The 49027-nt window shown below is 65.7% G+C and carries 39 protein-coding genes (1 of these 39 only partly in view); 16 read left to right on the top strand and 23 right to left on the bottom strand.

Annotated elements, in window-relative coordinates:
* The 4 genes from HMPREF1316_RS02385 to HMPREF1316_RS02400 form a co-directional block, all read right to left on the bottom strand.
* Window positions 1-65 carry the 5' portion of an STAS domain-containing protein gene (locus HMPREF1316_RS02385; RefSeq protein WP_021725267.1) on the bottom strand. 247 nt of this gene lie to the left of the window's left edge, so only the first 65 of its 312 coding nucleotides appear in the window; its start codon is at window positions 63-65; its stop codon lies beyond the left edge, outside the window.
* Window positions 66-93: 28 nt separating this feature from the next.
* Entirely contained in the window at window positions 94-1005 is a 912-nt protein-coding gene (locus HMPREF1316_RS13025; protein WP_021725332.1) for a tetratricopeptide repeat protein, read from the bottom strand.
* Between the two features lie 185 nt (window positions 1006-1190).
* On the bottom strand, window positions 1191-2489 hold the full coding sequence (locus HMPREF1316_RS02395; RefSeq protein ID WP_021725334.1) for a PLP-dependent aminotransferase family protein: 1299 nt from the start codon (window positions 2487-2489) through the stop codon (window positions 1191-1193).
* A 141-nt stretch (window positions 2490-2630) separates the two neighbouring features.
* Window positions 2631-3437 (bottom strand): Tim44 domain-containing protein, encoded by an 807-nt coding sequence (locus HMPREF1316_RS02400; protein WP_021725302.1) that lies wholly within the window; start codon window positions 3435-3437, stop codon window positions 2631-2633.
* A gap of 158 nt (window positions 3438-3595) precedes the next feature.
* On the opposite strand from HMPREF1316_RS02400, the gene HMPREF1316_RS02405 reads away from it, so the two are divergent.
* Together HMPREF1316_RS02405 and HMPREF1316_RS02410 are read left to right on the top strand one after the other, a co-directional pair.
* Window positions 3596-3913: a hypothetical protein gene (locus HMPREF1316_RS02405; protein ID WP_232204398.1), complete on the top strand. Its 318-nt coding sequence runs from the start codon at window positions 3596-3598 to the stop codon at window positions 3911-3913.
* Between the two features lie 188 nt (window positions 3914-4101).
* Window positions 4102-4965: a DegV family protein gene (locus HMPREF1316_RS02410; protein WP_040650948.1), complete on the top strand. Its 864-nt coding sequence runs from the start codon at window positions 4102-4104 to the stop codon at window positions 4963-4965.
* Window positions 4966-4972: 7 nt separating this feature from the next.
* Here the strand turns inward: HMPREF1316_RS02410 and HMPREF1316_RS02415 are convergent, their stop codons facing one another.
* The 4 genes from HMPREF1316_RS02415 to HMPREF1316_RS02430 are packed head-to-tail and all read right to left on the bottom strand — an operon-like array spanning window position 4973 to window position 7720.
* Window positions 4973-5674 (bottom strand): 5'-methylthioadenosine/adenosylhomocysteine nucleosidase, encoded by a 702-nt coding sequence (locus tag HMPREF1316_RS02415; protein ID WP_021725303.1) that lies wholly within the window; start codon window positions 5672-5674, stop codon window positions 4973-4975.
* 25 nt (window positions 5675-5699) lie between these two features.
* A complete protein-coding gene (locus HMPREF1316_RS02420) occupies window positions 5700-6182 on the bottom strand; it encodes an S-ribosylhomocysteine lyase (RefSeq protein WP_021725290.1) in 483 nt (160 codons plus the stop codon).
* Between the two features lie 3 nt (window positions 6183-6185).
* Window positions 6186-6983 carry a mechanosensitive ion channel family protein gene (locus HMPREF1316_RS02425; RefSeq protein ID WP_021725326.1) on the bottom strand — a complete coding sequence of 266 codons (798 nt, stop codon included), beginning with the start codon at window positions 6981-6983 and terminating at the stop codon, window positions 6186-6188.
* A 26-nt stretch (window positions 6984-7009) separates the two neighbouring features.
* Window positions 7010-7720: a hypothetical protein gene (locus tag HMPREF1316_RS02430; protein ID WP_021725292.1), complete on the bottom strand. Its 711-nt coding sequence runs from the start codon at window positions 7718-7720 to the stop codon at window positions 7010-7012.
* 267 nt (window positions 7721-7987) lie between these two features.
* Between HMPREF1316_RS02430 and HMPREF1316_RS02435 the strand changes: the two genes are divergently transcribed.
* The gene (locus HMPREF1316_RS02435) at window positions 7988-9022 is read left to right on the top strand and encodes an SPFH domain-containing protein (RefSeq protein ID WP_021725300.1); all 1035 of its coding nucleotides are present in this window, start codon (window positions 7988-7990) and stop codon (window positions 9020-9022) included.
* Window positions 9023-9034: 12 nt separating this feature from the next.
* Window positions 9035-9232: a type II toxin-antitoxin system antitoxin gene (locus tag HMPREF1316_RS02440; RefSeq protein ID WP_021725279.1), complete on the top strand. Its 198-nt coding sequence runs from the start codon at window positions 9035-9037 to the stop codon at window positions 9230-9232.
* A 316-nt stretch (window positions 9233-9548) separates the two neighbouring features.
* Here HMPREF1316_RS02440 and HMPREF1316_RS02445 read toward each other — a convergent pair whose 3' ends face one another.
* Together HMPREF1316_RS02445 and HMPREF1316_RS02450 are read right to left on the bottom strand one after the other, a co-directional pair.
* On the bottom strand, window positions 9549-12071 hold the full coding sequence (locus HMPREF1316_RS02445; protein WP_021725296.1) for an ATP-dependent helicase: 2523 nt from the start codon (window positions 12069-12071) through the stop codon (window positions 9549-9551).
* A 93-nt stretch (window positions 12072-12164) separates the two neighbouring features.
* Window positions 12165-14717 carry an excinuclease ABC subunit UvrA gene (locus HMPREF1316_RS02450; protein WP_021725259.1) on the bottom strand — a complete coding sequence of 851 codons (2553 nt, stop codon included), beginning with the start codon at window positions 14715-14717 and terminating at the stop codon, window positions 12165-12167.
* A gap of 253 nt (window positions 14718-14970) precedes the next feature.
* Between HMPREF1316_RS02450 and HMPREF1316_RS02455 the strand changes: the two genes are divergently transcribed.
* The 3 genes from HMPREF1316_RS02455 to HMPREF1316_RS02465 all read left to right on the top strand — a co-directional run bounded on the left by HMPREF1316_RS02455 (window position 14971) and on the right by HMPREF1316_RS02465 (window position 18498).
* The gene (locus HMPREF1316_RS02455) at window positions 14971-15957 is read left to right on the top strand and encodes an NAD(P)-dependent oxidoreductase (RefSeq protein WP_021725286.1); all 987 of its coding nucleotides are present in this window, start codon (window positions 14971-14973) and stop codon (window positions 15955-15957) included.
* A 42-nt stretch (window positions 15958-15999) separates the two neighbouring features.
* A complete protein-coding gene (locus tag HMPREF1316_RS02460) occupies window positions 16000-17220 on the top strand; it encodes a cation diffusion facilitator family transporter (protein ID WP_021725293.1) in 1221 nt (406 codons plus the stop codon).
* A gap of 147 nt (window positions 17221-17367) precedes the next feature.
* Complete coding sequence (locus tag HMPREF1316_RS02465) at window positions 17368-18498, top strand: coiled-coil domain-containing protein (RefSeq protein ID WP_021725311.1); 1131 nt, start codon at window positions 17368-17370, stop codon at window positions 18496-18498.
* A gap of 751 nt (window positions 18499-19249) precedes the next feature.
* Here HMPREF1316_RS02465 and HMPREF1316_RS02470 read toward each other — a convergent pair.
* The 5 genes from HMPREF1316_RS02470 to HMPREF1316_RS02490 all read right to left on the bottom strand — a co-directional run bounded on the left by HMPREF1316_RS02470 (window position 19250) and on the right by HMPREF1316_RS02490 (window position 23695).
* Entirely contained in the window at window positions 19250-20023 is a 774-nt protein-coding gene (locus HMPREF1316_RS02470; protein WP_021725321.1) for an amino acid ABC transporter ATP-binding protein, read from the bottom strand.
* 13 nt (window positions 20024-20036) lie between these two features.
* Window positions 20037-20882 (bottom strand): amino acid ABC transporter permease, encoded by an 846-nt coding sequence (locus tag HMPREF1316_RS02475; protein ID WP_021725322.1) that lies wholly within the window; start codon window positions 20880-20882, stop codon window positions 20037-20039.
* Window positions 20879-21538: an amino acid ABC transporter permease gene (locus HMPREF1316_RS02480; RefSeq protein ID WP_021725285.1), complete on the bottom strand. Its 660-nt coding sequence runs from the start codon at window positions 21536-21538 to the stop codon at window positions 20879-20881. Before HMPREF1316_RS02480 ends, HMPREF1316_RS02475 begins: the two co-directional genes overlap by 4 nt.
* 74 nt (window positions 21539-21612) lie before the next feature.
* Window positions 21613-22590, bottom strand: coding sequence for a glutamate ABC transporter substrate-binding protein (locus HMPREF1316_RS02485; protein ID WP_021725344.1), 978 nt, complete (start codon window positions 22588-22590; stop codon window positions 21613-21615).
* A 226-nt stretch (window positions 22591-22816) separates the two neighbouring features.
* Complete coding sequence (locus HMPREF1316_RS02490; protein WP_021725328.1) at window positions 22817-23695, bottom strand: undecaprenyl-diphosphate phosphatase; 879 nt, start codon at window positions 23693-23695, stop codon at window positions 22817-22819.
* 208 nt (window positions 23696-23903) lie between these two features.
* On the opposite strand from HMPREF1316_RS02490, the gene HMPREF1316_RS02495 reads away from it, so the two are divergent.
* The 6 genes from HMPREF1316_RS02495 to HMPREF1316_RS02520 all read left to right on the top strand — a co-directional run bounded on the left by HMPREF1316_RS02495 (window position 23904) and on the right by HMPREF1316_RS02520 (window position 35073).
* On the top strand, window positions 23904-24353 hold the full coding sequence (locus HMPREF1316_RS02495) for a universal stress protein (protein ID WP_021725294.1): 450 nt from the start codon (window positions 23904-23906) through the stop codon (window positions 24351-24353).
* Window positions 24354-24554: 201 nt separating this feature from the next.
* On the top strand, window positions 24555-27407 hold the full coding sequence (locus HMPREF1316_RS02500) for an insulinase family protein (protein WP_021725266.1): 2853 nt from the start codon (window positions 24555-24557) through the stop codon (window positions 27405-27407).
* Window positions 27408-27442: 35 nt separating this feature from the next.
* Window positions 27443-28756, top strand: coding sequence for a 2-hydroxyacyl-CoA dehydratase subunit D (locus HMPREF1316_RS02505; RefSeq protein WP_021725343.1), 1314 nt, complete (start codon window positions 27443-27445; stop codon window positions 28754-28756).
* Complete coding sequence (locus HMPREF1316_RS02510; RefSeq protein ID WP_021725278.1) at window positions 28753-30498, top strand: acyl-CoA dehydratase activase; 1746 nt, start codon at window positions 28753-28755, stop codon at window positions 30496-30498. Before HMPREF1316_RS02505 ends, HMPREF1316_RS02510 begins: the two co-directional genes overlap by 4 nt.
* A 133-nt stretch (window positions 30499-30631) precedes the next feature.
* Complete coding sequence (locus HMPREF1316_RS02515; protein WP_021725308.1) at window positions 30632-32758, top strand: DUF6541 family protein; 2127 nt, start codon at window positions 30632-30634, stop codon at window positions 32756-32758.
* 116 nt (window positions 32759-32874) lie between these two features.
* Window positions 32875-35073: a transglycosylase domain-containing protein gene (locus HMPREF1316_RS02520; protein WP_021725327.1), complete on the top strand. Its 2199-nt coding sequence runs from the start codon at window positions 32875-32877 to the stop codon at window positions 35071-35073.
* A gap of 118 nt (window positions 35074-35191) precedes the next feature.
* On the opposite strand, the gene HMPREF1316_RS02525 is transcribed toward HMPREF1316_RS02520, so the two are convergent.
* Window positions 35192-35629, bottom strand: coding sequence for an arginine repressor (locus HMPREF1316_RS02525; protein WP_021725312.1), 438 nt, complete (start codon window positions 35627-35629; stop codon window positions 35192-35194).
* Between the two features lie 248 nt (window positions 35630-35877).
* Here HMPREF1316_RS02525 and HMPREF1316_RS02530 point away from each other — a divergent pair, with 248 nt between their 5' ends.
* Complete coding sequence (locus tag HMPREF1316_RS02530; protein ID WP_021725304.1) at window positions 35878-37029, top strand: cysteine peptidase family C39 domain-containing protein; 1152 nt, start codon at window positions 35878-35880, stop codon at window positions 37027-37029.
* A gap of 139 nt (window positions 37030-37168) precedes the next feature.
* Here HMPREF1316_RS02530 and HMPREF1316_RS14975 read toward each other — a convergent pair whose 3' ends face one another.
* On the bottom strand, window positions 37169-37426 hold the full coding sequence (locus HMPREF1316_RS14975) for a transposase (protein ID WP_084620813.1): 258 nt from the start codon (window positions 37424-37426) through the stop codon (window positions 37169-37171).
* A gap of 132 nt (window positions 37427-37558) precedes the next feature.
* Window positions 37559-39280 (bottom strand): phospho-sugar mutase, encoded by a 1722-nt coding sequence (locus tag HMPREF1316_RS02535; RefSeq protein WP_021725317.1) that lies wholly within the window; start codon window positions 39278-39280, stop codon window positions 37559-37561.
* 417 nt (window positions 39281-39697) lie between these two features.
* Here HMPREF1316_RS02535 and rlmKL point away from each other — a divergent pair, with 417 nt between their 5' ends.
* Entirely contained in the window at window positions 39698-42028 is a 2331-nt protein-coding gene (gene rlmKL / locus HMPREF1316_RS02540) for a bifunctional 23S rRNA (guanine(2069)-N(7))-methyltransferase RlmK/23S rRNA (guanine(2445)-N(2))-methyltransferase RlmL (RefSeq protein WP_021725261.1), read from the top strand.
* Here rlmKL and HMPREF1316_RS13950 read toward each other — a convergent pair.
* From HMPREF1316_RS13950 to HMPREF1316_RS02560, 5 genes are read right to left on the bottom strand one after another with little or no spacing between them, the layout of a single operon-like run.
* Window positions 42025-42162: a hypothetical protein gene (locus HMPREF1316_RS13950; RefSeq protein ID WP_021725306.1), complete on the bottom strand. Its 138-nt coding sequence runs from the start codon at window positions 42160-42162 to the stop codon at window positions 42025-42027. The two genes, rlmKL and HMPREF1316_RS13950, sit on opposite strands and share 4 nt — an antisense overlap.
* The gene (locus tag HMPREF1316_RS02545; protein ID WP_021725346.1) at window positions 42159-42911 is read right to left on the bottom strand and encodes an energy-coupling factor ABC transporter ATP-binding protein; all 753 of its coding nucleotides are present in this window, start codon (window positions 42909-42911) and stop codon (window positions 42159-42161) included. The genes HMPREF1316_RS13950 and HMPREF1316_RS02545 overlap by 4 nt, the downstream gene beginning before the upstream one ends.
* A gap of 1 nt (window position 42912) precedes the next feature.
* Window positions 42913-43731 carry an energy-coupling factor transporter transmembrane component T gene (locus HMPREF1316_RS02550; protein ID WP_021725342.1) on the bottom strand — a complete coding sequence of 273 codons (819 nt, stop codon included), beginning with the start codon at window positions 43729-43731 and terminating at the stop codon, window positions 42913-42915.
* The gene (gene cbiM / locus HMPREF1316_RS02555; protein WP_021725264.1) at window positions 43718-44713 is read right to left on the bottom strand and encodes a cobalt transporter CbiM; all 996 of its coding nucleotides are present in this window, start codon (window positions 44711-44713) and stop codon (window positions 43718-43720) included. Before cbiM ends, HMPREF1316_RS02550 begins: the two co-directional genes overlap by 14 nt.
* A gap of 27 nt (window positions 44714-44740) precedes the next feature.
* Window positions 44741-46291, bottom strand: coding sequence for a S10 family peptidase (locus tag HMPREF1316_RS02560; RefSeq protein WP_051332890.1), 1551 nt, complete (start codon window positions 46289-46291; stop codon window positions 44741-44743).
* Between the two features lie 209 nt (window positions 46292-46500).
* Between HMPREF1316_RS02560 and HMPREF1316_RS02565 the strand changes: the two genes are divergently transcribed.
* The gene (locus HMPREF1316_RS02565; RefSeq protein WP_040650953.1) at window positions 46501-48783 is read left to right on the top strand and encodes a KUP/HAK/KT family potassium transporter; all 2283 of its coding nucleotides are present in this window, start codon (window positions 46501-46503) and stop codon (window positions 48781-48783) included.
* The last annotated feature ends 244 nt before the right edge of the window (window positions 48784-49027 follow it).

Genomic DNA, 49027 nt, shown 5'->3' on the forward strand with positions numbered 1-49027 from the left:
ACCTCACCCGAAACGGCAACGAGGATGCCATCGTCCTTGGGCGTACTGGATATCGATATGCTCATGACTGCTCCATTCAGTCGCATGCTACGTCTAGAACCCCACGTTGGTACCCGAGCCAGACGTCAAGGTGCCCATGAGCCCCTTGCCCGAGCCACCCGTGACGGACGGGGAGCCACCGGTGCCACCGTTGGTGTTCTGCGCGTTGATGGCCTTCAGACGCTGTTCCGCAAAGCTCTTGGCGCCATACTCGTCATCGGGGTCCGCTGCCTTCGCCTTGTTGTAGGCATCGGTGGCCTTGGTGGCATCACCTTCCCGCTCGTACACGAGGCCGAGGTTCGCCCAGGCAAGCCCGAAGTCGGGGTTGCTCTGGGTGAGCGCCTCGAGGTCGGCCTGGGCACCCGAGGCGTCACCACCATAGAGCTTGCAGAGGGCGATGTGCACGCGCACCACATCGGAATCATTGAGGGCGAGGTACTGGTTGTAGTAGTCCTGTGCCGTGGTCAGCAGGTCCTGGCTGTGCTGCTTGTCCTGGTCAGTGGTTGCGACGGTGCTTGCCTCATAGCCCCACTGCATGTAGTCGTTGCCCAGCCCCAGCAGGGTCGCCAGATTAGTGGGGTCATCACGCAGCTTGGACTCGAGGTCGCTCACGAGAGGCTGGTATCTGTCGTCCACGGCGGCGATGCCCGAAGCGGTGCCCGTGTCCGTGCCGGCGGCAGCGGACTGCTGGTCCTGGTCCTGCTGATCCTGCTGTTGGGCGTTGCGATTGCCAAAGATGCCTGCCAGGGACGGCGTCATCATCGAGACGCCCATGAGGACGGCGAAGAGGATGATGACGATCTCACGCATCCGCTTCTTCCCACCCATGCGATCGGTGAGCGTGGGCCTGAAGACCTTCTGGCCCCGTTTGTTGGTACCTTTGGCATGCGTGGCACCCTTCCTCGAAGCACTGCCTCGTGTGCGGGGCGCGGCGTTCCCTGCCTTGGGGCGCTTCCTCTTTCCCATCCTCACCACCCTTTCTCACGCTCTCGGCGCGCCATATCCACCCCTCGCGCCACCAGGAGGAGGTATGCAAAAGCCTAGGCATGCCAAGGCCCTCTGCGCAGTAACCCATCCATTCTACAGAAAGAACGCGGGTGTGCCAGTCGCCATCAGCGTGCGTTCAGAATGAGGAGAATCGACTCATCCAGCTAGAGGCGTGCCTCCCATATGAGTTGGGCCGCCACCAGCTTGACGGCAACGACGAAGACATCGAGCGCGGCCCCAAGATCCTCGAGAGAGGGGTAGGTTGGCGCAATACGGATGTTGGAGTCTGTGGGATCGTTGCCAGAGGGCCAGGTGGCACCGGCCGGCGTGAGCTTGACACCCAGCTCGCCCATGAGGGAGACGATGCGCCTGGCCGATCCCGCCGGTCCTTCGAACGACACGAAGTAGCCGCCATGCGGATGCGTCCAGCTCGCAACGCCCAGCTCCCCCAGACCCTCGGAGAGCCTCTGCTCGACGAGGGCGAAGCGTGGCCCCACGATGGCGGCATGCTTGGCCATGTGCGCCCTCACGCCAGCAAGGTCCTTGAGAAAGCGCACGTGTGCCAACTGGGAGAACTTCTCGGAACTCACGCGCTCGACGGCAAAGGCCGCACGGATGTCCCGGATGTCCTCGTCGTCCGCGGCGACGAAGGCGATGCCCGAGCTGGGGAAGGTCACCTTGGCCGTCGAGCCAAACTCATAGACGAGGCGGTGCGTGCCGGCATCCCTGAGCGCATCGAAGACGTTGAGCAGCCGATCGTCCTGGTCGCCAAAGCAGTGCACCACATAGGCATTGTCCCAGTAGACACGGAAGTCAGGCGCGGCCGGGCGCAGGGCGGCAAAGCGCCGCACGACCTCGTCGGAGTAGGTGATGCCCGTGGGATTGGCGTACTTGGGCACGCACCAGATGCCCTTGACGGTGGGATCGCCCTCGACAAGCTCCTGCACCACGTCCATGTCGGGACCATCCTCACGCATGGGCACGCTCACGTTCGTGATGCCCAGGTCTTCCGTCACCCGGAAGTGCCGGTCGTAACCCGGGGCCGGACACAGCCACGTGACCTCGCCCTGCTGCCAGAAGGGTCGCCCCCCCGCCACGCCGTTGGTGAAGGCGTGTGCCACGAGGTCATGCATGAGGTTGAGGCTCGACGAGCCGGAGACCACCACGTTCTTGGCGTCCACGCCCAGCATCTCTCCCGCCAGGGCACGAGCGGAGGGCAGCCCCTCCGGCGTGCCATAGTTGTCCACGATGGCATCGCCATCGTGGAGTGGAGAGGAGGAGCTCAGGACGTCGAGCATGGGTCGGGAGAGGGCCGTCTGCTCGGGGCTGGGCTTGCCCCGCGCCATGTCGAGCGCCAGACCCTGCGCCTTGATGGCGTCCGCCCGCGCCTGAAGGTCGGCGATGCTTCGCGCAAGCTCGTCATCGGACAGTGCCTCATACGCGTTCCGCTCGGTGATGCCCATGTGCTTCCCCTCGCTTGACCCCTGCCGTCGCATCGTGCGGCGGCCCGCCACCTTCTCGTGTAGGAAGTATACTGCCCGCTCGCAGGCAGTCCATACGGAGACGGCCTTTGTCACGAAAGGGCAAGACAAGACCCCCTGGCCTCAGATCAGCCTCCCGTCCAGCAGCTGGCGACCATCCTTCTCGGAGAGGATCCTGTCAAGGACCCACGCGTCGTCCTTGCGCGTGAAGCGCCACCATTCGACGAGCTTGGCTGGTCTGGTGATGCCCCTCACGAAGTCACCCGTCTCGGTGTCCTCGATGTAGTCGACCATGTGGGACTTCATGTAGAACCAGACGCAGTCCCTGTCCTGGCCCACCTCGTCACGCATCTCGACGGGCACGACGGAGTCAAGGCGAATCTGCTTGAGGACGTCGTGCTCATGGCGCACCCTCATCCACTCCAGACGCGTCTGCCACTCCTCGAGCAGGCGATCGGAGAGATAGCGCTCCAAACCGCTCAGGTCGCCTTTGGTCCAGCCGTTCTGGAGGGCATAGAACGTCTCCTCCACGCGCCCCTTGAGCTCCTTGTAGCTCCACGAGGCATCCGCCTTGCCCGCCTGGCGTATGTCCTGCAGCGTCTCCCGCCTCCTCGCATGGAGCTTGGCCGTGAAGACGATGACCCCTCCCGCAAGCACGAAGGGAAGCGCCAGCGTGGAGAGGAGGTCGGCGACGGGATGGCCCGACGAGCCACCGTAGGACGAGGTGCCTGTGCCACTCGAGCCGCTCGAGCTTCCGCCGCCACCTCCTCCACCACCGGAGGCACCGCCGCCACCGGCAGAGGCAAGCGCCATCGTGGGCGACGGCATCATCGTATGCGTCGACCCTGTACCCACGGGAGCAAGGGCCAGCAGCGTGCCGAGGACGATGACCGACGTGACAAGGGCGCACAGGGCATGGATACGCTTCATGGGAGTCCTATCAACGGAGATGCGGAACCATCCTACCATCAGCCCGTGCGCAGTGACGCATCGGCACATCATGGCTCCCGTGGATGACCCGCCCCTTTCCACCGAAAGGTTCGACGACGAGGAAGGCGAGCCGAAGGGTCTGGGGTACCATCGACCACATGAGACACGAAGACGATCACACGCGCAGGCCATCGATGGGCGCCTCACCCTCCCCCTACGTGCCGGCCCCCGAGCATGGTGACCTCCAGCGCCTTATCGAGGAGGTGTTCGAGGCCGCCGAGGGACCCAGGGGGGCCAGGACCGTGTCCAAGCTCGACCTGCTCATGCGCGCGGACATCGATGACCTCTCGGATGACCTCCGCGAGGTCATCGACCTCATGCCAGGCGGACGCTTCGAGCGCCGTCGCCTCTGCGACCAGATGAACTCCATCATCACCGCACATGGCTGGGCCTACGCGTACGGCACGGTGGAATAGCGCCGGCCCCAGACTCGGCCACCTGTTCGCCCGCCCCCTGCTGCGTGACACGCACCCTCCGTTCCAGCGGTCTCCTGACGCCTGACCTGCGCGGCGCCAGTCGCACGGCACGCGCATACGGCCCGATCACATTTGCGACCAACTGTGCCATGATGGGTCAGACAGGCGTGGACGTCCCTGGAGGAACCATGAACGAGCAGCGCATTGCGATCATCACCGACTCCGGCACGGACACGGGAGCCACGTTCTGCCGCAAGCATGATGTGCGCGTGCTGCCCCTGCGCATCAACTACTCCAATGGTGACACCTACAGAAGTGGCGTCGACATCGATAGCCATGAGGTCATCAGGCGCTTTGGCGAGGAGGTTCCCACCACATCCCTCCCCTCGCCGGACGAGATCCTGGAGACGTTGCGACAGGCCAAGCGTGACGGCTACGAGCGCGCCGTCATCATCACCATCGCCAGCGCCCTCTCCGCAACCAATCAGACGGCGCAGCTGATGGCGGAGCAGATGGATGACTTCCCCTGCCTGGTGTTCGACACCAGGAACATCGGCATGGTGGCCGGCATGGTGGTCATGCGCGCCGTGGAATACGTGGAGGGGGGCGTCCCCTTCGAGGGGCTCGAGGGCCGCCTGCGGGAGGATGCCCGGCGGACCAGCATCTTCTTCGCCGTGAAGTCCCTCGACTATCTGTACAAGGGCGGACGCATCAGCGCCGCCATCTATCGCGTGGGAAGCGTGCTCAACATCAAGCCCGTGCTCACCTGCGACGAGAACGGCGCCTACGTGATCGCCAAGAAGGCGCACGGTTGGGACCGCGCGCTGGGCACGCTCGTGAGGTCCGTCGCGCTCAAGGCCAATCGCTTCACCCACGTACGTCTCGCCATCTGTTGCACCGAGGTCACGCGCCATATGCGCGAGGAGCTCGAGAGGCGCATCCGCAAGGCGGTCAACGCCCACATCGACTGCCTCCTCTATCACGACCTCAAGCCCGACCTCATCGTGCACACGGGACCGGACCTGGTGGGCATGGGCGTTCAGGGCCTCTAGGGGCGTCCTAGGCCTTGAGCAGCGAGACCATGCATCCCACGATCTGGGCGCAGTGGCGGGCCGCCACCCTCTCGAAGGCAGCATAGTCCATGGTGGAGGTGCCGTCCGCCCTGTCGCTGATGGCACGAATCACCACGAAGGGCAGTCCGTTCACGTAGGCGGCATGCGCGATGGCGGCACCCTCCATCTCGGCACAGCGCGCCCGGAAGACTGCGGTGATGCGCTCGCGTTGGTCTCCCCCCGCGATGAACTGGTCCCCCGAGGCCACGCGCCCCTCGAACGCGCGCACGTCGGGCGCCGCCTGCGCGACCGCCCGTATGGCCGTCTCGCGCAGCGTGCCATCCGCAGGAAAGGCCAGCACGTCAAAGCCAGGAACCTGGCCTGGGGCGTATCCCAGGGGCGAGACGTCGTAGTCATGCTCGACGGCGTCGGTGGAGACCACGATGTCTCCGATGCCGATGGCAGAGTCCAGCGAACCAGCCACGCCCGTGTTGATGACGCAGGTGATCCCAAAGAGGTCGGTGAGCACCTGCACGCAGAGGGCTGCGTTCACCTTGCCCACACCGCACTTGACCACCACAGCAGGGACTCCCTCAAGCCTGCCCTCGCAGAACTCCATGCCACCATGCGTGGTGACGGAGGTGTCCGTGAGCTGCCGCTTGAGATAGGAAACCTCGACGTCCATTGCGCCAATGATGCCAATCTTCATGTATGTCCTCCTCGACGGCGCGCCGTCAGCGCGTGGGATAGGTCATGTGCGCCTCGTCAATGCCCTGCAGGGTATGGTACAGATAGCGACGCGCCCACCATTGGGCCTGCATGAGGTCACTGTCGTGCCAGTTGCCACACTCCCGTGGACGGGCGCCCGGCACCTCGCCCTCGAAGGACGCAACGAACTCAAAGAGGCGCGTGACGAGCGACGTCACGTCCTGGGACGCCACATCACCAAAGAGAAGCAGATAGAAGCCCGTGCGACAGCCCATGGGGCCAAAGTAGACCACGCGCTCGGACCATTCGGCATCGTTGCGCAGGAAGGTGGCGCCCAGATGCTCGATGGCATGGACGGCGGCCGTGTCCATGACCGGCTCGCGGTTGGGTGCCGTCAGGCGCAGGTCGAAGGTCGTCACATCCACTCCTTGCCACGAGTCGACGCGGCTCACGTACACACCGGGTTCCAGGCGCAGGTGGTCAATGGTAAAGCTGGCAATCTTCTCCATGTTCTAGCCTCCCTTGCTTTGCAGGTCCGCAGCGGGCTGGAAGGCCTCGAGGACCATCCAGCTGCGGTTGGCGAGCTCGCGCACCATCAGGTCGCGTGCAATGGCAACGATCTGCTCGTTCTTCAGGTGGAAGTGCGCGGTGGCCACCAGACAGTCCGGACGGATCTGATCAAAGATCACGCTTGTGGCAAGGGCGGGGTCGAGCGTGTCGGCAAGCACGCGCTTGCCCGCCTCGATGACATCCGCCTCGACGGCGTCCAGCTGGGCGTCACGGCGGACGTAGAGGGTCAGCGCGCAGTCCCCGGCATCCCAGGCGGTACGGCGCGTCAGGGCCGACGTATTGAGCACGGAGTTGGGAATGACCTGCTCGGTCCCATTGCGCATGCTCACGATGGTATGACGCCAGGTGACGTCCGTCACGGTGCCCGTGAACGTGCCAATGGTGACCTCGTCGCCCGGCTGCACGACCTTGCCCAGCATGAGTCCCAGACCAGACACGATGTTGGAGACCGTCGCCTGCAGGCCGAACGAGATGACCACGGAGCCAACGCCCAGGGCGGCGACAAAGCCGGTGGGACTCACACCAAAGACTGGCTGCATGACCACGAGCAGCGCAATGGCCCAGAGGATCCCACGCATGATGTTGATGAAGATGGTGGCCGATGGCAGATTGGAACGGTCGAACGCCCTGTGCATGCCCCGCACAAGCGCCTTCTGCACAACCAAGGCGATGATGACCACGACACCCAGATAGATGATGCGGCTGAGCAGGTCGGTGGCCGTCATGCCCAAGATGGTCATATGAGTCAGCCCATCCATGCGCGTCCCTAGCCCTTGCGCCGAGCGGAGACGAGCAATGCGGGCGCGAGCCCTGCGATGGAGGCGAGCTGCAGTGCCATGTCCTTCCACAGGGGCAGGCGATCGGGGATGTCCTCCATGTATACGAGTCGGTTGATCAGCATCGTCCGGATCTCCGGGTCAGTCGTGCCCAAGGCGGCGTTGGCGCCCTGCACGAGTACGAAGGCAAGGATGCCCGCAAGGACGCTTACGCCCACGGCGCGTGGCCATGCGAAGCTCCGGGCATCGACCTCGCCATCGCCCAGGGCCTCCGTCACCATCCAGAGCACGAGCATGGTCAGGAAGGGCGTGAGGAACCAGCCCACCGCCTGCAGCGCCAATCCGGGAATGACCATGGAGACGTCCACGCCCATGAGCCGAGGGCCGAGGCGCGAGAGCTCCGTGCCCGGCTCGAGGCCCAGCACCACGCCAAGGACGACCAGCAGGACGATGCCCCTCGCACCCCGCGGCAGAAGCCTCGTGCGCGAGGAGGCGGCAAAGGACAGGACGCAGAGGGCACAGATCCAGAACGCGCCTGCCGCCACCTTGAGCAGGAGGGCGTTCTGGGTGCCCACGACGGCCATGATGGGGTCGCCCTTGCCCAGTGTGCCCATGACCACGGACCACACGATGGAGAGAGCCACCACTACCAGCGGCCTGCTCACACCGCTCCCTTGCCGTGCCTTGGTGGAAGATGCCATGTCGCTCCTCAGGTTGCCTCATAGGTCACGCGCACCAGTGTAGGACTGGCACACCCCCGTTGGGTACCGCCCACACTCTCCCCATGACATCCTCGCGAAGGGACAGCCGACGATATGGGCCAGAAGCGCTGCCAAATCCCCTCATCCCCTTGCATACAAACCAATCTGATATCATAATGGCCTCACATACGAGACGGCGCGGACCCGCCGCACCAAGGGGGCGGCGCGCCTCCAAGGACAGGTGGCCCCACGAGGAAAGGACACGCCATGAGCACCATCGAGAGCACCCCCACCGAGACGGACAACGTCGAGCGCAAGCTCAAGGCTCCCTCCGGGTGGGCCATGCTGCTGGTAGCCCTCGTCACCCTCGCGCTGGCGATCGCCACCCTGGTCGGCTTCATCATGACGGTGGCGAGCCTCCCCTACGAGGACGCCCCCCTGCCGTCCGTGGGCGTGGCACAGCTCCTGGGCTTTCTTGTGCTGACCGCCCTCCTGCTCGTCATGTGCAACGGATTCTTCACCATACAGCCCGGACAGGCGCGGGTCTGCGTGCTCTTTGGCAGGTACGTGGGAACCGTCCGTGACGAGGGCCTGCACTGGGCCAACCCGTTCTTCTCGCGCAGCCTGGGGCGCACGAGCGACAACGACGCACCCTCCCCATTCGTCAAGGGCATCCCCGCCGCGAAGGGCCACATGCACGGCTCCAAGGTGTCGCTGCGCGCCCGCACGCACGAGGGCGAGCGCATCAAGGTCAACGACAGGATGGGCAATCCCATCGAGATAGCGACCGTCGTGGTATGGCACGTGGCCGACACCGCCAAGGCCATCTTCAACGTGGACGACTATGAGAGCTACGTCTCTATGCAGGTGGAGACGGCCCTACGCCATGTGGCGAGCATCTACGCCTACGACCACATGGAGGACGACGATAGGGCCACGACCATCACCCTGCGCTCCAACATCGAGGAGGTGTCGGACTCCCTGAGGCGCGAGCTCTCCCGCAAGCTCGGCATCGCCGGCATCGCCGTGGACGACGCACACCTCACCCACCTGGCCTATGCACCCGAGATCGCCCAGGCGATGCTCCGCCGCCAGCAGGCCGATGCCATCATCGCCGCGCGCAAGAAGATCGTCGAGGGCGCCGTGAGCATGGTGGACATGGCCCTCTCGCAGCTCTCGGACGAGGGCATCGTGGACTTCGACGACGACCGCAAGGCCGTCATGGCATCCAACCTCATGGTGGTCCTCTGTGGCGAGTCCGAGGCCCAGCCCGTTGTCAACACCGGCTCGCTCTACCAGTAGGCGCAGGGTGCCATGCCGGCACGCAAGCAATACCCGCTGCGCATAGACCCTGCGGTCTGGGATGCCATAGAGCTCTGGGCCAAGGATGACATGCGCAGCGCGAACGCCCAGGTGGAGTGGATCCTGCGCGATGCGCTCAGGCGTGCGGGGCGGATAGGGGACAAGGACGCGACAAGAGAGCGCGGAAATGCCTCAGGCGACACGCCCTAGGCGGCTACCCCTCATCCTCGTACCCACCGGCAGCGTCTCATTCCTCGTCCCCATGCGACCACGAACCCTGCAACCGCAACGCGCCTGATACACTCCCTATGCTACCTGCCGTTTAGAAGGCCTCATCCACCGCATCTAGAGTCCCGGCCTCTCCCTCATTGCTCGCAACCACACCCATAAAGGGCAGCTCCCCCCTCGCGAGACTCGATGTCCTTTCATGGTAACTAGCCCAAGACCGTGCGTTTCGCCTGTTTCGGCAGACGCATCCTCAGACACGAGGTCACATCACCGATGGGAGGGTCCAAGACCAGAGCCTCTACCCCTCGATCCTGACGATGGGGGCAAAGCCCCTCATGAGCTTCTTGGTCTTGCCCGTGCGCGAGAAGTAGACCTCGATGGTGTCACCCGAGGCCGCCCTCACCACACCGGGGCCGAAGGTCTTGTGCGAGACCTTGTCACCGGGAGCGAAGCTCTCGGCCGCCTTGGCAGCGTCCTTGCGGATGGGGACGGAACGCTGTACGGTGGGCCCACCATCCGTGGAGCGCGTGCGCGAGCCAAAGACGTTGCCGCCATAGACCTCCGAGCCCCTGCCCGAGCCATAGGTTCCGTGGCGGTCGCCCCGCTTGGCCCAACCCACGCCCGTGAGGCCCGAGGAACCCACGCCGATGGCCGTGACGTCCGCCTCGGGGATCTCGTTGAGAAAGCGGCTGCGCGGGTTGGTCTGCACGGAGCCAAACACGTGGCGCGTGGAGGCATAGGTGAGGTAGAGGCGCTCCTCCGCACGCGTGATGGCCACATAGGCCAACCGGCGCTCCTCCTCGACGCTGGCGGGGTCGTCCTCCTTGCCGCGGTGTGGGAAGATGCCCTCCTCCATGCCCGCGACGAAGACCACCGGAAACTCCAGGCCCTTGGCGGAGTGCACCGTCATCATCGTGATGGCGCTCGACTCACCCGAGAGTGAGTCGAGGTCGGAGCGAAGGGCCAGCCACTCCATGAAGGCGGGAAGCTTCTCGGCGGCCACGGGCGGGACCTCTGGCTCCACCGCCACGGATGCGGCAGGCGCTGTCCCAGCCCCATCGAGGGCGCCCGCCTCGCGCAGCTGCTGCAGCGACTCGAGCGTTGCGGCAGCGTCATCATGAGACTCGTCGAACTCCTGTGCCACCGAGAAGAACTCGCGGATGTTCTCGATGCGGCCGTCGGCCTCCACGCTCTGCTCGGCCTCCAAGGCGCGGACGAGGCCGGCCTTGTCCACGATCAGCTCCACCACACGGGCGAGCTCGCCCGCATAGTGACGTGCCGCCTCGATGGTGCCCGTGAACTCGGCCAGGCCAGTCTGCACCTTGGCACCCACGATGCCCGGCTCCGCGATGCACGCCTCCGCCGCCTCGAAGAGGGAGAGGCCCATCTCGGCAGCATAGGCCTGCACCTTGCGGATGGACGTGGTGCCGATGCCGCGGCGCGGCGTGTTGACCACACGCAGGGCGCTGACGTCGTCGTTGGGATTGACGACCAGCTTGAGGTAGGCCATCACGTCGCGTATCTCCGCGCGGTCGAAGAAGCGCGTGCCGCCCACGATCTTGTAGGGCACCCCTGCGCGCAGGAACATGTCCTCGAGGATGCGCGACTGCGCGTTGGTGCGATAGAACACGGCCACATCATCGTAGCTGGTGCCTGCGTCGTGGAGCCTCTCGATCTCCGCACCGATCCAGCGCCCCTCGTCCCGCTCGTCGGCCGCCTGGAACACCTGGACCCTCTCGCCGTCACCGCGGTCGGTGAACAGGCGCTTCTCCTCGCGGCATGCGTTGTGGCGCACCACGGCGTTGGCGGCATTGAGGATATGACCGAAGGAGCGGTAGTTCTGCTCGAGCTTGACCACCACGGCCTCGGGATAGTCGCGCTTGAAGTTGAGGATGTTGGTGATGTCCGCACCACGCCAGCTGTAGATGGACTGGTCGTCATCGCCCACCACCATGAGGTTCCGGTACTTGCCGGCCAAGAGGTTGGTGATCGCATACTGCACGGCATTGGTGTCCTGATACTCGTCCACACTGACCTGGCGAAAGCGCTCCTGGTAGCGCTCGAGCACCTCGGAATGCCTGGAGAGCAGCTCGAACGCCTTGATGAGCAGGTCGTCGAAGTCCATGGCGTTGGCCTTCTCCAGGCGGCGCTGCAGCACATGGTAGACGCGGGCGGCGGCGCGCGTGGGGGGCGTGTTGGCCTGGGCGTCGAGGTCGTCCGGCAGCACCAGGGCGTTCTTGGCCTGGCTGATCAGGGAGCGGATGGCGGGCAGCGGGAACTGTCGGGGATCTATGTCAAGATCGCTCATGATGGACTTGACCAGGCGCTTCGAGTCATCGTCATCGTAGATGGTGAAGGTTGGCGTGTAGCCGAGCAGCCCTGCGTCCTCGCGCAGCATGCGCACGCACATGGCATGGAAGGTGCACACCCACATGCCACGCGTGCCGGCGGGGAGCAACGCGTTCAGGCGCTCGCGCATCTCGGCGGCCGCCTTGTTGGTAAACGTGATGGCCAGCACCTGCCAGGGTCGCACGCCCTCGTCGGCAATCATGTGCGCGATGCGGTAGGTGAGCACTCGCGTCTTGCCCGAGCCAGCCCCCGCGAGCACCAACAGCGGGCCATGCGTGGTCTCGGCCGCCTGGCGCTGGGCGGGGTTGAGGCCCGCAAGGTCAACGGCAGGGGATGCCGTCGCCTGGTGCGCCGTGGGGCGCGAGGCCACGGGTCGCGGCACGACCGGACTAGGGACAGGCGTCGATGCTGGTGCCGAGGCTGCCCGCCCGGTCGCGAACAGGCTCTGCTGGAATTCGTCGAAGCTGGGCATACGTCCCCCTGGAATCTGGTTGTACCCGAGCAGTGTAGTCGCTTCATGCGACAGCACATGCCCCAACGGCGACGGCTCCAGACGATGCACAGGCTATGCCGGGGCCTCACCCAACTCCGGGGCAAGATAGCGGCCCGTGATGGACGCCGCGCAGGCGGCAAGGCCCTCGGGCGTGTCCGCGCACACGATGCGACCGCCCTCCTCGCCACCGCCAGGACCCATGTCGATCACCCAGTCCGCATTGGCGATCATGTCGAGGTCGTGCTCGATGACGACGACCGTGGCCCCCGCGTCGACCAGGCGCTGCAGCACGCGCACGAGCATCTCCACATCGAGCGGGTGCAGGCCGATCGTGGGCTCGTCGAACACGAAGAGCGCGTCATCCTGCCTGCGGCCCATCTCGCTCGCGAGCTTGAGGCGCTGCGCCTCGCCACCCGAGAGGGCCGGCGTCGCCTCGCCAAGCGTGAGGTAGCCCAGACCCAGGTCCGCGAGCGTCCGAAGCTTCCTTTTTGCCTTCCTGAGGCTCCCCACCCTTCCCAGGGCCCGGTCGACTGTCATCTCCATGAGCTCGGGCAGCGAGACATACCCGTCCTTCTCCCCGGCGGCGTTGCGCGTGGTGTGGCGGCGCACGTCCCATGCCTCCGGCGCATAGCGGCTGCCGTGGCAGTCGGGACAGGGTATGTCGACATCGGGCAGAAACTGCACGTCGAGCGAGATCTGACCCGTCCCGTCGCAGGTGGGACAGCGCAGGCTTCCCGTGTTGTAGGAGAACGCCCCCATCCTGAGACCGCGTCTCTTGGCGTCGGTGGTGCCGGCAAAGGCGCGGCGCAGGTCGTCCAGCACACCCGAGTACGTGGCCACCGTGGAGCGCACGTTTGCCCCGATGGGCGTGGCGTCGATGAGCGTCACGCGCCTGATGCCACCCGCATCCACCAGCCGCACGTGCCCAGGCAGCCGCTCGCCCACCAGGGATGCCCGCAGCGCCGGCACGAGGCTCTCGAGCACCAGGGTGGTCTTGCCGGAGCCCGAGACGCCCGTGACGCAGGCGAGACGCCCTCGCGGCACGTCCACCACCAGCGGCCTGACCGTGTGGATGGCACCGGTCTCGAGGTGGATGGAGCCCGCGGCGAACACGTCCTCGACATGTGCGCACCCGCGGGCGCGCACCCTGCGCTCCCCCGTGAGGAAGCCCGCGATGCGCGAGCCGTGCGTGCGCTCCACCTCCTCGATTGTGCCCTGCGCGATGACCCGACCCCCATCGTCGCCGGAGGACGGCCCGACCTCGATGAGGTGGTCCACCTCGCGCAGCACGCGGACGTCGTGGTCCACGACCACGACGGAGTTGCCGTCCGCCACGAGGTCGTCCATGACGCCCAGCAGGCCGTCCACGTTGGCCGGGTGCAGGCCGATGGACGGCTCGTCCAGCACGTAGAGCACGCCCGTCGTGCGGTTGCGCACGGCACGGGTGAGCTGCACGCGCTGGCGCTCGCCCGTGGAGAGCGTGGAGCTCGCACGGTCCAGCGAGAGGTAGCCCAGTCCCAGCTCCTGCAGGCGGAGGATGGGCTCGCCCATCTCGCCGATGATGGCCTCGGCCATGGGGCGCACGTCGTCCGGCAGCGTGGGCGCCACGCCCGGCAGCCAGGCCGCGAGCTCGTCCAGGGTCCTCTCGGTCGCCTGGCCCAGGTTCTCGCCGCAGATGCGGATGGAGAGCGCCTCTGGGCACAGGCGCGTGCCGCCGCATTCCGGACAGGCCTCCTCCTTGAGGAACCTGGCGACGCGCTTGAGGCCCTTCTCGTCCTTGACCTTGGAGAGCGCGTTCTCCACCGAGTACACGGCGTTGTAGTAGGTGAAGTCCATCTCGCCGGCCGTGTTGGTCTTCTCGTTATGGTAGAGGAGGTGGTGCTTCTCGGCGGGGCCATGGAAGACGACGTCACGCTCCTGGGGCGTGAGCTCGCTGAAGGGCACATCGGTACGCACGCCCATGTCACGCGCGATGTCCACCATGAGGCTCCACATGAGGCTGCCCCAGGGCCTGACCGCCCCCTCCTCGATGGTCTTCGTCTCGTCGGGCACGAGCGTGGCCTCGTCCACCACATGCAGCACGCCCATCCCCTGGCAGGTGGGGCACGCCCCGCCGGAGTTGAAGGCCATCTCCTCGGCACCACGGCCGCTGAAGCGATGGCCGCAGGCGGGGCACACGAGGTCGCGCTCGAGCGAGACGTTCATGGAGGGGCCGACGTCCGACCCGCAGCTGGGACAACGATAGGTGCCGACGCGTGAGAACAGCAGCCTCAGGTGGTTGAGGAGTTCCGTCTGCGTGCCAAAGGTGGAGCGCACATCGGGAATGCCCGGCCGCTGCCGCAGGGCGAGCGCGGCCGGCACATGAAGCACTGCGTCCACGTCCGCGCGCGCGGACTGCGTGAGGCGCCGGCGCGTGTACGTCGAGAGCGCCTCCATGTAGCGCCGCGACCCCTCGGCATAGAGCACGCCCAGGGCCAGGCTCGACTTGCCCGAGCCCGAGACGCCCGCAACACCCACGAGCCTGCCGAGCGGCACGTCCACATCGACGTCCTTGAGGTTGTGGACGCGCGCGCCACGCACTTGGATGACCGACGGTGCGGGATGGGTGTGACGGGTCGCATGCATGCACTGCTCCTCTCGCGTGCGTCAAGTATAGAACATATGTACGAAAAGTGGACCTAGTCGCCTCGGAAGGATGGCCTATACGCCGGTGACCCCCTCCAAAGTGCACACGCAACGCGTTTTTGACAATCTCCAACTGGGCAGACGTCATGGAAAATGCGTTGCGTGTGCACTTTGGTCGGCATCCCTCACGTATCGAGGGGGCACGGGCGCCTTCGATATACTCGGGAGGATACAACGTACCAGGGAGGCACGCATGGCGACGCGGCACAGGATACTGCTCTACACCTCGGACGGCTCGACGAGCTATGCCCAAGGCTACCTGCGCGATGCCGGCCTCGAGGAAGAGTTCGAGCTCACGGGCATCGCCCACGCCCCCATGACCGTCCCGGCGGCCGAGCAGGTCGCTGGCCACGAGGCCATCCTGGGCGAACTCATGCCCGTACGCGACGAGGCGGTGGACATGATGGCCCATGCGGGCATACGCTTGATCGCCAGCCTCTCCATCGGCCTCAACCACATGGACGTGGCGGGCCTCGCACGGCAGGGAGTGCTCACGAGCAACTGTCCCGGCTACTGCGCGGAGGATGTCGCCCTGCACACCATTGCGCTCATGCTCGACCTCGAGCGCCAGGTCACCTTCTCCAACCGCACGGTAGTGGGCGGCGCATGGGACCCGCACCAGGGCTACGAGATGCATCGCACGCAGGAACAGACGCTGGGACTCGTCTTCTTTGGCAACATCGCCCGCGCCGTGGTGCCCATCGCCCGGGCGATGGGCATGCGCGTGCTGGTATGGGCGCCCACCAAGAGCGCCGGGGAGCTTGCCGAGGCCGGTTGTGCACAGGCCGCGACCCTCGACGAGCTGCTTGCCGCCTCGGATGTGGTGAGCCTGCACTGCCCGCTCATCCCCCAGACGGAACGGCTCATAGGCCCCCACGAGCTTACGGTCATGAAGTCCACCGCCTTCCTCGTCAATACGTCGCGCGGTCCCGTCATCGACGAGGGCGCCCTGGCAGACGCCCTCGATGCCGGTCAGATCCAGGCGGCGGCACTCGACGTGCTCGCCGACGAGGGAGCACATCGCAACCAGCGGCTCATCAACCACCCCCGCTGCGTGGTCACGCCCCACGCCGCCTACGTCTCGCGCGAGGCAAGCGACGCACTCATCCGCATGGGGCTCGATGCCGTCATCGAGCTGCTGGTGGAGGGCTGCGAGCCCACCAACGTCGTCTGCGCCTAGCCACGCGCGTCCTGCCCGCCACGCATCCGAGAGGAGGTGCCCATGGGGCACCCATCCCAACCCAGGCGATCCGACGACCTCGCCACGCGCATCGTCGCCCACATGGTCCCCGACCCCACCGACCTGGACGACCCCGCCACGCGCGCCGCCTACGGACGCCTTTCGAGCGTCACCTGCGTCCTGCTCAACGTGCTGCTCAGCATCGGCAAGGGCGCCGCGGGCGTGCTCGCGGGCTCCGTCTCCGTTGTGGCGGACGCCATCAACAACCTCTCGGACGCCTCGAGCAACGTGGTGGCCCTCATCGGCTTCAGACTTGCCAGCCGTCCCGCCGACGAGGGTCACCCCTTTGGGCATGGCCGCTTCGAGTACCTTGCCGGCCTCGCCGTCGCCATGCTGATCGTGGTCATGGGCGCACAGCTGGGACGCAGCTCCATCGAGCACATCCTCTGGCCCACGCCCACCGACTTCAACGTCCCCACCGTGCTCGCGCTCGGGGCCTCCATACTCGTCAAGCTCGGTATGATGCGCCTCAACCACAGCATGGGACGGCGCACCGGCTCAAAGGTGCTCGAGGCCACCGCCATCGACTCGCGCAACGACGTCATCACCACCTCGGTCGTCCTGGCGGCAGGCATCGTCTCGCAGCTCACCGACGTTCAGCTCGATGGATGGGCGAGCCTGGGCGTGGCCGTCCTCATCGTGGCGAGCGGCATCGGCCTCATGCGCGACACCGTCAACCCCCTCCTGGGACAGACCCCCTCCACCACACTCGTCCGTCGCGTCTACGACAGAATCATGGGCTATCCCAGCGTGTTGGGCACCCACGACCTGCTCATCCATGACTACGGCCCCGGGCGCCAGTTCGCAAGCGCCCATGTGGAGATGGCGGCGGACACCACCGTGCGCCATAGCCACGAGGTGCTCGACCTCATCGAGCGCGACCTCCTCCGGGAGGAGGGGCTGCGCATCGTGCTCCACTGCGACCCCATCGAGACCACAAACGGCCTGGCAGACCTGCGCAACTGGCTCGCCGCGCGCCTCGCGGGCATAGATCCCTCGCTTTCGGTGCACGATGTGGAGGTGACCCATCCCGTCGCAGGGGGACCGGCGCATGTGAGCCTGGACTGCTATCGTCCCGAGCGGCTCCCCATCGACGACGATGAGCTGCGCAGGCGCATCACCGACGCCGTGCTCCTGCGCTACCCCGACGCCAGCTGCGACATCGTGATCGACACGGGATTCGTCTCGCCGCTCTCCCCCTAGCGCGACCTCGGATGCCGGGCCCGTCCACAGGTCCTGCAAAACCCTCAACTTCCACCCTAGAGTTTTGCAGGATGCGTGTGCATGGGCAGCACGAGGTAAGATGTTGATGATAAATGATGTCATCGGCATTCGACCGGGAGGCGCATCTTGACAACGAGGCACAGCTGGACCACACGGACGACGACGCTCATCGCGACGGGTGCGCTTGTCCTGAGCATGGGCATCGCATCCCCCAAGCCCATCTCGGCCGAGACGCTCGACGACCTCCAGCAGAAGGTGGAGGACAGCAACACCGCCTATAACGACGCCACCGACAAGGTCAGTCAGATCCAGCAGAAGATCGATGACAACCAACAGAAGATCGACGACCTCGAGCGGCAGCTGCCCGATGCGCAGAGCGCGGCCGCGCAGAGCGTGCGCGCCCAGTACAAGCTGCAGGAAGGTTCCGCGGGCATCTTCGAGCTCCTGCTCTCGTCCGAGAGCCTGGGCGACCTCATCGAGAACATCGAGTACATGAACGCCATCTCGGACTATAACTCCGAGCAGATCAAGGGCCTCGTCAGCATGGCCAAGGACCTCCAGGACACCAAGAGCGATCTCGACGGCCAGAAGGCCGAGGCCGAGCAGAGGCAACAGGAGGCAAAGGCCGCCCTGGATGACGCCGTCAACGCCCGCGAGAACATGCAGAGGCAGATGGAGGAGCAGCAGCGGCAGGAGGAGGCCGACGAAGCCGCAGCCCTCGCAGACGCCGCGTCCAACAGCGACAGCAGCTTCTCCACCGAGAGCGGCAACACCGCCACGGTGGACACCCCCTCGAATGACTCCTCCAACACCACCACCGACACCACCACTCCGAGTGACTCGCCCTCCACCAAAGGCAACCCCGGCAACGCCGACCAGGTCAGCTGGAGCAGCGACAAGACCACCTTCGTGGCGCAGTGGTCCGGGCGCATCGACAGGTACCTCGCAGGCTCCCCCCTCGCCGGCCACGGCGCCACGTTCGCCAGCGCCGCCTGGGACTCCGGGGTCGACCCACGCCTCTCCCCGGCCATCTCGGCCGTGGAGAGCAGCAAGGGTGCCGTGTGCTTCAAGCCGCACAATGCCTGGGGCTGGGGAAGCTCCAGCTGGGGCGACTGGGACACCGCCATCAAGGCGCATGTGAGTGGCCTTGCCAAGGGCTATGGCAGCGCCCTCACGATGTCGATGGCCAAGAAGTACTGCCCGCCCAACGCCAACTTCTGGTACTCGTCCGTCGCAGCCAACATGCAGCAGATCTGATAAACGGTTCCAGTCCAGGACATCGTTCGAGGATGGGGCCGCCATTCTGTGATCATCCCGTGCGGCCGAGAACCTCAAGCGTGTCTGGGCCGACGCACGTTGCAACCATGATATTCATGGGTCGGGATCGCACTTCAACGCTTCGGCTGGGGGTTTCCGCCTGTCTGGACGCTCGCTCGCGAGTGGGCCTATGCCAGGCCCTACGGGTCGAACACTGAGGGGTGGAGACCCTTCCCAGCGTTCCTGGAGTGATAGAGCCTGCAGGAGCCTCCCCCATGTCGTACGCGAACAACGTCCTGACCGTCAACAGCTAGCTTCTGCTTCCGTAGGAGGGCGTTATGGGTGCTCCGGCTGAGACCGGGCATCCTCTTATGTTCCCAAGGGAACGAAGTGGCCCCAAGTGCGTGCTGAGATTGGGGCGCAAGGCGAATCCATTGGGAAATTGGGAGCCATCTGACGCCTGCGCGAATCTCAAAAAGTCTCGATCCTGGGCTTTTGCCATCCGTGGGTGCCGCCTGCGCGCCATGAGCATACGACCGAGCACGCACTTGGGGCCACTTCGCTCCCACGCCACCATTACGTGACTACGGCATCGTCACGGGCGCTCGAATCCGAGCTCCCCTCGGAGACATGCCTGGCGCACGAGAGACTCCGCCGTGTCCCGTCCCGCTTGGGTTTTCTTCCCAACTATGGGCGACGGCACACCCCTGTCACCCGTCACCCCCACTAGTGGGACATGCAGACCCGTGACCTAGTGTCCCTTGATGGAGTCGAGGAAGTCGCGGGCACGCTGCGCCACCGGATGCTCGAAGAACCGGTCCGGGGCAGCCTGCTCCAGGATCTGCCCATCGGCCATGAAGACCACACGGTGGGCCACGCGCCGAGCGAAGTTCATCTCGTGCGTGACGACCATCATGGTCATGCCCTCGTGCGCGAGCTCGACCATCACCTCGAGCACCTCGTTGATCATCTCGGGATCGAGGGCGCTCGTAGGCTCGTCGAAGAGCATGGCCATGGGATGCATGGCCAGCGAGCGGGCGATGGCCACGCGCTGCTGTTGGCCGCCGGAGAGCTGAGCTGGGACCTTGTGCGCCTGCTCCGCCACGCCCACGCGCCTGAGCAGCTCCAGTGCCTCGTCCTCCGCCTGCTTGCGCGGGGTGCCCAGCACCTCGACGGGACCCATGGTCACGTTGTCCAGGATCGACTTGTGGGCAAACAGGTTGAAACTCTGGAACACCATGCCGATCCTCGCCCGCATGGCGGCGAGCTGCCGCCCCTCCTGGGGGAGGGGCGTACCCTCGATGAGGATGTCTCCCGCATCGATGGTCTCCAGGCGGTTGATGGTGCGGATGAGCGTTGACTTGCCCGAACCAGAGGGTCCGATGACCACGAGCACCTCTCCCTTGCCCACCTTGAGGCTCACGTCCCTCAGCACGTGGAGGTCGCCAAAGTGCTTCTCCACGTGGCGCAGCTCGATAACGGGCTGCGCGTCCCTGTCCGGGCTGTCGTTCCTGTCCTGTGCCATGGTGCCTTCCGATCTAGATTGGACGCGCGCTCGAGCGTGTCATGATGGTCACGCCCGTGCGGCTGGCAACCAGCGCGGCCGCCTTGTTGATGAGGTAGTTGAGCAGGATGTAGATGACCGCCGCCACGAGATAGGTGGAGACGAGCGCGTTGTAGTTGTTCACCAGCACGCGCGCGTTCTGCATCATGTCGGGATAGCTCACCACGTAGGCCAGCGTCGTGTCCTTGACCACCACCACGAGCTGCGAGATGAGCGTGGGGATCACGAAGCGCACCGCCTGCGGCAGCACGATCTTGAAGGTGATAGCACGCTGGCTCATACCCAGGGAGAGGGCCGCCTCCACCTGCCCCGTGGGAACCGCGTTCACGCCGGCCCGGAACACCTCTGCCAGCACACCCGATGCCGCGAGGCCCGCCGGGAGCACGATCATCCAGAAGGGCTGCATGCTGATGCCATACTGCGGAAGCACCAGGAAGAAGAAGTAGATGAGCAGCAGGCTGGGGACACCACGGAAGAAGTCGGTGACCACGCGGCAGACGCCACGCACCACCATCGGCCCGTTGATACGCCCCAGCATGAGCACGAGACCCAGCACCAGGGCGAGGGCGCCCGCCGCCAACGAGGCCCACAGCGTACCCAGAAAGCCGGTGCCCAGAAACGCCCAGGTGGTGGGTTGCAGGAAGAACGCCCAGTAGCGGGGCGCGAACTGTCCCTTCAGCGCGAACTGCCTCAGCACCAGGACGACGAGGGCCAGCAGCAGGACGCTGCCCACCGCCGTCCAGACACGGATGCGGCGACGCGCCCGAGGACCTGGGGCCTCGTACAGCATGTCGCGCATGGAGGGGGTGTGAGAGCTCATCGCAGGACCCTCGCCCTCTTGTCGACATGGTTGCCCGCCCAGCCAATTGCCACCGCGGTGAGGACATAGCCTAGGGCCGACAGCACGAACGCGACGATACCTCCCGTCGTATGCGTGTTGACATACGAGACCACACCTGTGAGCTCATTGGGATCAAGCGGCACCTGCGAGCCGAGGGACGTGGTGAGCATGACGGCGATGAGCAGGTTGGTCATGGGCAGGATGGTGGCCCGCAGGGCCTGGGGAACCACCACCTGGCGCATGATCTGCCCAAAGGTGAGGCCGAGGGAGCGCGCCGCCTCGATCTGGCCCACGGGAATGGTGTTGATGCCGCTCATGAAGTTCTCGCTGCCAAACGATGACGCCACCAGCGAGACGACCACGATCACGCTGGGGAGGTAGTCGAGCACGATACCCAAACGGGGCAGCGAGTACACGACAATCACCAGCAGCGAGATGCCGGGGATGTTGCGGAACACCTGCACATAGAGGTCACCGAAGCGGCGGAGCGGCGCAATGGGACAGGTGCGCATGATGGTGACGGCCAGGGCCAGCACCATCACGAACACGAATGACACGGCGGTCATGCCCCAGGTCGTGAGCAGCGCCGCAAGATACCTGTCGCCGTACTGGGCGACAAGCTCGCTAAGCCCCATGCCCGCCTCCTCTCAAAGGGAGGACCCCAGTATGGGGGTCTCCCGCACGTCGGTCCCCTGTGCTGGGCCCAAGCCTATGCCTTGCCCACCTGCGGCGGCTCGGGGGCCGTGGACTGGTTGGTGCGGTCACCGATGGCGATCTGCCACAGCTTCGCCCAGGTGCCATCGTCCTCCACCTTCTGGAGGAAGTCGTTCACGAAGGAGACGCCATCGGAGCCGAGGGGCAGGCCGATGCCGTAGGGGTCGACGGTCCCAAAGGGCTCGCCCACGATCTTGAAGCTCTCGGGCTGCTGGGCAACCACGCTCTCCAGCAGCGTGAGATCAAAGGCATAGGCATCGACCCGGCCCTGCGAGAGTGCCTCCTCCGCCTCCAAGGAGGTCTGGAACAGCTGCTGCTTGGCGTCGGGGGCGGCCTCGCTCAGCAGGTCGGGACCGGTGGAGCCCGACTGCACGGCGACGTTCTTGCCGGCAAGGTCCTCGATGCCGTTGATGTCGGTGTTGTCCTGCGCGACCAGGATGCCCTGGCGCGACTCGTAGTAGGGGCCGGCGAAGGAGATGACCCTCTTGCGGTCATCCGTGATGGAATAGGTTGCGAACACGCAGTCCACCTGCCCATTCTGCAGGACGGACTCGCGCGTGTCGGAGGTCACCTGGGTGAGCGTGTACCTGTCCGCATCCCCTAGGACGTAGCGCGTGAGGAGCTGCGCCAGACCGGCATCGAAGCCGTAGTCCTTGCCGTCGGTGTCATCCAACTGGGAGAACAGCGTGGACGTCTCCACCCCGCCCAGCAGGAGCGTACCGCGATCCTTGATGGCCTGCGCCCAGGAGCTGGCGGCGATGGTCGTATCGTCCGCGACGATCCCGGAGGCGACCAGGCCGTTGAAGGCGTCCGTATCGATCTTGGTTGCCGAGGAGGTCGAGACGTCGCCCGACGGCGCCGTGGGAGATGGCGCACCATCACCCGAGCAGGCGGTCAGAACCAGGGCCGCAGAGGCGGCGAGGCCCGTGCCAACGAACGTGCGACGTGAGATGTCAGTGGCATGATTCAGCATATGTGTCCCTTCGCGGCCAAAGGTTGGGAAAGCCCCCTGGACCATTTACCTGGAGTCGAGCAGCCACGTGCCCAAACTCGCCCTTCAAACGAATTCATGTTTACCCCGCATTGGCCCAGTCTAGTCCATCGATGTGGGACGCAGGGCCCTGAATTGCCTATAGCCAGTGGGAGACAGGGACGAATGCCCCGACCACGGCCCTCTCGAACCACCGGGTCTTCCATGCCTACGTCAGCTGCATGGCAGCGATCACGGCGACGCCCAGGATGATGCGGTACACGCCAAAGGGCCTGAAGTCGTGCCTCTTGACAAAGCCCATGAGGAAGCGGATGGCCAGAAGCGACACGAGGAACGCCACGATGCATCCCGCGGTGAGGATGGACCCCTCATAGGACGAGAAGCCATTGCCACCAGCACAGAATTTGACCAGCTTGAGGGCGCTGGCACCAAACATGGTGGGGATGGCCAGGAAGAACGTGAACTCTGCGGCAACGGGGCGAGAGCAGCCCAGGATCAGGCCACCGATGATGGTCGATCCGGAGCGCGAGGTGCCCGGCACCAGGGAGAGCACCTGGAAGATGCCAATGCCGATGGCCGTCGGAAAGCCCAGCTCGGTCATGTCCCGCACGCGGGCACGGTCGTCGTCGGCGACCGTCTGGACGGCATGCGCCCCCACCGCATGCCGGGGCCGGGACCGCACCGTCTCGATCACGATGAACGCAGCGCCATAGACGATGAGCGCGGCGGCAATGACGGGAGAGGACTGCAGGTGCTCATCGATCCAATCGTTCAAGGGCAGGCCGATGATGGCGGCGGGGATGGTGGCGACCACGATCTTGGCCCAGAGCGCCCAGGTCCCACGGCGCCCTGCCGCATCCTTATGGCGGGAGAAGGGATTGAGCCGCCCAAAGAAGAGCACGCACACGGCCAGGATGGCACCGAGCTGAATGACCACGAGGAACATGTCCCAGAAGTCCGCCGTCACGGCAAGCGGCATGACCCGCTGCAGCAGCAGCATGTGGCCCGTAGACGAGATGGGCAGCCATTCCGTGATGCCCTCGACGATGCCGTACAGTATGGCCTTCAACAGCTCGATGAGGTTCAAGCACATTCCCTTCCCCAGCTTCAGATGCCCATCCATGATGACGCAACGGCACCACCGCCCCTCCCTTCCCACAAGACAACCATGTGCCCACCACGGGCCGCTCACGGAATGCGGGTCACGCAGGCCCACGGGCTGCGAAGGAACGACGGGGAGACGGGTAGACTCACCCACAGGGACCATGACCCCATCACGGCAGGAGGCGCTCACCATGACTGACTATCAAAGCCTGGGGTACGACAAGATCTTCGTGACGCTGGATGGCACCGAGATGCAGCAGAAGGTGTTGGGCCGAGCCACCATCGTGGCGGCAAACAACAATGCCGAGCTCTACATCGGCCATGTGATAGACTCCACGGCACTCGAGGCGGCAGGCACCTATCCAGGCGAGCTCATCGCCGCCCTAGAGAAGAGCTTCCGTGAGTCCATCGCAGTGGACGTGGCAAAGGCACGGTCGGAGGATGCCATCAAGAAGGTGGAGGTCATCGTCAAGGCCGGTCGCATCCGCGAGACCCTCAAGGAGGAGATGATCGACGTCATCCACCCGGATCTCATCATCTGTGGCGCGCGTGGCCTCTCGTCCATCAAATACGCGCTCCTGGGTTCCATCTCCACCTACCTCACCCGTAACGCCAAATGCGACACGCTGGTCATCAAGTAGGGGAGTCCACGCCAGACATACGCGGGGCCAGGCCGTCGTGGCATGCGGATGCGCGGCGGCCTGGTTCCTGTCGCGGCCTCAGGGCCGCAAAGGCCCGCGGCATGCCGCAGTACGCCTCGCGCGCGGCCGTATGTGTATGGCACAATCACACGAACGTCCCACGCACCCGCTACAATCGGGCGACCCAACGAGAGGATCCGTATGAACCAGGACTTCACCCATATCGCCACGGAACCCCTGAGCGAGCTCTCGGGCACGGCGCACATCTACCGTCATCGTTCCGGCGCCCGCGTGATGTGGCTCGATGTGGATGATGACAACCGGAGCTTTGCCATCGCCTTCAAGACGCCGCCCGCCAACAGCACCGGCGTCTTCCACATCCTGGAGCACTCCGTGCTCTGCGGGAGCGAGCGGTTCCCCGTCAAGGAGCCCTTCGTCAACCTCATCAAGACGTCCATGCAGACCTTTCTGAACGCCATGACCTTTCCCGACAAGACCATCTACCCCGTGGCCTCCACCAACGTCCGGGACCTCGAGAACCTCATGGACGTCTACCTGGACGCGGTGTTGCACCCCGCCATCTATCGCCGCCCACGCATCTTCGAGCAGGAGGGCTGGCATCTCGAGGCCACGGACGAGGGAGTGCTCTCCTACAACGGCGTGGTCTACAACGAGATGCAGGGCGCCCTCTCCAATCCGGACGAGGTGCTCATGCAGGCCCTGAACGAGCAGCTCTTCCCCCAGACGGCCTATGGCTTCGAGTCCGGTGGCGACCCCAAGGTCATCCCGAGCCTGAGCTATGAGGAGTTCCTGGACACCCACGCGCGCCACTACACCCTCGAGAACAGCTACACCATCCTCTATGGCAACCTGGACATCGAGCGGGAGCTGGCCTTCATCGGCGCGCGCTTTGACGGTGCGCGCACCCAGGCGGCAGGAGCACCCAACCCGCTGGCACTGCAGGCACCCGTCACACCGGCGCTGCGACGCGTGGAGATGGTCACCTCGCCCGACAACGCCACGATTGGCCTGGCCTATGTGCTCGGCACGGCCGCCGAACGCGAGCGCGTGCTCGCGGTGGACGTGCTGCTGGACGCCCTCACGGGATCCAACGAGGCTCCGCTCAAGCGCGCCGTGCTGGACAGCGGCCTGGGTGACGACCTCAGCGCCTATCTCATGGACGCCACCCTGCAACCGGTCGTGATCTTTGACCTCAAGGGGGCGAGGCCGCAGGTCGCGCAGGAGTTCCGCACCCTGGTGGAGGACACCTGCCGCAGGCTCTGCACGGACGGCATCGAGCGCCAGCGCCTGGTCGCATCGCTCGCGCAGGCGGAATTCAACCTACGAGAGGGCGACTTCGGTGGCGTCGCCGACGGCGTCGCGCTCTCGATGGCGGCGCTCTCGAGCTGGCTCTACGACGATGACCGACCCGTGGACTACCTGCGGTACCAGGACGCCATCGACCACATGCGCGACCAGCTGGACCAGGGCTACTTCGAGACGCTCCTGCGCGAGCTGGTGCCCGAGAGCGCCCACAATGCCGAGGTGGAGCTGGATCCCGTCGAGCAGGCGAAGCAGGACGGCACGGCGGGTCCCGCGAGCATGGGCGCAGAGGGGCTCGAGCGCGTGCGTGCCGAGGTGGCGGCACTGCGCGACGAGCAGGAGGCGCCAGACGCGCCGGAGGACCTGGCCAAGCTCCCCCGCCTGAGCGTGACGGACATCGGGGATGCCCCTGCCGAACAGGCGCTGTGCGAGCTGCAGGCGCCACTCCCCTGCCTCTATCACGAGTTGAGGACACACCGCATCACCTATGCCTATCACTACTTCGACCTGAGACACCTCTCCTTGGATGACCTCCCCTACGTGGGCGTGCTGGCCACCTTGCTCGGCAACCTGGACACGGCGGCGCACACGGCCGCCGAGCTGGACATGCTCGTCGAGGAGCAGCTGGGCGACCTCTCGTTCTTCACCAACGTCTACGCGACGGACGAGGCCGATGAGACGCGGCCCTTCATGGTGGCGAGCGCGAGCGCGCTCTCCGAACATCTGGACGCGCTGGCCACGCTGCCCACCGAGGTGTGGGGCACCACGTCGTTCGCCGATGGCGACCGCATCTTCGAGCAGCTCATGCAGCAGCGTGTGGGTCTCGACCAGTACTTCACGGGGGCGGGCCATTCCGCAGGCATGGCGCGGCTCTCCACGCACTACTCCCGCGGCGCCGCGCTCTCGGATCGCATGAGTGGCATCGACTACTACCTGTTCGTGAAGGACCTGCTCGCCAACTGGGACGAGCGCGCGGATGACCTGGCCGAGCGGCTGGGCGACCTCTGCCACCGCATCTTCGTGGCCGATGGCGTGACCGTAAGCCTCACCGGCTCCATGGCCGACTGCACGCGCTTCTGGGAGCTGGGAGGCACCCTGGGCCTGAGCGTGGCCGCACCCTGTGACACTCGGCTCGAGATGCCGCAGCCCACCCCCACCAACGAGGCCTTCGTCATTCCCTCCACCGTAAGCTACGTCTGCGAGGGCGATGCCCGGGCCGCAGGCGACCAGTTGGGTCTGGGCACCTGGCAGGTGATCTCGCGCGTGCTCTCCTATGACTACCTATGGAATGCCGTCCGCGTGAGGGGCGGCGCCTATGGGGTGGGCTTCAGGCGAACGCCCCTGGGGCTCAGGCAGTTCTGGTCGTATCGCGACCCCAGCGTCGATGACACGCTCGCCCGTTACGAGGGCACGGCATCCTGGCTTGCCGCCTGGGATAGCGGTCCAGAGGAGCTCGAGGGCTACATCGTGTCGACCGTCGCCGGTCACGACGCGCCACTCAAGGCGCGCGCCCTCGCGCGCAGGCAGGACGGCGACTACTTCGCCGACAGACCCGCCACGTGGCGCGACCGCATGCGCGCACAGATGCTGGCGGTGACGGCGGATGACATCCGTGCGGCGGCCAAGGCGCTCGAGGGGCTTCCCCACCACCATGCCGTATGCGTGTTTGGGCCGCGGGAGGCCATCGAGGCCAGCAGGCAGACCTTCGAGATCACCGAACTTGTAAGCTAGGGCCGCATCGTACGCAGCGACATGTGGGGAGGGTCATGGCACAGCGAAGCGTTGGCGACCGCATCATAGGGTGGTACGGCGATGTGGCCGCACGCAACCTGGAGTCACGGCCCGACAGGGTACGTCAGTGGCTCATGATGGGCTTCAAGCTCATGGCGCGAAAGTCCCGCCTGTTGCCCGACGGGAGATTCCTGCGCTCGGGCAGGGAGGGCTATGCGCTCTTCATGAACTCCGTGGTGGATGCCATGGCCGACGCGGAGAACTCCGTGATCACCAGCATCTTCATGCCCAACGAGCTCTTTCGTGCCCTGCACCTCATGCCCGTGACGGCCGAGGCCGTGGCATCGTTCGTGAGCGGTGCCCAGGCGGAGAGCGCCTTCATCGGACAGGCCGAGGGGGCGGGCTTTCCCGAGACGTACTGTTCGTACCACCGCGTGCTCATGGGGCTGGCCACCTCCGGCATCCTGCGGCCGCGCAGGTACCTGGCGGCGACCTCCGTCGCCTGCGATGCCAACAACCTCACGTTTCGCGAGCTCGCCCGAAGGTGGGACGTTCCCTTTGCCTATGTGGACGTGCCCTATGAGACCACGCGCGACTCCATCGGGTATGTGGCCGACCAGCTGCGCGCGGTCGCCCGCGACGTCGGGGAGGCCTATGGGCGTACGCTGGACGAGGAGCTGCTCCACGAGATGGTGACGCGCTCCCTCACGACACAGGACACCCTCGCAGAGAGCCTGCCCCTGAGGCGCGGGAGGTACCTGGCCAACACCATGACGCTCGACATGATGGAGATGCTGGATCTCATGCTCTCGTTGGGCACGCCCGAGGCGGCGCGGCTTGCCAGCCACATGTGCGAGGACTACCGGGAGGCACCCGCCTACCGGGGCATCAACCTGGTGTGGGCGCACGTCTCCCCCTACTTCCTGGGGTCCATCGCAGAGCACATAGACCATTCGCAGGAGGCGCAGATCGTCGCCTCCGACATGATGTTCAATCACGTGCCCGCCCCCGGCGAGGAGCGCCTCTTCGGTGCCGACCACCCCTTTGAGGCCATGGCGGAACGCGTGAGCAGGAGCTGCTTCAACGGACCCGCGGAGCGTCGCGTCAGGTGCCTGAGCAGGCTGGCCCGAAAGACCGGGGCCGACGGGGTGGTGGTGTTCTGCCACTGGGGCTGCAAGCAGACGGCGGGCGCCGCCCAGCTCATGCGTACGAGGCTCGAGGCCGAGGGCCTACCCGTGCTGGTGCTTGACGGGGATGCCTGCGAGCGTGCCAACTGCATGGAGGGCCAGATGTCCACGCGCCTCTCGGCCTTCCTGGAGCTGCTGCGCACGCGGAGGGAGGGGACATGACGGCGACATGCGCCGATACCGTGACGCATACGGTCTACTATGCCTGCAAGTACACGCCCACGGAGCTGCTGGCGGGCCTTGGTGCCCAGGCGCGCCTGGCCGAGGCGGACGTGCCTTCCTTTGACGAGGCGGATCGCCTCGCCCATCCCAACCTCTGTGGCTACGGCAAGGGACTCATAGAGCGGCTGTTGGCGTCAGACGTGCACGAGGTGGTGCTCGTCACCTGCTGTGATGTGATCCGCCGTGCCTACGACGTGGTGTGTGAGCGCGGGAACCTCGACTTTGCCTATCTGCTCGACCTGCCCCATCACCGTGACGCGGCGGCACGCAGGCTCTTTCGTGCGCGCCTGGCCGACCTTGCCGAGCGCTATGCCGCCTACAGCGGACGCGGCTTTGACGCCGGGGCGGCCCTCGCGGCGTTCGTGCCGCCGCTGCCCCGCGAGCACGCGCCCATCTCCCTGCTGGGGGCGCACGCCACGTCCTCCCTGCTCGACGCCATCTCCTCCGCCATCGATCGACCCGTGGAGAACCGCACCTGCACCGAGCGACATGTGCTCGCGTCTCCCCCGGCACGCCTGGCCCGCGCCCAGTCCCCGGCATCATGCGCCGCCTGCGAGGTGCACGAGGCGGACGGGTCTCCCCTAGACGACTTCCTGGACTGGTACGCCGATGCGCTCCTCGACCAGATGCCCTGCATGCGCATGACGGACGCCAGCGCACGCACGCGGCTCGTGGGGGCGGAGGGCCAGCGTGGCATCATCTATCACACCATGAAGTTCTGCGACTACTACGGCTTCGAGTACGCCGCACTCACCACGAGGGAGGACGTTCCCATGGTCAAGGTCGAGACGGACGGCAGCTCGCAGAGCGCCGGCCAGCTGCGCACGCGCCTCGAGGCGTTTGGCGAGGCGCTGCGCGGCACCGACGCGGATGCCACCACGACACGCACGGCACCAGGAGGGCAGACCTATGTGCTCGGCGTGGACTCCGGCTCCACCTCCACCGATGCGGCCATCGTGGATGGGGCGGGCGAGGTGGTGGCGAGCGTCATCGTGCCCACGGGTGCAAAGGCAACCGAGAGCGCCCGGCGTGCAAAGGCCGAGGTGCTCGCAAGGGCGGGCCTTTCCGAGGATGACATGGCCCTCAAGGTTGCCACCGGCTACGGGCGTGACAGCATCCCCGACATGGACAGCTCCATCACCGAGATCACCTGCCACGCCCGCGGCGCGCACCTTCTGGCGCCCGAGGCGCGCACGATCATCGACATCGGCGGGCAGGACTCCAAGGTCATCCATCTGGATGAGAACGGCAACGTCCTCAACTTCGTCATGAACGACAAGTGCGCCGCCGGCACCGGTCGCTTCATGGAGATGATGGCCCGCGCGCTGGAGATGCCGCTCGACGAGTTCTGCGCCACAGGGCTCACATGGAAGAGGGACGTCAGGATCTCCAGCATGTGCACCGTGTTCGCGGAGAGCGAGGTCGTCTCGCTGGTGGCCCAGGACACGCCTGTGCCCGACATCATCCACGGCCTCTGCGAGAGCGTGGCGCGCAAGACCGCCACCCTGGCCAAGCGCGTGAGGGGGGAGGCGCCCTACCTCATGACCGGCGGCGTCGCCAACAATGCCGGTGTGGTGAGGGCCCTGGAGGACGTGCTGGGGGCACCCGTACGCACCCATGAGGAGTCACAGCTCTGCGGGGCCATCGGGGCGGCGCTGCTCGGACTGGACAGCATGAGCTAGACACTGCGGACAGGGGGCAGTGCCCCACCCTAGAGCCCCGCCGCCAGCACCATCTAGCCATACAATGGGGGTGATGCATAGGCACTGGCCCGCACGCGTCGCACGTTCCATCGCGAGAGAGGCGTCCCTTAGCATGTGGCTCTCACTGTACATAGCGCTTGCCGTCGCCGCAGCCGTCCTGTTCGCCCCTGGCCTCATGTTGGGACGCACCATGGGTCTCACAAGCAAGGGGGCGCTCCTGGTTGGCGCCCCCCTCTCGGCAACGCTCTACTGCATGCTGGGGCTGGCCTACCACCTGCTGGGTGCCCCCGCCACGCCCCTGACCATGCTGCTGGTCCCGACGCTCCTCCTCGTCGCAGGCTGCGTCGTGCGCACCTGGCATGAGCGGAAGGCGCACGGGACAGGCGGACAGGCGACCGGCTACCTCGCCGAGGGCGTCCCCTGGCGACTCGTCCTCCTCTATGCGGCCGTTGGCCTCGCGGCCGGCCTCGTGCTCTTTGCCGCCGCCCTCCCGCAGATCGACATCCCCATGCAGGCCTGGGACGTCGTGAGCCATCTCAACACCACGCGCGCCATGATGGATGCCCAGGTCATGGATCCGCGCGGGGTCTCGGTCTACGCCGTTGACGAGGCACTCAACGTCATGCCCGGGCCCCATGGCTTCTATCCCTCCGCCTGGAACATCGTGGTGGCACTCGTGGCAGGCGTCTCGGACATCGATATGGCCCTCTGCTTTCTGGCGGTCAACCTCTGCTTTGCCTTCGTGGCGTTTCCCCTCTCGACGCTCCTTGCCCTGACAACGCTCTTCCCCCAGCGCCGGGGCATCAGGGCGTTTGGCGCACTGGCCGCCATCGGTGTGACGGCGTTTCCCTGGCAGCTGCTCGCCTACGGTCCGCTCTATCCCAACCTCGCCGGGCTGTGCATGCTCCCTGCCGCCTTCGCGCTCTTCACGCGTGTGGCGCATCGTACGGCCACGGGCGGCCGTTGGGCCCGCTGTGCCACCGTCCTGGCCCTCATGGTTCCGGGCATGACCTTCCTGCACCCCAACACCTTCTTCACGCTCGGACTGCTGCTGGTGCCTTGGATCATTCACAACATCCGCTCCCTCGGCACCGTGCGCGTGGGCAGGCTGCACCTGCCCAATCCCCTCATCGTGCTCACCTTCGTGGCGCTTGCCGCCTTCGTCTGGAACGGACTCGCCACCTCGTCCGCACTCAGGCCCATCACCGAGTTCCAGTGGGCGCCGTTTGCGACGATGCCGCAGTCCCTCATCAGTGTGCTGACGCTCTCGTACCTCAATCCCTTCCACCCGATGGCTCCCGAGCTCGCCGCGGGGGCACTCGTGCTCATAGGCTTCGTCCGCCTGCTGCGCGAGCGAGCGGATCGCTGGCTCTGCGGCTCATATGGCCTGGCCGTGGTGCTCGTCCTGGCGGCGCAGCACCTGGACGGCGCCACGCGCGAGGTGCTCACGGGCTTCTGGTACAACGACCCCGCCCGCATATCTGCCATGGCGGCCATTCCCGCCGTGGCGCTGCTCGCCATCGGGCTCGACCGCACCCGCGTGTGGATCGCTGGCTTGGCCGAGCGTTGGGGCGGCAGGCGCGGTGCACGCGAGCCGCACGCCGCCACGCCCATCGCCTGCGGCGCCGCACTTTCGGTCGCCTTCGTGGCCCTCACCTTCTGGCCGGGCGTCGGCCTGCCCTACGACAGGTCCCTCAACACACCCGTGAACGCCGACCACCCCTCCGATGCGCGGGCCACCATCCCCCGCGACGGGACCATCGAGACCCCCATGGGCACCTATCACGATGTGCTCGCGCACGAATACCGCACGGACGGCACCATCAACCCCGAGGAGATCGACTTCCTCAGGCAGGTGCGCGCCATCGTGGGAACCGACGTGGTCATCAACGACCCCACCGACGGCAGCGCACAGGTCTATGGCCAGTTTGGCATCAGGTGCCTCTATCGCTACTTTGACGGCTTCTACAAGTACGAGCAGTCGCACGAGAGCCTGGTCATCCGCTATCGGCTCGATCATCTGGCCGACGACCGCTCCGTGCGGGAGGCGGTTGCCACGACGGACGCACGTTACGTCCTCATCCTCGACCATGATGCCGCCCAGGGTTCCTACCTCGCTGGATTCAATGACCACGACATGTGGCGGGGCATCGAGGACATCACGGACGACACGCCCGGCTTCACGGTGGCTCTCTCCGAAGGGAACATGCGCCTGTACCGCATCGACCGACAGGGATAGGGCCGGCGGCGATCGGGCGTCACCCATGACGGCTCAAGGAAAACGGGAGCCAACGCGGTTTTGCTGGCGCCCTTCCCTATAATGAGAGGTGTCTGTATGTTCTCGAGGAGGTCGCAATGGGCATTCGCACCCGAAGGGCACGCAAGCGCTCACGCACGCATATCGTTGGCTTCAGCCTGGTGGGAATCCTCGGCTTCATGGCGCTCCTCATGATCGCCATGGGTGCATCCCTGGGCGCTCTCGTCTCAAGCTGGCTCCAGGACCTCCCCGACTACTCCTCCGCAGACGCCTACCTGGTGGCGGAGCCCACCACGGTCTATGCCGCCGACAACTCGATCATAGGCGAGTACTACCTCCAGAACCGCCGCGTGGTGGATGAGGACCAGATCTCCCCCTATGTGCTCGAGGGCGTCGTTGACACCGAGGACGAGCGCTTCTACCAGCACAACGGCGTCGATCCCACGGGCATCCTGCGCGCCCTGGCCGTGCAGGCCTCGGGCGGCAGCGAAGGCGCCTCCACCATCACGCAGCAGCTGGTGCGCAACACCGTCCTCTCCGACGAGCAGTTTGACAAGACCCTCAAGCGCAAGGTGCGCGAGGCCTACATCGCCATCCAGATGGAGAAGATGTACACCAAGGACCAGATCCTCACGATGTACCTCAACACCATCTACTTCGGTCACAGCGCCTACGGCATCCAGGCTGCCGCCGTCACGTACTTCAACAAGAACGCGAGCGACCTCACGCTGGCCGAGGCGGCGACCCTCTGCGGCCTGCCGCAGTCCCCTTCGGGCTATGACCCCATCGACAACCCCGAGGCAGCCACCTCACGTCGCAACATCGTCCTTGACCACATGCTTAAGCAGGGCGACATCACCCAGGAGGAACATGACGAGGCCGTGGGCGAGCCACTCGTCACCAACGAGGGCTCCTTCTCCGACACCAACACCACCTATCCCTACTTCACCGACTACGTGAAGCAGCTCCTGCTGGAGGACTTCGACCAGGACACCGTCATGAAGGGCGGGCTGCAGGTGTACACCACGCTCGACCCCACGGCCCAGAAGGCAGCGGAGAATGCCGTCTCCAGCAGGCTCAAGGCCATCGGCAACTCCAAGCTCCAGGCGGCGCTCGTCGCCGTCGACCCCACGACGGGCTACGTGAAGGCCATGGTGGGTGGCAGGAGCTACTCGGAGAGCCAGTTCAACATGGCGACGCAGGCAAAGCGCCAGGCGGGCTCGAGCTTCAAGACCTTCACGCTGGTCGATGCCATATCCCAGGGCATGAACCCCAACATCACCATCAACTGCTCGTCGCCCATGCAGATATCGCCCACGTGGAAGGTGCAGAACTTCGGCAACACCAGCTACGGCTCGATATCCCTCATGCAGGCGTTCGCCGTCTCGTCCAACACGGGCTTCGTCCAGGTTGCCCAGGCGGTCGGCGCCGAGAGCATCGTGAGCACCGCGAAGTCCATGGGCATCGACGAGGACATGCCCGCCTACGACTCCATCACGCTGGGCACCGTGGGCATCCCGCCCCTCCAGATGGCCGAGGCCTATGCGACCGTCGCCACCAATGGCGTACATCGAGACGCCGTGGCGATCACCAAGATCGAGGATCGCAATGGCAACACCGTCTACGAGCACCAAGACGAGCCCACCCAGGTCATAGACGCCCCTGTCGCCCAGGCGGCACGCGAGGTCATGGAGGGCGTCTGCAAGGGCAACGGCACGGCAAACGCCATCGCGAGCACGCTCAAGGCCAACACCCCCGTCGCCGGCAAGACCGGCACGTCCGAAAACTACCGCGACCTGTGGTTCTGTGGTATCACCCCCCAGTACTCCGTCGCCGTGTGGTGCGGCTACGCAGAGGAGGGCAGCGTGCGCGTGGGTGGCAGTGCCGGCCACCCCTACAACACCTCGGTCCCCATCTTCGTCTCCTTCATCAACTCCGCCCTGGCAGGACAGGCACGTCAGGAGTTCCCCACCACAACGGAGAAACCCCAGTACAAGTCCAATGGATCATGGAAGTTCAAGGGCACGACGGTCAAGAGCACTCCCAAGACCAATGGCAGACGCACGACGAACACGACGAACACACCCGACACCAACTCCACCTCGACACCTAACACGCCAAACGGCACCAATGGCAATGGCGGTGGTGGTACCACCACAAACACCAATTCCACGGGCACAGGAACCTCCGGCGGCGGTTCGGGTGGCAGCAATGGCGGCAACTCAGGTTCCGGCAGCTCCGGCAGCTCCGGCAGCTCTGGCAGCTCTGGCGGAGGGACAGGCGGAACGGGCCACTAGCACCTCACAGCTCTGTCTCAGGACAGGGCACACAAGAACAAAGGGGGTTGGTCATTTGGCCAACCCTCTCCTGCTCGGATTCGCCCACCAGAGCCGTGAAGCACCTTCCTGAGACTGCCTACTTCCTCGAGGCATGCAGCTTGTCGATGAGGTCGACAACGACCATGGCGGCATCGATGTCCCGACACACCACCAGCACCGTGTCATTCCCCGCAACCGAACCCAGGACCTCAGACAGGGATGCCGCATCCACGGCAGCCGCAACGCCCGGAGCGGTGCCTGGCTGCGTGCGCACGACGACAAGGTTCTCCGCGCGATCGATGGAGGTGACGAACTCGGAGACCATACGCTGCAGATGGAGATCCTCCGCGAGGACATAGATGCCCTCGCTCAGCTTGCGCAGACCCATGTCTGCGATGTCACGTGAGACCGTCGCCTGGGTGCAGTTGTAACCCAGCTGCTGAAGCTCGTCCACGAGCGCATGCTGGGTACGCACGGACTTGCCTCTCACAATCTCCTTGATGGCCTCTTGTCTGCCGTTTCTGCGCTTCACCATAGGCGATGCCCTCCAAAAGAACTGCCACGGGACAATCATACATGCATCAAACTGACTATATCTTTGAACTTATGCAAAAGGGGAAAGGATGTCAAGCGTTGTTGCCCTCTCATGTTTAAATGCACAGGTTCGTTACAATACCCTAAGGTTTAGGACGCTCACCCGGTGCACGCCCCCATGCGCAAAATGCGGGCCCATGCTTGGCATATCATGGTCGATGCACAGGCGAGATGCTGCAGGAGATGAGCATGGCATACTACGAGAGGGAACACCGGCCGCATGGCACCGGCAACGGCTATGTTCCCAGCACACGCGCGGGAATCGATGACCCACGCCGCACAAAGCTGGGATCCCAATCGCGTGGTGCCAACAGCAGGCGAGGCGGACGACCCGTCCAGGGCCAACGTGGGAACACCCGATATCGGAGCGACCACAACTACCGCACCCTCACGGGCAAGGATACCGGCTATTCCATCCACAACGCGCGCAACCACCCCCGCTACATCAACTTCGAGGGTCGCGGCGGCCGTTTCCGTCCTGGGCTCACCACCAACAGGATCACCCTGGGGGTGGTGATGGCCATACTCATCCTCATCGCGGCGTTCGCCTATGCCTGCACGCGGGGCTCCTCCCAGCAGGGGACGCAGAGCGATCAGGAGCAGCAGGGCACGGGCAACCAGTGGGACGCGCGCGTGTCGGCCAGCGCGTCGCAGGACCTCACCCAGAGGTTCTCCACCCAGCTCGACCGCAACGAGAAGCTGGCAACCATCGCCCAGAACCTTGACAAGTATCCTGACCAGCGCATCCCCGAGCTTGCCCTGAGCGAGCCGGACGCCATGGACTTCGTTGCCGGCTATCCCACGGCCGAGAGCAAGGCATCGGACTTTGGTCAGGACAACGCCAAGGGCAGCTATCCCATGCTCTTTGACTGGGACACGCGCTGGGCCTACGTGGAGTATGCCGGGAGCGTCCTGGGCGTGACCGGCTCGGGCCCCACCGCCCTCTCCATGGCCTACATGGGCCTCACCGGAAAGACCGACAAGACCGCCGCGGCCTTTGCCGCCGATGCCACCGACAAGGGATACACCTCCACGGGCGACGAGGGCACCACGGCCGACCTCTTCACCTACGAGGCAAGGCAGCTTGGATTCAAGATCAAGCAGTATGACCCCAGCGCGGACAGCATCACCTCGCTGCTCGCCACCAAGGGAACCGTGGCGATCGTCAGGCTCAAGGAGGGCTTCGACACCTCTTCCGCACACTGGGCGCTCATCGTGAAGCGGAACGACGATGGCTCCGTGACGCTGTATGACCCCGCCTGCAGCGCCGCGTCCAGCCATCCCTGGAACGTCGGCAGCATCGCCGCCGGCGCAAGCGACCTGTACGCGCTGAGCAACTGAGCCTGCAGGCCGGCCGTCAACAGGAATGTTGATTACAAAGGGGCCGTATCAAAGGCCCCATGAGACAAGAACCCATTGGTGTAGAAGCATCAAGCCCAAGCCAGTGGGTCCTTTCTTGGAAAAGGAGGGGAGTGCCCTCCTACGCAGTGAGGGCCAGGGCGAGCTTCCTGAGGTTACGGCCCGCAGCCACGAGCCTGAGCTCGTGGTCTCCCTCCCTCAGGCCTCTCAGGCAGAACCTCGCGAGGCGCCAGCTGCGCCTGATGCCACCGAAGACGGCCTCGACATCGACGGGGCGCCGCTTCCTGAGAGCAGACCCGCACTCGACGCGCGCCGTCTCGAAGGCCCTCGAGTGTCCCCGTTTTAGCAGACGCCGGTATGTCCATTGGTAGATGCCTATGTTTGACTTGCCTCAGCAACCTGGCCCATTCAGCGCCTAATCAAAGAGAGGTGGAGCCATCCCTGACTCCACCTCATGCAGGACGGTCTGATACGGCTCCGACATCATTCTACAGGTGAGACATGCCTATGACTACGACAGGATCCGCTCCGATGCGGCTTGGAGCCTGTCGCGCACGGCCTCGCTCTCGGCACGCGTGGCACCCTTGGAGAAGAGGTAGGCCTTCACCTTGGGCTCGGTGCCGGACGGGCGGAAGATGACCTTGTTGTCGTCCTCGAGGCGGAACTCGATGACGTTTGCCGGCGGCAGCACCTGTGCGGCCTCCTTCTGCAGACCGGAGACGCGTGGCATCTCGGGTCCCGTGGCGTAGTCGGTGCTGCCCAGCACCTTGTAGCCGGCAATCTCGGTGGGCGGGTTCGTGCGCAGTCCGTCCATGATCTGCGTCATGCGCTCGGCACCCGCGGCACCGGGGAACTGGGAGCTGACGGTGCCGTTGAGGTAATAGCCGTACCGCTGGTACAGGTCCTCCATGGCCTCGTAGAGGTCCTTGCCCTGGACGGCATAGTGGGCGGCCATCTCCACGCACATCTCCACGGCGACGATGGCGTCCTTGTCGCGCGCATGGGTGCCGATGAGGTAGCCATAGGACTCCTCGAAGCCCATGAGGTAGCGATCCTCCTCGCCCTCATCCTTGAGCTGGTCGATCTGGTCGCCGATGTACTTGAAGCCCGTGAGCACGCGCCTGAGCTCGAAGCCCTTGTCGCGGGCCAGCACGTCAGGCATGGTGGAGGACACGATGGTGGTGACAGCCACCTTGCGGCGCACGTCCTCACCGTTCTGGGCGGCCATCTCGGCGAGCCAGTTCATGAGCAGCACGCCCATCTCGTTGCCGGAGAGCAGCTTGTACTCCCCCTCGTGCGGGATGGCGGTGCCCATGCGGTCGGCGTCGGGATCGGTGGCCACCACAAGGCTCGGCTTGACCTTCTCGGCAAGGTCGAGCGCAAGCTGCAGCGCCTCACGGAACTCGGGGTTGGGATACGTGCAGGTGGGGAAGTTTCCATCGGGCTCGGCCTGCTCCTTGACCACGGAGACGTTCTCAACGCCGATCTCCTTGAGAATGCGGCTGGCGCACTCCATGCCCGTGCCATTGAGCGGTGTGTAGACCACGGAGTAGGAGGGGTCGGCCTTGAAGCCGGGGATGGAGACCTTCTTGACGTTGTCGATGAAGGAGTCAAGCACCTCCTCGGGCGTCCACTCGATGAGGCCCTGGGAGAGGCCCTCGTCGAAGTCCATGCGCTTGACGTCCTTGAACGGGTCGACCCTTCCGATGTTGGCACTGATCTCCGCCGCCGCCTCGTCCGTGATCTGGCCACCGTTGTCGTTGTAGACCTTGTAGCCATTGTACTGGGCGGGGTTATGGGAGGCCGTGAGCACGATGCCTGCGGAGGTGTGCAGGTAGCGCACCGCGAAGGACAGCGTGGGGACGGGCTCGATGCGGGGATACACGAACACGTGGATGCCATTGGCGGCAAGCACGCCAGCGGCCACCTTCTGGAAGTCCTCGCCTTTGAGGCGGCTGTCGCGCGCCAGGGCCAGCGTAGGCTTGTCATAGTGCGCATTGAGGTAGTCCGCCAGGCCCTGCGTTGCCTGGGCCACCACATGGACGTTCATGCGGTTGGTGCCAACGCCCAGCACGCCACGCAGACCCGCCGTGCCAAAGGCGAGCTCACGATAGAAGGCATCGTTGAGCTTCTCCTCCTCACCGGCCAGGAGGCTCTCGAGCTCCTCCTTGAGGTCCTGCTCGGTGACGTTGTCCTTCCAGTGCTGAACCCTCGCCTGCGTCTGCTGATCCATGTGTGACTCCTCTCGCATGGAAATGGCGCGCGTCCCTGCGATGCGTGCCGGGATGACAAATCTGCCTATCATGATAGTCATTGCTGCCAGCCCAATGGTCCGCGCATGGATGGACGGTGGAGATTGGCAAGGGCCGCCGGTAGACGAAGACGCAGGCCTTCGACCATCCGACGTACCAGCAGGACCCCGGATGGGACGAGGAGACGGCTGTGCAGGGCGGCCAAGGGCTTTGCGATCTGACGCAGAACGATTCTGTCACCTGGGAGATGGAAGGCCGGCAAGACGATGACACAATATCCCCAAGCAGCCGAGGTATCCGACCATACGAGTCATGTGGGCCGCACACGCTCCGCCCTGTACCGAACCTCCCTATGCAAGAATGGAGAGGCTGACCAACCACGGGCGAGAGGTGTCCCGATGAACGCGCACGACGCATCCAACGACGCCCTTGAGCTCTTCGCGACCTGTCCCAAGAGCTTCGAGCCGCTGCTGGCAAACGAGCTTGGGGCCCTGAGTACCCCGGGCGTGAGGCCGCTGCGCGGGCAGGTGGCCTTCACGGGTCAGCTGGCGGACGCCTACCGCGTCTGCCTGTGGTCGCGCCTCGCTTCGCGCGTGGTGCTCGTGCTCTCCCACGTGGATGCCCATGACGCCGATGCGCTCTACGAGGGCCTCTCCGCCATCGCCTGGGAGGAGCACCTGGGCCAGGGTGCCACCCTGGCCGTGGATGCGCACGGCACGAACGCCGAGTTCAGGAGCACGCAGTTCGTGGCACTTCGCAGCAAGGATGCCATCGTCGACCGCCTGCTCGCCAAACGGGGGAGCCGCCCCAACGTCAACGCCGCCCGGCCGGACGTGCGCGTGGCCGTGCGCGTCTCCCATGGGCGGGCGACCGTGGGCATCGACCTCTCGGGCGCACCGCTCTTCCGTCGCGGGTACGAGAGCCCAAGCGGCTCTCGCCGCGTGCCCATGGCCCCGCTGCGGGCTGACTACGCCGCCGCGCTCCTAGCGGAGGGTGGCTGGTATCGGCAGGTGCGCCAGAGGCATGCCGCGCTCGTGAGCGCGTTTGCGGGTGCCGGGAGCGTCGTAGTGGAGGCAGCGGCACAGCTGCTGGACCGAGCCCCGGGGCTGCTCCACGCACCGTGGGGCTTCGCCGGTTGGCTGGGACATGACGAGGCGACCTGGAACGGGCTGATGGACGAGGCGCAGGCACGGGCCGAGGCAGCCCGGATGGAGCTCGAAGAGGGTCGGCGCAGCCTCTCCCTCGTGGCGATGGACACGCGTCCTGGCGCCGAGAGTGCCGCCCGCCAGCTCCTGCGTGCGGCGGGCATGGACGTCCCCGTGAGCTTCGTGCGGCAGGGCGTCGTGCCACACCCCGCCGACACCCGGAAGGCGCTCCTCGTCTGCGACCTCTCATGGCTGCGTGCGGACGAGGTCGCCCAGCAGGCAAGGGCACTCGCCACCTGCTCAGGCCTGACAAGTGCAGGCTACGACTGCGCCGTCGCGCTGACGGCGAATGCCACGCTCGACGTGGCGCTGGGCGCCAGCCCTGCGGAGACGCTCCCGGTGTTCATGGGCCGGGAGCCTGCCACCATCCGCAGCTATGATGGCGCGGCGCTCTCTGGCGAGAGGCCGGTGGTGGAGCTCCCCTCGCGCACGGGCGGGGCTCCCGTGCGCGTACCCGTGCTCCTGCCCGCGTCCGAGCAGTTCGCCCGGCGCCTCGCCAAGATTGCCAAGGCGCGTGCCAGGTGGGCCCGACACGAGGACGTGAGCTGCTACCGCGTCTATGATGCCGACCTGCCGGACTACGCCGTCACCATCGACCTCTTCGAGGGATCCGAGCTCATGCCGACTCGCCATGGCCGAGGCCGTTGGCTCTCGGTCTACGAGTATGCCGCGCCGCATGACGTGGACGCCACCCTGGCCCGCGAGCGCCTGCTCGACGCACTGGCCATAGCTCCCGTCGCCCTGGGCGTGGAGCCCCAGGACGTGTTCGTGCGCGTGCGTACCAAGGGCCGCGGCGGCGCCCAGTATGCCAACGAGGGCACGGGCGTGCGCGAGAGGCCCAAGCGGCCAGGTCCCGCACGACGGCCAGGGAACGTCCCTCTCCCCGTGGGAGCCCACCTCATCGACGAGGGCGGACTCACCTTCGAGGTCAACTTCGCCTCGCGCCTGGACTGCGGCATCTTCCTGGATCACCGCGAGACACGCGCCCTGCTGCGCGAGATGGCCAAAGGGACCAAGGGATCCAGGTGCTTCCTCAACCTGTTCGCCTACACGGGCACCGCCACCTGCTATGCGGCGGACGGTGGCTGCAGGCACACCACCACCGTGGACATGAGCGCCCCCTCGCTCTCGTGGGCCCGGCGCAACATGGAGCGCAACGGCTTTACGGGTCCCGAGCATGAGTACGTGCGGACCGACGTCATCCGTTGGATCGGCGAGCAGCGCCACACCAAGAACCGCTGGGACCTCGTGTTCTGCGACGTGCCCACGTTCTCCAACTCCAAGGGCATGCGCGGCAGCTGGGACGTGCAGCGCGACCATGTGGAGCTGCTCATCGGCCTCTCACGCCTGCTCACGCGCGATGGCGTCGCCGTGTTCTCCTGCAACCTGCGCAGCTTCAGGCCCGACGTCGACGCGCTCGCGAAGGCGGGGGTCGCCATCGAGGACATCACGCAAGAGACCATCCCCGAGGACTTCGCGCGCAATCCCAAGGTGCACCATTGCTACCTCGTCCGACGGGCCTAGGCCTGGGCCTTCTCGCCGACGAGGACGCGGTCCAGGAGCACCAGCGCGTAGGCCACGAGCGTCGCAGCGAGGAGCGTCCCGACGAGGACGAGGACGGGGGCGGCAAGCGCGCAGGCGTCGCCACGCCGCCTCATCCGTTGACGTGGACGTGCGGGCGGTCGGCATAGCCGTGGTAGTCGCCCATGTAGACGAAGTAGTCCGCCAGCTCGTCGGCGAGCGACTGGTCGTGCGTCGCGATGACGAGCGTCTTGCCCGCGCGCTTGAGCTCGCGCAGCAGGTCGAGCAGCCATGAGCGCGACCTCGCGTCGAGGCCCGCCATCGGCTCGTCGAGGCAGAGCACATCCGGGTTCATCGTGAGGGTGCAGGCGATGGCGACCTTGCGCTTCTCGCCACCCGAGAGGTTGTAGGGCGCACGGGCGAGAAGTCCGCCTGTGCCCAGGAGGTCGCAGACGTCCGACACGCGGCCGTCCACCTCCCCCTCCAAAAGCCCCATCTGCCGCGGCCCAAAGGCGAGCTCGTCCGCCACGGTGGCACAGAAGAGCTGGGCGTCCGAGTCCTGGAACACGAGCCCCACCCGCTGGTGGAGGCGCTTTGCGAAGGCGGCGTCCGCCATAGAGGCGGCATCGACCGCCTCGCCGTCGAAGCGGTAGCTGCCCTGCTGCGGGAGGGCCAGCCCGGCCATGGCCCTGAGCAGCGTCGACTTTCCCGACCCGTTGTCGCCCATGAGGACGACGGAGTCGCCCGCACGGATCGCGAGATCGACGTGAGAGAGCACCGCCACGTCGTCGTAGGCGAAGCAGTAGTCCTCGAAGCGCATGAGGGCGGAGCCGAAGCCACCTCCGTGCGGATGGTGGAGCGCCTCGGGGTGGACGTCCTGGTGCACGTCAGACCACCGCCTGAAGGTAGGAGAACAGGGCGAGGAGAAGGGCGGCGCCCGCGACCCAGGGCGCGTCCGCGCCACGAGGCCACCCGCGGCACCCGCCCGCATCGTAGCTGCCGTCGAAGCCACGGCAGCGCATGGCGTCGTACGTGTCGCGCGAGGCCTCGCTGGCCTTCAGGAGAAGCACCCCGCCGACGCCGCCGACCGAGCCGCCCTTGTCGCGGTTGCGTCCCACGCTCCTGAGCCTGAGCGCCGTGAGGACCTCGAGGGCCACGCGGCCGAGGTCGACGATGCTACGCAGGGCGAGGTCGAGCGTCAGGATCGTGACGCCGGGCACACGGAGCGCACGGAGCGCGGACGAGATGCCGCCGGGGGCCATGGTCTGCACCATGCACGTGACCAGGCCGCACGACACGAGCGTGCGCAGCGCCATCGAGACGGCCGCGCGCGTCTGCCCCAGCAGCGTCGCGGGGAGCATCATGACGAGGGCGAGGCTCGCCGCCGCGACCGACGTCGTGACGACGCGCTGGAGCGCCTTGCGGGGCAGGACGCAGGCCCGCACGAGCACGAGGGCGAGCATCACGGCAACGAAGGCCAAGTTGCTTGCCAGGGAGACCAGCACCACCGCAAGGAGCGTCACCACGAGCCTGACCGACGGCGACGGGGAGAGGCGCGAGGGACTCCCCGCATCGAGGCGCAGGGCGCGGAGGGCCGAGACGAGCTGCAGCATGCTCCGCGTGATGAAGCCGTCGCGGTCGCGTGGGGGCTCGTATCCCTCCGGCCGGCTCATCCAAGCCGGGATGTCGCGCTCAGGCGCGGCCATCGAAGTCCACCTCCGGCCGCGCGAGGCCCACGGCCAGCCGGAATACGACCACGAGCAGCGCCACCCCGATGACGGCGGAGAGCATGTACCCCACCCACCCCGGAAGGCCTCCCAAAGAGTAGTCGGGCAGGAGTGCAGCCCACTGCCAGCCACCCATGCCGCCCGGCATGTAGCCGACGCGGGCGGCGAGGTCGCCCGCGGACCACTCGCCCCACGCGTCACCCGTGGCGAGGAGCCCAAGCGGCGTCGCCACGGCGAGCGCGGCGAGCAGCGCCGCGACGCCAGCCGTGCCGCGACGGCCGTCCGGGACGGTGACGCCGGCGCCGAACGACGGCGCCACCCGCCGCACGTACGCGAGGATACCGACCGTGAACACGACCTCGGCCGCGCCCCACACCGTCAGGTGGCCGACGAGCATCGCCGGCACCGAGACCCAGAGGGGGTACGGGCAGAAGAGCGCCTGGCCAGCCGCGTCCACGAAGAGGAGCGGCTGGACGCCGAGCTCGGTGGCCGCGCAGAGGGCTGCCGCGTTGATGCCGAGATAGGAGCCCACTCCCGCCGCGACGAGCTCGCCACGGGCGCCGCGGGCGTGCAGCCGCACGAGGCGGTAGGCGCCAAAGCCCACCATCGGCAGCACGAAGGCCAGGTTGAAGCAGTTGGCGCCGAGCGCGAGCACGCCGCCGTCACCGAAGAGGAACGCCTGCATCGCCAGGGCCATCGAGATGGCGAGCAGCGCCGGCCAGGGCCCGAAGAGGATGGCCACGAGCGTGCCGCAGACGGCGTGCCCCGTGGTTCCGCCGGGGATCGGAACGTTGAACATCATCGCGAGGAAGCTGAACGCTGCCGCCACGCCGAGGAGCGAGACCTTCTCGGCGGGGAGGTCGTCGCGCACACGTCGTGCGGCATGCGCCCACACGGGTGCCATCGCCGCGACCATGACACCACAGGTCGAGGGGCTCAGGTAATTTTCTGGTATATGCATGGCACGCTCCTCTGTGAGAGAGGGGGCTTAGCGCTTCTCATAGAATGCGCGCAGGTCCCCCGCCATCGCCTCAAGCGTCGGTTCGTCCGCATAGGCCATGTGCCCACAGTTGTAGAGGTGCCACTCCACGCGCTCCTTGAGCTCGTCGGAGAGGAACTGCCTGCTCATGTCGTGGCGCACGTTCCAGAACGTGGTGGCGGCGTCATAGCGCCCGCCCAGGATGGCAAGCTTCATGCGGGGGTTGCGCCGCAGGGCCACGGCGATGTCATAGGCGACGTTGGGGCAGGAGTTCTCCCAGTCCTTGCCTGGCTCCTTGTGCCTCCACTTCCAGTTGACGCCCACGTGCTCGTAGTTGTTGGAGAGGTAGCGCGCCGGCGGACGATAGCCCAGCTCGTCGTGGAGAAAGGCGCGAAAGGCGCAGGTCCAGCTGGCCTCTACGGCATCGTCGGCGGCGTCCTCGGCCTCGAACCAAGTGCTGCTCGTCTGCAGGGAGAGGGGTGCGTCGGAGGAGAAGCGCATGTCGAGCCTGCCGCAGACCCTGCCCTCGTCCGCCAGGATGGTGCGCCGGAAGTCGTCGAGCGTCACGCGCAGGTGCTGGCGCCGAAGCTTCCGTGCTGGCAGGCCGATGAAGCCGGAGAGTCCCTCGGCAACCCTTGCCTCCCACTCCACAGGCAGGCGGTCGCCCATGAGCAGCGCCGGCGCCAGGGACTCCTCATCCCACGCCATCGCGCTATCGAACCACTCCTCCACCGGGACGCCCTCACCCGCCTTGCCAAAGAAGTGAGCCGCGGCGGCCATGGTGGGCATCATGCCCAGGTGATAGAGGTCCTCGCCCTCGATGGTCTGTACCCAGTCGAAGATGGCCGAGAGCATCGTGACGCCCGCCACGCGCACGTCACGCTCGGCCAGAAGGCGCATGAGCACGGCGTTGCGCACGGTGCCATACGACTCGCCAAAGAGGTAGACCGGGCTCGTCCAGCGGCCATTCTCCTCGAGCCAGGTGGAGATGGCGCGGCAGAAGGCGTCCGCGTCACCATCGACGCCAAAGACCTTGGTGGTGTCGGCTCCCTCCGCCAAACTCGAGAAGCCCGTGCCCAAGGCGTCCAGAAACACCACGTCGCTCTGGCGCAGGAGGGTGGCAGGATTGTCCTCCACCTCGATGGGATGGCCCAGGTGCCTCACGCCGTCGGTCCTCACGCGACGCGGGCCGATGCCACCAAAGTTGATGGGCACGCTCGCACAGCCAGGGCCGCCGTTGTAGGCAAAGGTCACGGGACGGGTGGGGTCGGGCCTGCCCTCGCCATCAAGCGCCACGTAGGTGAGCGAGAACATCCTGCCCACAAGCGCACCCGTGTCGCTGCGCACGTCCAGATGGGCAGCCGTGCAGCCGTAGTCGATGTGCTCGCCCGCCGAGAGACCCGAGCCGTCCCACGCGAGGCGTGCGGTTGCCACCTCGGGCGTGGCGATGCGCGCGTCGGCGGGAACCGTCACGAACGCGTCCGTGGGTGCCATGCCCGATGCCGACGCTGGAGCGGATGTGGCCTGCTGGGCCACCGGAGCGGTACCTTCTTCTGTCAAGAGAACCTCCTACGGAATCGAGGGTCGCACGCATGACCCATGGAACGGTAACGTGAGTGGGACCCCTGCCACGCACGGGTGGTGGGGGCAGGTCCCAGCTCTCCCTATGGTAGGCAAAGCATGGCATCCTCGTGGGCAGATGGCTACACTATGTGAATGCCTTGGCATCTCCACGGAGGTGCCACACACGGGTAGATTGGACCACAGACATGACGAGTTCCACTTCCACCCCGACCGCTCGCCCACGCAGGGGCAAGGTGGCTCGGCACGTGGGCATTTCCCTTTCGGCAGCCATGATGCTCGTGACCCTGGGCGTCGTGTACGGCGACATCGGCACGAGCCCCATGTACACCCTCAAGGCCATCATCGGTGGCAACGGCGGCCTGGCCACCATGGGCCAAGACACCGTGCTGGGGGCCCTCTCGCTCATCATCTGGACGCTCACCCTCATCACCACCGTCAAGTACGTGCTGGTGGCCATGAAGGCCGACAACCACAACGAGGGCGGCATCTTTGCCCTGTACAGCCTCGTGAAGCGCTGCGCCAAATGGCTGATCATCCCCGCCATGATAGGTGGTGCGGCCCTGCTCGCCGATGGCATCCTCACCCCCGCCGTCACGGTGACCACGGCCATCGAGGGCCTGCGCACCATCGACGTCATCTACGCTGCCATCGGGGACGATCAGCAGATCGTCATCCTCATCACGGTGATCATCCTGTGCATCCTCTTCGCCATCCAGCGGGCCGGCACGTCCACCATTGGCAAGCTCTTTGGCCCCATCATGACGATCTGGTTCCTGTATCTGGGCATCTCCGGTCTTGCCAACATCGGCTTCAACCCAGGCGTGTTCCGGGCGCTCAACCCCGTGCGCGGCATCACGTTCCTGTTCGACCACAACATCAATGCCGCCGGCCTCATGGTGTTGGGCAACGTCTTCCTGTGCACCACGGGCGCCGAGGCACTCTACTCCGACATGGGCCACGTAGGCAAGCCGAACATCTATGCCACCTGGCCGTTCGTAAAGACATGCCTCATCCTCAACTACCTGGGGCAGGGGGCATGGATCCTCCACAACCAGGCTAACCCCGCCATGGTCGACATTCCGGACATCAACCCATTCTTCCAGATGATCCCCGAGAACCTGCGGGCCCTCGCCGTCATCCTCTCCACCGCGGCGGCCATCATCGCCTCGCAGGCGCTCATCACCGGCTCGTACTCCATCGTCTCCGAGGCCATCCGCCTCGACCTGCTCCCCCACGTCAAGATCAACTACCCCTCCGAGGCACGCGGCCAGATCTACATCCAGCTCGTCAACTCCATCATGTGGGTCGCCTGCATCTTTGTTGTGCTGCTCTTCCAGCGCTCCAGCGCCATGGAGGCAGCGTACGGCCTTGCCATCACCGTCACCATGCTCATGACCACGGTGCTGCTCTGTACCTACCTCTCGAAGATCCGTCGCAGGACGTCCGCGGCCGTTGTCTTCGTGTTGATGTTTGGCGCCATCGAGCTCATGTTCTTCTTCTCGAGTCTCACGAAGTTCTTCCACGGTGGCTGGTTTACCGTGCTCATGGCGGCGACCATCTTTGCCGTCATGTACATCTGGAGGCGCGGCACCGCCATCGAGCGCACCCAGAGCATCTACCTGCCCATCGAGGGCTACCTCGACCAACTCCACGCGCTCTCTCACGATGACAGCTTCCCCTACGTGGCCGACAACCTGGTGTTCTTGACCAACGACTCCTCCCCCGACCGCCTCGATCGTGACATCCTCTATTCCATCCTGGACAAGCGCCCCAAGCGTGCCCGGGCGTATTACTTCCTCAACGTACAGGTCACCAACGAGCCCTATACGCACGAGTACTATGTGAACGACTTCGACACCGACTTTGCCTTCAAGATTCAGCTGAGACTCGGCTTCCGCGTCAATCAGCGCGTGAACACCTACCTTTACCAGATCGTCGACGACCTCATGCGCCATCATCAGCTGGCGCCGCAGGACCACAAGTACTCGATCTACCGCGACCATCGCAAGGTGGGCGACTTCCGCTTCTGCCTCATCCGCAAGGTGCTCTCGCCCGAGTCGGACATCTCGGGCTTCAACCGCACCATCATGACGGCCAAGTACACCATCCGCCGCTTTGCCGGCTCGCCCGCACGCTGGTACGGTCTGGAGAATTCCAGCATCTTCTTCGAGTATGTTCCCCTGTTTGGAAAGAGCAAGCGCCAGCACAGGCTCACGCGCCTGGAGCTGCCAAGCGACAATGGCACCGGCTCCCTGCCCATCGCGACGCCTTCGGTTGAGGAGCCGACGCCCCAGGAGGAGGACATCTTCTCGGCCGAAATGGCCGACGACCGTGCCGAATCGGCAAAGGAAGCAGAACACGAGCTCATTGGCGGCGACACCGCAACGTTTGCCCCCCTCGTCCTCGACGAGGAGACGGAGGGGGAGCCTGATGATGGCTCCACCGTGGAGGAGGACGGCGAGGAGTAGGGGGACGCTATCTCTGCGTTCTCATTCTTACGACTCTTATGACCGCATCCTTCGAGCAGCAGTTCCCGGCATCTTTAATGAGCTGCCAGGGGCTGCTGCTCGATATGTACGAAGCTCTCATCTTTGATACTGTGCTGCATACAGGCATCTGCGCGACAGCAGCCATAAGAGGTGTGACATATATGTGCGCCATGATATTTCTGTCTAACAGAGACAATCACGGGTAGTGTCGGAAATGTTGGTA

Origin of the sequence: Olsenella profusa F0195 (assembly GCF_000468755.1) — a bacterium.
GTDB classification, from domain to species: domain Bacteria; phylum Actinomycetota; class Coriobacteriia; order Coriobacteriales; family Atopobiaceae; genus Olsenella_F; species Olsenella_F profusa.

Bases quoted from the DNA above. Each gene is read 5' to 3' on its own strand.
- HMPREF1316_RS02505 (WP_021725343.1), top strand. From the start codon at position 27,443: ATGGCACAGCGAAGCGTTGGCGACCGCATCATAGGGTGGTACGGCGAT.
- HMPREF1316_RS13025 (WP_021725332.1), bottom strand. From the start codon at position 1,005: ATGGGAAAGAGGAAGCGCCCCAAGGCAGGGAACGCCGCGCCCCGCACA.
- HMPREF1316_RS02550 (WP_021725342.1), bottom strand. From the start codon at position 43,731: ATGGCCGCGCCTGAGCGCGACATCCCGGCTTGGATGAGCCGGCCGGAG.
- HMPREF1316_RS02495 (WP_021725294.1), top strand. From the start codon at position 23,904: ATGACTGACTATCAAAGCCTGGGGTACGACAAGATCTTCGTGACGCTG.
- HMPREF1316_RS02445 (WP_021725296.1), bottom strand. From the start codon at position 12,071: ATGCCCAGCTTCGACGAATTCCAGCAGAGCCTGTTCGCGACCGGGCGG.
- HMPREF1316_RS02405 (WP_232204398.1), top strand. From the start codon at position 3,596: ATGAGACACGAAGACGATCACACGCGCAGGCCATCGATGGGCGCCTCA.
- HMPREF1316_RS02535 (WP_021725317.1), bottom strand. From the start codon at position 39,280: ATGGATCAGCAGACGCAGGCGAGGGTTCAGCACTGGAAGGACAACGTC.
- HMPREF1316_RS02410 (WP_040650948.1), top strand. From the start codon at position 4,102: ATGAACGAGCAGCGCATTGCGATCATCACCGACTCCGGCACGGACACG.
- HMPREF1316_RS02475 (WP_021725322.1), bottom strand. From the start codon at position 20,882: ATGAGCTCTCACACCCCCTCCATGCGCGACATGCTGTACGAGGCCCCA.
- HMPREF1316_RS02565 (WP_040650953.1), top strand. From the start codon at position 46,501: ATGACGAGTTCCACTTCCACCCCGACCGCTCGCCCACGCAGGGGCAAG.
- HMPREF1316_RS02480 (WP_021725285.1), bottom strand. From the start codon at position 21,538: ATGGGGCTTAGCGAGCTTGTCGCCCAGTACGGCGACAGGTATCTTGCG.
- HMPREF1316_RS02510 (WP_021725278.1), top strand. From the start codon at position 28,753: ATGACGGCGACATGCGCCGATACCGTGACGCATACGGTCTACTATGCC.
- HMPREF1316_RS02470 (WP_021725321.1), bottom strand. From the start codon at position 20,023: ATGGCACAGGACAGGAACGACAGCCCGGACAGGGACGCGCAGCCCGTT.
- HMPREF1316_RS02415 (WP_021725303.1), bottom strand. From the start codon at position 5,674: ATGAAGATTGGCATCATTGGCGCAATGGACGTCGAGGTTTCCTATCTC.
- HMPREF1316_RS02430 (WP_021725292.1), bottom strand. From the start codon at position 7,720: ATGGCATCTTCCACCAAGGCACGGCAAGGGAGCGGTGTGAGCAGGCCG.
- HMPREF1316_RS02460 (WP_021725293.1), top strand. From the start codon at position 16,000: ATGGGGCACCCATCCCAACCCAGGCGATCCGACGACCTCGCCACGCGC.
- HMPREF1316_RS02450 (WP_021725259.1), bottom strand. From the start codon at position 14,717: ATGCATGCGACCCGTCACACCCATCCCGCACCGTCGGTCATCCAAGTG.
- HMPREF1316_RS02440 (WP_021725279.1), top strand. From the start codon at position 9,035: ATGCCGGCACGCAAGCAATACCCGCTGCGCATAGACCCTGCGGTCTGG.
- HMPREF1316_RS02395 (WP_021725334.1), bottom strand. From the start codon at position 2,489: ATGGGCATCACCGAGCGGAACGCGTATGAGGCACTGTCCGATGACGAG.
- HMPREF1316_RS02485 (WP_021725344.1), bottom strand. From the start codon at position 22,590: ATGCTGAATCATGCCACTGACATCTCACGTCGCACGTTCGTTGGCACG.
- HMPREF1316_RS02530 (WP_021725304.1), top strand. From the start codon at position 35,878: ATGGCATACTACGAGAGGGAACACCGGCCGCATGGCACCGGCAACGGC.
- HMPREF1316_RS02435 (WP_021725300.1), top strand. From the start codon at position 7,988: ATGAGCACCATCGAGAGCACCCCCACCGAGACGGACAACGTCGAGCGC.
- HMPREF1316_RS02515 (WP_021725308.1), top strand. From the start codon at position 30,632: ATGTGGCTCTCACTGTACATAGCGCTTGCCGTCGCCGCAGCCGTCCTG.
- HMPREF1316_RS13950 (WP_021725306.1), bottom strand. From the start codon at position 42,162: ATGAGGCGGCGTGGCGACGCCTGCGCGCTTGCCGCCCCCGTCCTCGTC.
- HMPREF1316_RS02525 (WP_021725312.1), bottom strand. From the start codon at position 35,629: ATGGTGAAGCGCAGAAACGGCAGACAAGAGGCCATCAAGGAGATTGTG.
- HMPREF1316_RS02425 (WP_021725326.1), bottom strand. From the start codon at position 6,983: ATGACCATCTTGGGCATGACGGCCACCGACCTGCTCAGCCGCATCATC.
- HMPREF1316_RS02420 (WP_021725290.1), bottom strand. From the start codon at position 6,182: ATGGAGAAGATTGCCAGCTTTACCATTGACCACCTGCGCCTGGAACCC.
- rlmKL (WP_021725261.1), top strand. From the start codon at position 39,698: ATGAACGCGCACGACGCATCCAACGACGCCCTTGAGCTCTTCGCGACC.
- cbiM (WP_021725264.1), bottom strand. From the start codon at position 44,713: ATGCATATACCAGAAAATTACCTGAGCCCCTCGACCTGTGGTGTCATG.
- HMPREF1316_RS02400 (WP_021725302.1), bottom strand. From the start codon at position 3,437: ATGAAGCGTATCCATGCCCTGTGCGCCCTTGTCACGTCGGTCATCGTC.
- HMPREF1316_RS02455 (WP_021725286.1), top strand. From the start codon at position 14,971: ATGGCGACGCGGCACAGGATACTGCTCTACACCTCGGACGGCTCGACG.
- HMPREF1316_RS02520 (WP_021725327.1), top strand. From the start codon at position 32,875: ATGGGCATTCGCACCCGAAGGGCACGCAAGCGCTCACGCACGCATATC.
- HMPREF1316_RS02500 (WP_021725266.1), top strand. From the start codon at position 24,555: ATGAACCAGGACTTCACCCATATCGCCACGGAACCCCTGAGCGAGCTC.